The sequence below is a fragment of the Streptomyces sp. NPDC032822 genome (assembly GCF_055578825.1).
The window spans coordinates 203,652-259,965 of record NZ_JBVIOL010000002.1 but is presented as its reverse complement, the minus strand read 5'-3'; the positions used below and the strand labels follow the sequence as shown (position 1 = coordinate 259,965).

Here is a 56,314-nt window from a genome sequence, read left to right as displayed (position 1 = left end):
GGTGGGACCCGCGCGGCTTCGAGGGCGAGAAACTCACCTCCGGAAAGGGCGTCACCGGCGCGAAGATCAGTCTCTGGCCGGACAACGGGCGCGGCGAGACCGAGAACGAGGTCGCCACCGCACTCCGGCCCGCACTCCGGCACATCGCCCAGGCCACCTGGGGCGACCCGCACCCCGACGCCACCTACGACGCGTTCACCGCCCGGGGCACCGCCGTCGGCCACGCACCCGGATGGCGGGACCCGACCCGGCTGCCGGTGCCGGACGGGACGTACACCTTCACGACGGCCGGCCGGGCCTTCGACGCCGAGCTGCGGCGCACGGCCGACGGCTACGCGACCCTGACCACCGCGGACGGGTGCCTGGAGATCCGCGGCGGGAAGCTCACCCTCAACGTGCCGCTCCAGCCGGGCGTCGTGGCCACCGCGCAGACCTGCGACGCCACGAACACCCTGCAACGCTGGGAGCTGGAGCCCGCCGACGGCGGCTACCACCTGGTCAACGCGATCACACGGATGGCCCTGAGCGTGGCCGCCGACGGCTCGCTCGCGCAGTACCCGCCCGACCAACGCCCCGCCGCCCTCTGGCACGTGACCACCCCCTGACGCGAGGAGTCCCACCCCATGGCCGTCTCCAGACGCCTCTTCGTCACCGCCGCCGCCACCGTCCTCGCCGTCACCGGACCACCGGCCCTGCCGGCCTCCGCCGCGACACGGGGCGGCCCCCGCCCGCGTATCCCCGTCTCTCCCGACGACACCGAGGCCGACCTGGTCCGCAAGGCCTCCCACGTCCGGCCCACCGCACGGCAGATCGCCTGGCAGCGCCTGGAACGCACCGCGTTCCTGCACTTCGGCGTGAACACCTTCACCGGCCTCGAATGGGGCACCGGCGACGAGGACCCCGACGTCTTCCAGCCGGCCGGCCTCGACACCGACCAGTGGGCCAGAGCCCTCCGCGACGGCGGCTTCAAGCTCGCCATCCTCACCGTCAAGCACCACGACGGCTTCGTGCTCTACCCCTCCCGCTACACGAACCACACGGTGGCGTCGAGCAGTTGGCGAAACGGACAGGGCGACGTCCTGCGCTCCTTCGCCGACTCCATGCGCCGTCACGGCATCAAGGTCGGCGTCTACGTCTCACCCGCCGACGAGAACCAGTACCTGCACGGCGTGTACGCCAACGGCAGTGCCCGCACCGCACACACCATCCCCACCCCCGTGGACGGCGACGACCGCACCCCGCGGCGGACGTACGCCCTCCCCGCCACCGACTACGGCGCCCACATGCTCAACCAGCTCCACGAGGTCCTCACCGAGTACGGTCCGATCGACGAGGTGTGGTTCGACGGCGCCCAGGGCCGCATACCGCCGGACAAGGTCGAGAAGTACGACTGGGACAGCTGGTACACGCTGGTGCGTTCGCTCGCCCCGGACGCCTCGATCGCCGTGTCCGGACCCGATGTGCGCTGGGTCGGCAACGAGGGCGGACTCGCCCGCGAGGACGAGTGGAGCGTCGTCCCGGTCCAGGAGAAGGACTACGGGCGCACCGACTACGCCCTCGCCTACGACGACCCCGACATGGGCAGCCGTCGGGCGCTCGTGCGGGCCCTGCCGGTCGCCGACCACCTCCAGTGGTGGCCCGCCGAGTGCGATGTGTCCATCCGGGACGGCTGGTTCTACCACGCCGACCAAGAGCCCAAGAGCGTCGAGCAGTTGACCGACATCTACTTCCGGTCCGTGGGCCGCAACTCGGTGCTCCTGCTCAACGTCCCGCCGGACACGGACGGGTTGCTGCCCGCCGCGGACGTGGTGCGGCTGCGGGAGTTCCGTGAGCGCGTCGACCGGGAGCTGCCCGAGGACCTGGCGCGCGGCGCCCGGAGAACCGTCTCGCCCGGGCGGGTCACGCTCGATCTCGGGGCGGAACGCGAGGTCGACCGGATCCGGCTGGCGGAGGACATCCGGCACGGCCAGCAGATCGAGAGCTTCGTCGTCGAGGCGTATCGCGACGGCGCCTGGTCGGAGGTGACCCGGGCCGGCACCGTCGGCGCGAGCCGGATCCTGCTGCTGACGGCCGCGGTGCGGGCACGGCGGTGGCGGGCACGGGTGACGGGGGCCCGGAACACCGTACGGATCGCGGAGTTCGGGCTGTACCGCTCGCGGACCTGAACGGCCTCAGCGCAGGTGCCGTTCGAAGAACGCCATGGTGGTGTCCATCGAGCGCGCCCACTGCGGGTGGAAGGTGTGGCCCTCGCCGGTGTAGGTGCGCAGCCGGACGTCCTTGCCCGCCTTCTCGAACGCGGCCACGGTCTGACGGGTCCAGGCGAGGGGGCAGGTGTCGTCGGCGGTGCCGTGATGGATCAGCAGCGGCTCGGTCACCCGGTCGACGTGGCTGATCGGGGAGACGCCCCGCCAGAAGGCCGGGTCCTCCTCCGGCGTGCCGTGCTCGGCCTCGATCTCGGCGACGAGCGGGTCCCCGGCGGGGCGTTGGAAGTGGTCGATGTTCTCCTGCGGGCGGGAGCTGACCGGCGCGAAGGCTACGGCGGCGTCGAACAGACCCGGCGCCACCACCAGCGTGTTGTAGACGACACCGCCACCCATCGACCGGCCCAGCAGCCCGATCCGGTCCCCGTCGATCTCCGGCCGCCCGGACGACTTGAGGGCCATCGCCGCGCCGATGACGTCCTCGGTGTAACCGAGCCGCAGGCCGAGGTCGTTGTCGGGATCCTTGTCCGACCCCGCGTGGTTGCGGTAGTCGGTGTGCAGGACGACGTAGCCGTTGCGGGCGAGGAGGTCCTGCTCGCGGGCCAGGCCCCGGCCGGTGGTGTAGATGGCGGGGTCGATGTAGCCGTGGGCCAGCACGAGGGCCGGGAAAGGACCCTTGCCCGTCGGGATGTTCATGAGCCCGGAGATCGTCAGCCCGTTCGCCTCGTATGTCACCCGGTAGCCGGTGTACGCGGCGGTCCGGGCGAGGACGGCACCGAGCCGCAGGCCGGACCCGGTGTGCTTGCGCTGGATCAGGGCCTGGATCGACACGGGGTCGACGGGCGTGCGGGTCGGGGCGGGTGTCGCGGTGGGAGCCCGGCCGGTCGCCGCGGGAGCGCTGGTGCGCGCGGCGCCTTCGTCGTCGCCGGTGCAGCCCGTCGCGGCCACCAGCACCAGTGCGCCGGCCGCCCATGCCGTACCCCATGACCGCATACGGCCATTGTCTCCCGGGCAGGGCCGAGGAGCGCCTGGTTCGCCCGACCACCCTGTTCGACCGGCGCCCCGGGCCTCAGCGGTTCGCGGAAGCGACCCAGCCCTCGTTGTCCCGGTGGCGGTCGAGGCCCACGGCCGAGAACTCGTCCCCGGCCGGACCCGCCACCGCCCCCAGCCGTCGAAGCGCCTGCGAGATCGGGCTCCCGGCAGCGGGAAACGGCCGCCCCTCCGGGGCGTGCAGGGGTCCCAGAACCAGGGCCCCGCCGGCCCACACCGCAGCCCGCTGGTCGCCGTCGCCACCGAAGAACTCGGCTTCCACATAGGCGACGGGTCCGGCGGCGGACCACTGGGCGAGCAGCTGGTCGAACCCGCCCGGCAGCCGCCAGAACCCGAGCGGTCCGGCGGAACCGCCGTCCGTCACGGCGTCGAAGAGCTCACCGGTCATCGGCACCAGCGACAGCCCTTGACCGGCCGTCGCCACCCGAGCGGCGGCGAGATCTCCTACGGCGGTACGAAGCAACTCGTCCCGGGCGATCACCGCCTCCAGCGCATACCCCACCTCAGGGCCCCCTCCGTCGAGCGAAGACCTCATCCTGCCCGACCGCCCCAAGCCAGGCCGAGTGCGGCCGAGTCAGGCCCCCGTGCCGCACCCGTGCCGTCCCGTAGCCCTACGAGGAACCGGGCCGTCGACGGTCAGGGCAGGGGGAAGGGAGGCGCTCCGACCCAGCGGTGGTAGGCGTCCACGTCGACGTTGCTGCCGCACACGATGGTGACGACGTGGCGGCCGGCGAAGCGGTCGCGGTCTTCGAGGATCGCCGCGATACCGAGCGCGGCCGACGGTTCGACGACGAGGCCGGCGTGGTCGAGGAGCAACCGCATCGCGGCGACGATCGACGCCTCCCGGACCAGGACGGCGTCGTCGGCGACCAGGAGGAGGTCGTCCAGGACGGCCGGGACGGGGAACCGGCCGGCGACGCCGTCGGCGATGGTGTCGGTCGAGTCGGTGGTGACGACACGTCGCGCGCGCCACGAGAGGGTCAACGCCGGTGCGCCCAGCGGCTGGACGCAGACCACCTCGACTCCGGGTGCCAACGCCTTCAGCACATGCCCCACGCCGGTGGCCAGCGCGCCGCCGCCGAGCGCGATCAGGACGGTGTCGAACGACGGCGTGGCGCCCACCAGTTCCAGTCCGATGGTCGCCGCGCCCTCGCAGGTCTCGATGTCCAGGCTGTCCTCGACCAGCCGGATGCCGTCGTACCGTGCGATGGCCGCCGCCCGCTCCCGAGCGCTCTCGTGGTCGCCGTCCACCAGCTCCAGCGTGGCGCCCAACGCCCGGATGCGATCGAGCTTGGCCCGGGTCGCGAAGCGGGAGGCCACGACGGTGACATCGAGCCCCCGGCCGCGACCGGACCACGCGAGGGCCTGACCGAGGTTGCCCGCGCTCGCGCACACCGCGGCTCGTGCGCCCTGGTCGGCCAGCAGGCTCGCGACCACCTCGGTGCCGCGGCCCTTGAAGCTGCGGACCGGGTTCGCCGTTTCGAGTTTGATGCTCACCGCGCACCCGAGGCCGGGCTCCAGAGCCTCGCAGCGGTAGAGCGGGGTGTCGAGGAAGACCGGGTCGATCAACCGGCGAGCGGCCCGGATCCGGGCGGTCTCAAGACGCGTCTCCTGCACGACACCGCAGCGTAGCGCCACGACGCCGGTTCTCCGGGCGAGTTCCGGGACCGGCCGCGATCTCCGAACTTTCCGTAACCGTTTAAGTTCGCCCCGTTGACACTCAGGCGCCTCCCTCTTACCGTCACGCGAACATGTGGAACGTGTGACGAAGTCTCGAACATTTGAAGGCGATTGCTCTGTGCACCCTGGAATCAGCACGCCCGTGGCCGGAACGCCGTGGCGCAGCCTGGCGTACGTGCAGGAGTACACCGGCAGCGGGATCACAAGGGTCCGCGAGAGCCGGATGCCGGGCCGCGGCAGCCCGCTGACCGGCGCACCGCGAGACGTCCAGGCGTCCGGGCACCGGCTGAAGCAACGTGCCGGACCGACCTGACCTCAACGGTGTGAGCGAGGTCCGCCAGGTTGTTCGCTCGCCTTGAACCCCGTATGCCGGGCCCTCCGACGATCTCGGTGGCCCTGCGCGTGTCCACGGGGCGCCGAACCGATCCTCCTCGGCGCACCACTCTGTCCGAAGACCGGCCCGTCGAGGGGGCCCGCGGTACCCACACGTACGGCGCCGTCCGCCCGGCCCGATCCGCCGTCTCCCCCTCGACGTCCGATCCGCCGTCATCCTCTCAACGACGAGAAGATCAAGGAACGATCACCATGTTCGAACGAAGAGCCGTCCTTGCCTTACTCGCCGGAGTCAGCTCCCTCGCTCTCACCCTGTCCGCATGCGGACAGGGTGAGACCGAGTCCGGCTCGGAGGGCAGCGCCAAGGGCGGCACCGTCGGCATCGCCATGCCGACCCGGGCCTCCGACCGTTGGCTGACCGACGGCAAGAGCGTCGTCGACGACCTGAAGGGCATGGGGTACAAGACGAACCTGGTCTACGGCGACGACGACCCGAAGGTCCAGGTCTCGCAGATCGAGTACCTGATCAAGCAGGGCGTCGACGCGCTGATCATCGCGTCCATCGACGCCAAGTCGCTGAACGGCGTGCTCAAACAGGCCCACGACGCGGGCATTGTGGTGATCTCCTACGACCGGCTCATCCTCGGCACCAAGAACGTCGACTACTACGTGTCCTTCGACAACGAGATGGTCGGCCGGCAGCAGGCCCGCCACATCATCGAGAAGCTCGGCCTGGAGGAGGGCAAGGGTCCCTTCAACATCGAGCTGTTCGCCGGTTCCCCCGATGACAACAACACCAAGTACTTCTTCGACGGTTCGATGGCGCTCCTGGAACCGTTCCTGGAGAACAAGCAGCTCGTCGTCCCGTCCGGCGAGACCGACATGAAGAAGATCACCACGCTGCGCTGGGACGGCCCCACCGCGCAGAAGCGCATGAACGGTCTCCTGACCGAGTGGTACGGCAACAAGAAACTCGACGCGATCCTGTCGCCGTACGACGGCATCTCCCGGGGTGTCCTGTCGGCGGTGGAGTCGAAGGGCTACGGCTCCGACGGCAAGCCCCTCCCGATCATCACGGGTCAGGACGCCGAGCTGGCCTCGGTGAAGTCGATCATCGCGGGCCGGCAGTCGCAGACCGTCTACAAGGACATCCGCGAACTCGCCGAGGCCGCAGCCCAGATGGTCGACGACATCCTCAGGGAGAGGCTGCCGAGGATCGACAACAGAACGGACTACAACAACGGCGTCAAGGACGTGCCCGTCTACCTGCTGCAGCCGGAGAGCGTCGACAAGTCCAACTACGATCTCCTGGTCAGGGACGGCTACTTCACCGCCTCCGAACTCAAGTAGCGACACCGGCCCCGTCGGTGCGGCGGGCCCGGTCACCTCGCCCCGTCGGGTTGTCGCCCGACGGGGCGAAGTCGTGCCGAGGGCGCCAGTGAGGAGGGGGTTCCGAAGCGCACGGTGACGCCCGGGGAGTAGAGGACACTGACCGGGGGTCCGGTCATGGGCGGCAGGCCCGCGGCCGTGACGAGATCATCGTCCAGGTCGAGCAGCTCGGCCCGGTGCAGGGGCCAGGGCGCGTGCTCGTTCGGCAGGTGCGCGGTGCGGCCGTGCCACGAGACGTGCAGACCCCAGCGGGCGGTCAGGAACCGTTCCAGGGGCGTGGGTTCGGCGATCGGCGCGCCGGTGCGGACCACGGCGCGGCTGGCCGGCGCGCCCTTCCCGGAGAGACGGCGGCGGCAGCTGTAGGTGATGACATCCCGCTCTCGGCGCAGCCGCATCGCCGACCAGGTGTAGGGCAGACGGACCCCGAGCCGGCCGATCAGCACGGGGAGGAGCCGGGCCGCGTCGAGGGACCGGAACACGACGCCGCGCCGGCCGTGGTCGTCCACCGTGTACAGCCGTACGTTCGTCTCGCAGAACGTGCCGAGAAAGGGGAGCCCGGGGCCCGGCCCCAGACCCGCACCGCGCATCAGGAACGGGACCAGGCCGACGTACGTGACACCGTCCAGGGTGTCCGGGCGGGTGCCGGCCGGCAGCAGTCCCGCCACCCGGTCCGGGTCCACCGGCCAGTGCAGGAAGGTCAGTTCATGCCAGCCCTGCACCAGCGTGGGCCACCGCACGGGCCGTGGTGTGGACAGGGTGACCGGCTCGATCTCCATACCGCAGCGTCCCACAGGGGCGGTTCAGCGCACGCCGTCCCCCACCTGCGAGCGCAGCCACTGCTCGACCTCGCCCACGTGCGCGGCCGCCGCCGCCCGTGCCGCCTCCGGGTCGCGGGCGACCAACGCCCGGTGGATCGCGGCATGTTCGCGGCGGGTGCGGGCGAAGGCGCCCTCCTCCTGGTAGCCGCGCCAGACGCGGGCGCGGAAGGTGCGGGAGGAGAGGCCGTCCAGGATGGCGGCCATGGTCTCGTTGCCGGCGGCCGTGGCGATCTCACGGTGGAAGGCCAGGTCGTGGGCGAGGATCTCCTCCGGGTCCTCGGTGGCGTTCATCGCCGTGAGGTGCTTCTCCACCTCGGCGAGCCGGTCCGGTGTGATCCGGGCCGCCGCCAGCGCGGTCGCCGTCGACTCCAGGATGCGCCGTACCTCAAGCAGCTCCACCAGGCGCGGTCCGCGGGACAGGTCGGCGACCACGCCGAAGGTCTCCAGCAGGTCACCGGCCTCCAGCTGGGTCACGTAGATGCCCGAGCCGTGCCGGGCCTCCAGTACGCCCAGCACCGTCAGCGCCCGGATCGCCTCGCGCATCGAGCTGCGGGAGATACCGAGCTGGACGGCCAGATCACGCTCGGTGGGCAGCCGCTGGCCCGGCTCCAGGCCGCCACCGCCGATCATCGCCTTGATCTGCTCGATGGCGCGCTGCGTCACGGTGCCCTTCTGCGGGGCTGTCTCGTCCACGCCGTTCCTCCAGTCACCGGGTGCGCCGCAGTCTAACCACCCAGGTGGTCGGACCACTACGGCCAAAACTCCGCGAAAAGTGCCGACGGAGGGTGTTCTTCCCGTCGAGTGGTCTGATAAGTATGCGGTCATCTGCTCGCACACGCTCAACGAGGAGCCGCCAGATGCCCGGCAGGACAGTGGGGAAGCGGAACAGGTTTCGGACGACAGGCCTGGTGGTCGCGGCCACCGGCGTCTCGCTCGTGCTCGCCGCGTGCGGCAGCACCAAGGACACCGCCGGCTCGGCCGGCGACGGGGGAGGGGACGGGACCGGCAAGGTCGGGGTGATCCTGCCCCTGCTGACCTCGCCGTTCTGGCAGTCGTACAACGACTACGTGCCGAAGATGGCGAAGTCCGAAAGCGTCGACGCGATGAAGACGATCAACTCCAACAGTGATCCCTCCCAGCAGATCACCGACATCAACAACGTGCTCAACCAGGGCGTCAAGGGCCTGGTCGTCGCGCCCCTGGACAGTGCCGCCATCGAGGCCGGCCTCGACCAGGCCGAGCGCAAGGGCGTGCCGGTCGTCGCCGTCGACGTCGCCCCGGACAAGGGCAAGGTCGCCATGGTCGTCCGCGCCAACAACGTCGCGTACGGCGAGCAGGCCTGCCAGTACCTCGGCAAGGAGATCTCCTCCGGCAAGGTCGTACAGATCATGGGCGACCTCGCCTCGGTCAACGGCCGCGAGCGCTCCGAGGCGTTCCGCTCCTGTGTGAAGAAGGACTTCCCGAAGCTGAAGGTGCTGGAGATCCCCGCCAAGTGGGAGTCCGACACCGCCGCCTCGAAGCTCGACACACTCCTGAACGCCAACCCCGACATCAAGGGCATCTACATGCAGGCCGGCGGCGTCTACCTCGCGCCGACCCTCCAGACCCTGAAGTCGAAGGGGATGCTGAAGAAGGCCGGACAGTCGGGCCACATCGCCATCGTCTCCAACGACGGCATCCCGCAGGAGTTCGACGCCATCCGCAAGGGCGAGATCGACGCCACCGTCTCCCAGCCGGCGGACCTGTACGCCAAGTACGGCATGTACTACATCAAGGCGGCGATGCAGGGGAAGACGTTCAAGCCCGGCCCGACCGACCACGACTCGACGATCGTCAAGCTGCCCAGCGGCATCCTGGAGGACCAACTGGCCGCGCCCCTGGTCACCAAGGAGAACGTCGACGACCCCAAGCTGTGGGGCAACACGGTCGAATGAGCACCCAGGTAAAGGAAGCCCAGGTCACGCCACTCGTGGAGGCGTGGGGGATCGTCAAGCGCTACGGCCCCACCACCGCTCTCGCCGACGGCAGGCTCACCGTCCTGCCCGGCGAGTCCCACGCCCTGGTCGGCCGCAACGGCGCGGGCAAGTCCACCCTCGTCACCCTCCTCACCGGCCTCAAGGCCCCCGACGAGGGCACGGTCCGCTTCGACGGCGAACCGGCGCCCCCGCTCGCCGACCGGGACGCCTGGCGCCGCAAGGTCGCCTGCGTCTACCAGAAACCCACCGTCGTCCCGGAGTTGACGGTCGCCGAGAACCTCTTCATCAACCGGCAGCCCCTTAGGCGCCGTTTCATCAGCTGGCGCGGGCTCCGGGCCCAGGCCGCCGAACTCCTCGACGCCTGGGACGTGCACGTCGACCCCGAGGCCCGCACCGCCGACCTCAAGGTCGAGGACCGTCAAATGGTGGAGATCGCCCGGGCGTTGAGCTTCGGCGCCCGCTTCATCGTCCTCGACGAGCCGACCGCGCAGCTCGACAACCGGGAGATCGAGCGGCTCTTCAGCCGGATGCGCGCCCTGCAGAAGTCCGGGGTCACCTTCCTGTTCATCTCGCACCACCTCCAGGAGGTGTACGAGGTGTGCCAGACGGTGACCGTACTGCGCGACGCCCGCTGGATCACCACGGCCCCGGTCGCCGACCTGCCGAAGGCCGCGCTGGTGGAGGCCATGGCGGGCGAGTCCATCGAGACGCTCGCCGAACAGGCCGTACAGGAGAGGCAGGTCGCCGACGGCGCCCCCGTCCTCCTGGACGTCCACGGCCTCACCTCGGAGGCGTACCAGGACATCGGCCTGACCGTCCGCCGCGGCGAGGTCGTCGGACTCGCCGGGTCCAGCGCCAGCGGCAAGATCGAACTCGCCGAGTCGCTCACCGGACTGCACAGGCCGAGCGGCGGCACCGCCCGACTGGACGGCCGGCAGCTCCCGTTCGGCGATGTGCAGGCCGCGCTGAAGGCCGGCGTGGGTTGCGTGCCCCGGGACCGGCACGCCCAGGGGCTCGTCCTCGGCATGACCATCGGCGACAACGCCACCATGAGCGTCCTCGACCGGCTGGGCCGCCTCGGCTTCGTCGGCACCGAACGCAAACGTGGCGTCGCCACCGACCTGATCGAACGCCTCGACATCCACACCGAAGGGCCCGACCAGCCCGTCTCCGACCTGTCCGGCGGCAACGCCCAGAAGGTCGTCATGGCCCGCGCCCTCGCCTCCGACCCACGCCTGCTGGTCCTCATCAACCCCACCGCGGGCGTCGACGTGAAGTCCAAGGAGTCCCTCCTGGCCCGCGTCGACACCGCCAGCGACGACGGCACCGCCGTCCTCGTCGTCTCCGACGAACTCGACGACCTCAGGCGCTGCGACCGCGTCCTCGTCCTCTTCCACGGCCGCGTCGTGGCCGAGCACCCGGCGGGCTGGCGCGACCACGAGCTGATCGCCTCCATCGAAGGAGTGGACCATGGCTGACACCAAAGCGGCCCCGCCGCTCGCCCCGCTCCGGACCCCCGCCGCCCGCTCGGCGCGGACCGTACTGCTGCGCCGGGCCCGCGAACTGGCCCTCGTACCCGCCCTGTTGCTGCTGATGGTGCTCGGCACGGTGGTCAATGACTCGTTCCTCACCGAACGCAACCTGATCTCGATCCTCGGCGCCTCGGCCGCCCTCGCCATGGTGGTGCTCGCCGAGTCACTGGTCCTGATCACGGGCAAGTTCGACCTGTCCCTGGAGTCCGTCGTCGGCATCGCGCCCGCCGTGGGCGCCCTCCTCGTCCTGCCGGTCGCCCAGGCCGGCTGGGGGACCGGCTTCCCGACCGCGCTCGCCATGCTCGCGATCCTCGTCGTCGGCGGGGCGATCGGCGCCTTCAACGGCATCCTCGTCGTCAAGTTCAAACTGAACGCGTTCATCGTGACGCTCGCGATGCTGATCGTCCTGCGCGGACTGCTGGTCGGCGCCACCAAGGGCAAGACACTGTTCGGCATGCCCGACAGCTTCTACTCCCTGGCCACCACCACCTTCCTCACCATCCCCCTGTCGGTGTGGGTCGCCGCGATCTCCTTCGCCCTCGCCGGGTTCGTCCTCAAGTACCACCGCGTCGGCCGGGCCCTGTACGCCATCGGCGGCAACCCGGACGCGGCTCGCGCCGCCGGCATCCGCGTCGAGCGCGTCATGCTCGGCGTGTTCGTGGTGGCCGGTGTCCTCGCCTCCGTCGGCGGCATCATGCAGACCGGCTACGTCGGAGCGATCAGCGCCAACCAGGGCCAGAACATGATCTTCACCGTGTTCGCGGCCGCGGTGATCGGCGGCATCAGCCTGGACGGCGGCAAGGGCACCATGTTCGGCGCCCTGACCGGCGTACTCCTGCTCGGTGTCGTGCAGAACCTGCTCACCCTCGCCCAGGTGCCGTCCTTCTGGATCCAGGCCATCTACGGCGGCATCATCCTGGTCGCCCTCATCATCGCCCGCGTGACGACGGGGCGCGCCCAGGACTGATCCCGCCCTGTCCCCGTCACCGACCGAAAGGCCCTCTGTGTCCGAGACGCCCGTCCCCCCTCGCCGCATCTCCGCGGTCGACACCTACGACATCCGTTTCCCCACCTCGCGTGAGCTCGACGGCTCCGACGCGATGAACCCGGACCCCGACTACTCGGCCGCGTACGTCGTGCTGCGTACCGGTGGCGACGGCGGACCGGAGGGACACGGCTTCACCTTCACCATCGGGCGGGGCAACGAGGTCCAGGTCGCCGCGATCCACGCACTGCGCCACCATGTGGTCGGACGTTCCGTCGACGAGGTGTGCGCCGACCCCGGCTCGCTCTTCCGGGACCTGATCGGGGACAGCCAGCTGCGCTGGCTCGGCCCCGAGAAGGGCGTGATGCACATGGCGATCGGCGCGGTCACCAACGCCGTGTGGGACCTGGCGGCCAAGCACGCCGGCAAACCGCTCTGGCGACTGCTCGCCGAGGCGGACCCCGAGTGGCTGGTCGGCCAGATCGACTTCCGCTACCTCACCGACGCGCTCACCCCCGAAGAGGCCCTGGAACTCCTGCGCAAGGGCCGCGAGGGCGCCGCCGAACGCACCACGGAGCTCCTCGCCCGAGGCTTCCCCGCCTACACCACCTCCCCGGGCTGGCTCGGCTACGACGACGAGAAGCTCACCCGGCTCGCCGCCGAGGCGGTCGCCGACGGCTTCCGGCAGATCAAGCTGAAGGTCGGCGCCGACCTCGACGACGACGTACGGCGCTGCCGCGTCGCCCGCCGGGTCGTCGGCCCCGACATCCGCATGGCCATCGACGCCAACCAGCGCTGGGGCGTCGACGAGGCGATCCGCTGGACCAAGGCGCTGGCCGAGTTCGACCCGTACTGGATCGAGGAGCCCACCAGCCCCGACGACATCCTGGGCCACGCGGCGATCCGCAAGGCCGTGGCCCCGGTCAAGGTCGCCACCGGCGAGCACGTCCAGAACCGGGTGGTCTTCAAGCAGCTCCTCCAGGCCGGCGCCGTCGACATCGTCCAGATCGACGCGGCCCGGGTCGCCGGCGTCAACGAGAACCTCGCCATCCTGCTCCTCGCGGCCAAGTTCGGCGTACCCGTCTGCCCGCACGCGGGCGGGGTCGGCCTGTGCGAACTCGTCCAGCACCTGTCGATGTTCGACTACGTCGCGCTCTCCGGCACCACCGAGGACCGCGTCATCGAGTACGTCGACCATCTGCACGACCACTTCCTCGACCCGGTGGTGATGCGCGAGGGCCACTACACCGCGCCCACCGCACCGGGTTTCTCGGCCGCCATGCGACCGGAGTCCCTCGCGCGGTACACCTACCCCGACGGCGCCTTCTGGGCCGCCGACCTCAAGAACCCCGACCAGGCGGCGGACCAGGCGTCAGCCAAGAAGGGACACGCGGCATGAGCGACTTCGAGGGGCTCAAGGCCCTGGTGACCGGCGGTGCCTCGGGCCTGGGCCGGGCCACCTCGGACCTCCTCGCCGCGCGCGGCGCCCAGGTCGCCGTACTCGACCTGGACACCTCGTCGGTCGAGAAGCCACTGCTCGCCCACCGGGCCGACGTCACCGACGACGCGTCCGTACGGGCCGCGGTGGCCGCCGCCGTCGCCGACCTCGGCGGACTGGACGTGCTGGTCAACAACGCGGGCATCGGCGCCCAGGGCACCGTCGAGGACAACGCCGACGACGAGTGGCACCGCGTCCTGGACGTCAACGTCGTCGGCATGGTCCGGGTCGCCCGCGCCGCGCTGCCCCACCTACGGCGGTCCGCGCACGCCGCGATCGTCAACACCTGCTCCATCGCCGCCACCGCGGGCCTGCCGCAGCGGGCGCTCTACAGCGCGACCAAGGGCGCGGTGTACTCCCTCACCCTCGCCATGGCCGCCGACCACGTCCGCGAGGGCATCCGTGTGAACTGCGTCAACCCCGGCACGGCGGACACCCCGTGGATCGGCCGCCTCCTCTCCAAAGCCGCGGACCCGGCCGCCGAACGCGCCGCCCTGGAGGCCCGCCAGCCCACCGGCCGCCTCGTCTCCGCGGAGGAAGTGGCGGGTGCCATCGCCTACTTGGCGAGCCCGCTGTCCGGCGCCACCACCGGCACCTCGCTCGCCGTCGACGGCGGCATGCAGGGCCTGCGACTGCGCCCGGCGGGCCGGTGAGCACGCTCGGGCCGGTGCGCACGCTCGGCCGCAGCGGAGTCGAGGTCGGTTCCCTCGCCTTCGGCGCCGCGGTGATCGGCAACCTCTTCACCGAGGTCGGCGAGGAGCAGGCGCACCAGGCCGTGACCGCCGCCTGGCAGCGAGGCATCCGCTACTTCGACACCGCCCCGCACTACGGCATCGGCCTGTCCGAACGCCGCCTCGGCGCCGCCCTGCGCGCCCACCCGCGCGGCGCGTACACGCTCTCGACGAAGGTCGGCCGCCTCCTGCAACCGTGGGACCGGGGCGGCGACGACCTCGCCCACGGCTTCGCGGTCCCCGCCACCCACCACCGCGTCTGGGACTTCAGCGCCGACGGCGTACGACGCTCCCTGGAGGCCAGCCTGGAGCGGCTCGGCCTCGACCGGGTCGACGTCGCCTACCTCCACGACCCCGACGACCATGCCGAACAGGCCTTCCGGGAGGGCTACCCGGCCCTGGACAAGCTCCGCGCGGAGGGCGTCGTCGGCGCGATCGGCGCGGGCATGAACCAGTCGGAGATGCTCACCCGCTTCGTCCGCGACACGGACGTCGACGTGGTGCTGTGCGCCGGCCGCTACACCCTCCTCGACCAGGACGCGCTCACCGAACTGCTCCCGGCGGCCGTGGCCCGCGGTACGTCCGTCGTCATCGGCGGCGCCTTCAACTCCGGCCTGTTGGCCGATCCGAGGCCGGGCGCGACCTACAACTACGCCGCCGCACCGGCCGGGTTGCTGGACCGCGCGCTGCGGCTGAAGGCTGTCGCCGACCGGCACGGCACCACCCTGCGCGCCGCCGCGCTGGCCTTCTGTGCCGCCCACCCGGCGGTCGCGAGCGTCCTCGTCGGGGTCCGTTCGGCGGCCGAGGTCCACGACTGCGCCGACCAGTTCACGGCCACCGTCCCCGCCGCCTTCTGGCGGGAGCTGCACGACACCGGGCTGCTGTCCACCGACGCCCCCGTGCCCGCCGAGGAGCCGTCATGAGAGTGGCCCTGCACACCAAGGTCCGCGCCGACCGGATCGCCGAGTACGACGCCGCCCACCGCGAGGTCCCGGCCGAACTCACCGACGCCATCCGGGCCGCCGGCGCCACCTCCTGGACGATCTGGCGCAGCGGCACCGACCTCTTCCACCTCCTGGAGTGCGAGGACTACGCCCGCCTCCTCGCCGCACTGGAGGGACTCCCGATCAACATCGCCTGGCAGGCCCGGATGGCCGAACTCCTCGACGTGGTGCACGACTACTCCGGCGAGGGCGCCGACGCCGGCCTGCCCGTCGTGTGGGAGCTGCCATGACGGTCGACGCCCACCACCACGTCTGGGACCTGTCCGTCCGGGACCAGGACTGGATCGACCGGCACAGCCCGCTCCGCCGCGACTTCACGACGGCGGACCTCGCACCCGAGGCGGTCGCGGCCGGTGTCGACCGCACGGTGCTCGTCCAGACGGTCACCGTCGCCGAGGAGACCCCGGAGTTCCTCGCCCTCGCCGCCGCCCACGACCTGATCGCGGGAGTCGTCGGCTGGACCGACCTCACCCGCCCGGGCGTCGCCGACGAGCTGGCCCGGCTCGGGGAACTCCCCGGCGGGCGGTACCTCAAGGGCATCCGGCACCAGGTCCAGGGCGAGCCGGATCCGCGGTGGCTGCTGCGCCCGGACGTCCGCCGCGGCCTGGGAGCCGTCGCCGCGGCGGGCCTGGTCTACGACCTGGTCGTGCAGCCCCACCAGCTCCCCGCCTGCGTCGAGGCGGCGGCCTCGATACCCGAACTCACCTTCGTCCTCGACCACTTGGGCAAGCCGCCCATCGCCTCCGGCGCCCTCGACACCTGGGCGTCCGACCTCCGTGCCCTCGCCGCCGTCCCCAACACGGTCGCCAAACTCTCCGGCCTGGTCACCGAGGCGGCCCCCGGCCTCTGGAGCGTGGAGGACCTCCGCCCGTACGTGGACACGGCCCTGGATGCCTTCGGCCCGGACCGGCTGATGTTCGGCTCGGACTGGCCGGTGTGTACCCTCGCGGCGACGTACGGCGAAGTGCACGACGTGGCACGCCGGTTGACGAGCCCGTCCGAACACGCCCGGATCTTCGGGACCACCGCCACCCGCGTCTACGGACTCCGGCCGTCCGCGAAGTCCGAAGGGCCCGCGAAGCCCGCGGAGTTCTCCTAGGACCCGTCCGGCCCGGAGCGTCAACGGCTGCCCGTCGCCGGTCGCCCCCACCCGGGCCGTCACCGCGGTCACGACTGCCGGCTCATCCCCGCCAACCGGGTGGGCGGCAAGTACTCCCGCACATACGTCCGTTCCCAGTACGCGCCCGTCTCCCGCAACTCCCGCCACGACGTGTACCGGTACCGGAAGAGCCGGGCCCGGATGTGGCGCGGGGGCGCGTCGGGCGGGAACGGGGAGTACCGCAGAAGCCCGAGGGTGTCGCGGTCGTTCTCCAGGAGCCGTTCGACCAGCACGCCGAACCAGGTCCCGGCGTACGCGGGCGACAGCGCGGCGAACCACATCATCCAGTCGAGCCGCAGATGGTAGGGCGCGAACTGGCGTGGCCGACGCCGGACATCGCCCGGCTTGCCCTTGAACTCGTACTCCCGCCAAACGGATTCCTCGCGCGGAACGTCGTCGGCCGTGCCCTCCACGATCACCTCGTAGCGGATCCGGCTCACGCTGCCGAAGGCGCCGTAGCTGTTGACCAGATGGAGCGGGTCGAAGGAGCGGTTCATGACCTGGCGGCGCGAGATCATGTTGCGGACCGGGTGGAAGGAGAGCCCGACCAGCAGGGCCGCGACCGCGAGCACCAGCGCCTCGTACCAGAGCGGGGCGTCGGGTGCCGGCGAGGGATCGGCCGGGAAGCCCACCGCCGACAGGGCCAGCACGACGGTGATCCAGTTCAGCCAGGCGAAGTTGCCCGACAGCACCAGCCACAGCTGGGTGAGGATCATCAGCGAGGCCGCCGCGGTGGCGACCGGCCGCGGGGTGAACAGCAGGAACGGCACCACGAGTTGGGTGACATGGTTGGCGGCGGCCTCCACCCGGTGCAGGGGCCGGGGCAGATGGTGGAAGAACCGGCTCAGCGGGCCCGGCATCGGCTGTGTCTCGTGGTGGAAGTCCAGGCAGGTCAGCTTCCGCCAGCACGCGTCACCGCGCATCTTGATCAGGCCCGCCCCGAACTCGACACGGAACAGGACCCAGCGCAGCAGGAACAGCACGACCACCGGCGGGGCCACCTCGTCGTTGCCGAGGAGGACGGCGAGGAAGCCGACCTCCAGCAGCAGGGACTCCCAGCCGAAGCCGTACCAGGTCTGGCCGACGTTCACGATCGACAGGTACAGCACCCACGGCACCAGCCAGAGCAGCATGGCCGCCCACAGGGGGACGCGGGAGTCGAGCCCCGCGATCAGCGCCGCCGACACCATGCACCCCGTCCACGCGCAGACCGCGAAGAACCGGTCCGAGTAGTGCAGTTGGAAGAGGCTCGGGGCGCGCCGGAAGCGCGTCCGCTCGACGAAGCGGCGCACGGGCAGCAGGCCGCGCTCGCCGATCAGCGCACGGAACTGGAGGACCGCCGTCAGGAACGCCACGAGGTACAGGACGGCCAGCGCCCGCTGGAAGACCAGCCGGCTCATCCCGTACTCGGGTGCGGTGAACCAGTCCACGGCCGTGCGCGCCTCCTCTTCCGGGTCGCCGGATCCACAACTCCACAGGTGACTCTCCGTGCACCTCGCCTCCGCTTGCGTAACCCAAGTGAGTGAAGCAGACAATAGTGGCGAAATGTCCGGGACGGACGGGAGAGTGCGGTGCGCCAACCCACCAGAACCCTCGTCACGGCCTGCGCGCTCTCGACGGCGCTCCTCGTCACCGGCTGCGGCGGCGACGGCGACCAGGACACGAAGCCGACGAGGTCGAGCGGGGACGTCCTTCTCCAGCCGGTCGCCGCGCGGGGCCCGGACCCCTTCACCGACTCCACGGCGACCTCGACGGCCACACCCGCCCCGGTCGCCTCGCCTCCCGTCACCCGAACGCCACAACCGGACCGACCTGGGCCGGTCGAAGGGCGCTCCGTGTCCGGCGGCACACCGGGCCTCTACGGGGGTACCGAGAGGGTCGGCAGCTGCGACGTCGACCGGCAGATCGCCTACCTGACCGCGGACCGGAGCAAGGCCCGCGCCTTCGCCCGGGCCGAGGGCATCTCCCGGACGTCGATCCCGGACTACCTGCGCGCACTGGCGCCCGTCACCCTGCGTGCCGACACACGGGTCACCGACCACGGGTACGGCGGCGGGCGGGCCACCGGCCACCAGTCCGTCCTCCAGACGGGCACCGCCGTCCTCGTCGACAACCGGGGCGTCCCCCGCGTCCGCTGCGCCTGCGGCAACCCGCTCGCGCCGCCGGTGGCGCTGCGGGGGAGTCCGGGCACCAGGGGCCGGCCCTGGGCCGGATACCGGCCCGCCCAGGTGATCGTGGTGGCCCCGACCGTCCAGGTCGTCACCGACATCACGATCATCGACATCGTCGACCACACCTGGATCGAGCGGCGCGTCGGCCACGACGTCCGCCACGACCGCGTCGTACCCGCGCCGGATCCCCTGCCCCCGACGCCGACCCCCTCCCCGGACGAGAGCACCTCGGCGTCGGAGTCGGCGTCCGCGTCCGCGTCCGAGTCGGCATCGGGAGACCCCCTGTCCGAATCCGCGTCGGAGTCCGCCACCGACTGCGTGACCCCCACCCCCGCCCCCACTCCCACAGTCACCGTCACGCCGGGCGCCACCGACGACGTGACGACCGACGAGCCCACGGACCTCCCGACCGGCGACCCCACCGGCACCGACCCCGGCCCCGGCACTGACACCGGCACGGCCTCGGACGAGGTCGCGGACTGCCCGACAGGGACCGTCACGGCCACGCCCCCGGCGAGCGAGCCGGAGGGCCCACTCGTCCCGTCCGACGGCACGGACGTGCCCGGTTTCGGGACGACGGTCCCCGGGGAGCCGACCGCCGTGTACCCCACGGCCGAGGATCCCGCCGCCGTTCCGGACTCCTTCGACACCACGGACGAGATCGGCCCCGAGAGCGTGCCGGACACCCCCGACCTGCCCGACGGCGGCGGTCTGATCCCCGACGACCCGGCCGCCACGGACGGCGTCTTCGGCAGCCCCGCGAGCGCCTTCGGCAGCTGAACGCCCGACCGGGCGCCTGACCTGTCCCTGCCCGCGCCGCCGCCCGGCTCCTGCCCGCGTTCCCACCCGCCCCTCGCCCGCCTCCCGGTCGAGGAATCGGACAAATCCTGGCAAGGTGGCCCCATGGTTGATCGGGGAGCGAGCGCCCTGTCACTCCCGGACGACTGGCCCGCCCACCCGGATCCGATCCTGGCGCTCAACCGCATGGGCAGCTTCGACTGGGACCTGGACACCGGTCTGTTCCACATGGACGCCCAGGCCCACGAGGTCTTCGACCTGCGTCCCGACGAGTACGACGGGCACCCCCTGAGCCTCGCCGTCCGCGTGCCCACCGCCGAGGGCCTCCGCCTGGACGCCCTGGTCGCCCAGGCCATCAAGAGCGGCAGCGAGAACTACGGCGCCTACTTCCGGCTCCGCCGCCGCGACGGCACCCTGCGCTGGACCCACACCCAGGGCTACATCCGGCGCGACGAGACGGGCCGCCCGCGCCGCATCATCGGCATCGTGCGCGACGCCACCCAGGAGATCGGCGAGATCGAGTCCCGCCGGGAGCAGGCCGCCCAGGACGAGGCCCGGCGCCGGCAGACCAACGTGGTGCAGCTCACCACGGCCGCCCTCGCGCACGCCCGCACGGTGGACGACGTCATCGACATCCTCAAGGACACCCACGGCCTCATCCACCTCGGCGCCACCAGCCTGGTCTTCGGGCTGGTCGAGGCCGGCCGTATCCGGCTGGTCGCCGAGGGCCCGGCGGGCAGCTTCGTCCCGGGCACCGACGTCACCCGGATCGACGAGCCCTACCCGATGAGCGACGCCGTCCGCACGCTCAGCCCCTGCTTCATCGAGTCGCCGGAGGAGTTCGCGGACCGGTACCCGATCCTCTGGCCGCACATCACCGGCCTGAACATCACCTCGGCCGCCTACCTCCCGCTCATCGCGGAGGCCCGCCCGATCGGCGTCATGGGCCTGCTCTACAACGACCGGCGCGGCTTCTCGCCCGAGGACCGCAACGTCCTGATCGCGCTCGGCAGCAGCATCGCGCAGAGCCTCATGCGGGCCATGCTGTACGAGCAGGACAAGGACCTCGCCACCGGCCTCCAGCAGGCGATGCTGCCGCGCACCATCCCCAGCGTGCCCGGCGCCGACGTGGCGGTCCGCTACCGTTCCGCCTCCCTGGGCCGGGACATCGGCGGTGACTGGTACGACGTGATCCCGCTGCCCGGCGGCCGGGTCGGGGCGGTCATCGGAGACGTCCAGGGGCACGACACCCATGCCGCCGCGGTCATGGGCCAGCTGAGGATCGTCCTCAGGGCGTACGCCGCCGAGGGCCACACCCCGGCCGCGGTGATGGCCCGCGCCTCGGGTTTCCTCCACGAACTGGACACCGAACGGTTCGCGACCTGCCTGTACGCGGAGGCCGACCTGGCGACCGGCGTGGTCCAGGTGGTCAGGGCCGGTCACATCGACCCGCTCGTGCGCGGACGCGACGGCAGCTGCCGTCGCGTCCGCGTCGAGGGCGGGCTGCCGCTCGGCCTGTCCGCGGAGTTCGGGCGGCTCGAATACCCCGTGGCCACCCTCGAACTGGATCCCGGCGACACCCTGCTGCTGTGCACCGACGGCCTGGTCGAACAGCCGGGCGTCGACCTCGACGAGGGTGTGCGGACCCTGGCGGCCCTCATCGCCACCGGCCCGGACGACGTCGCCGACCTCGCCGCCTGCCTCATCGACGTGGCCGAGGAACGCGGCGGCGACGACGACGTCGCCCTCCTCCTGCTGCGCCGCCATGGTCTGGACGCCCGCCGGTCCCTGGGCCGGCTCCAGCAGCACGTGGCACCCGGCGACCCCGAGGCCCTCACCGGGGCCCGGCACATGATCCGGACCGCGGTCGTCGCCTGGGGCGCGCGCGGCCTCCGCGACGAGATCGAACTCGTCGCCGACGAACTCATCACCAACGCCCTCATGCACACCGAGGGCTCCGCGATCGTCACCCTGCGGGTCCTCACCGGCGGTGGCCGTCGGCTGCGCGTCGAGGTCGAGGACTCCTCCAGCGCCCTGCCGCGCCGACGCGAGGCCGGCGAGTCGGGCGTGTCCGGGCGGGGCCTGCTCCTCGTCGACCTGCTCGCCGACGTGTGGGGCGTGGAGGCGCGGGGCGGCGGCAAGTGCGTGTGGTGCGAGTTCCTGGTGCCGGGGCCGAGCTGAGCGCGACGGCGACCGGTGGCACTCTGGACGTATGCCGGAACTCCCCGAGGTCGAAGCGCTGAAGGACTTCCTGACCGAGCACCTCGTCGGCCACGAGATCGTCCGGGCGCTGCCCGTCGCGATCAGCGTCCTGAAGACGTACGACCCTCCCCTCACCGCCGTCGAGGGCCGCGAGGTCACCGCCGTGCACCGGCACGGCAAGTTCCTCGACCTGGAGACGGACGGCGGCCCGCACTTCGTGACCCACCTGGCCCGCGCGGGCTGGCTGCACTGGAAGGACCGGCTCCCGGACGGCCCGCCCCGCCCCGGCAAGGGCCCCCTGGCCCTGCGGATGGCCCTGGAGACCGGCGCGGGCTTCGACCTGACGGAGGCCGGCACCCAGAAGCGCCTCGCGGTGTACGTCGTCCACGACCCCCGGCAGGTCCCCGGCGTGGCCCGCCTCGGCCCCGACCCGCTCGCCGACGACTTCGACGAGGCCCGTCTCGCCGCCCTCCTCAAGGGCGAACGCCGTCAGATCAAGGGCGCCCTGCGCGACCAGAGCCTCATCGCGGGCGTCGGCAACGCCTACAGCGACGAGATCCTCCACGCCGCGAAGATGTCCCCCTTCAAACCGACGTCGACCCTCACCCCGGAGGAGACGGGACGGCTCTACGCGGCGCTCCGCAGCACCCTCGCCGAGGCGATCGAACGCTCCCGGGGCGTAGCCGCCGGCCGCCTCAAAGCGGAGAAGAAGAGCGGCCTACGCGTCCACGGCCGCGCCGGCGCCCCCTGCCCCGTCTGCGGAGACACCATCCGCGAGGTCTCCTTCAGCGACTCCTCACTCCAGTACTGCCCCACCTGCCAGACGGGCGGCAAGACCCTGGCGGACCGCAGACTGTCCCGACTCCTGAAGTAGTCAGCCCCTCGTGCCCAGCTTCCGGACGAAGTGGTCGGCGATCTCCTGCGGACCGAGCGTGGCGGACAGGTAGGCCGTGGAGGGGAGGATGCCCGGCACTTCGACGTCGTCCAGGCGCACGGGAAGGATGTAGGCCTGGTCCAGTGCCTCCAGCGCCCTGTTCTGAGCGGCCATCTGCTCGTAGCGGGTCCAGCGACTCCTCACATAGGAGTGGGAGACGACGACCACGCAGAAGCGGGACTCCTCCGCGTAGATCTTGTACAGGAGGCGGTAGAGGTTCTCGCCCCACGTGTTGAACTGCTGGTCGGGATAGAAGAAGACTTCCAGGCCGCGGGCTTCGAGGGCGTCGCTGAGCGCCTTCGCGAAGTCATGGTCCTCACTGGCGAACGAGAGGGCGACGTCGTACGTGATGCGGCGTTGCTCCGCGCCGCGCTCCGGCGCCGTGTGCCAGCCGAGACACTGGGCGAGGCTCCCGTCCACCTCGTCCGCCAGCGCGACGTCCGGCTTCGTCCAGTCGAGTGTGTGGTAGTGCCGGATGCGTTCGTGCAGCTCCGGCAGGAACTCGCGGGCCCGTGCGATCAGTTCGGCCGGGGAGAGGAGGAGGACGAAGACGATGCGGGGCTGGTGAACTCGCGTGGTGAGGATCAACTCGGAGGACTTGCGCGGGTCGTATCTGTCCGCGAAGGGGTCGATGAACACGGCGTTGACAGGCGTGTCCTGTCGTTCCAGGTGACGGGTGAAACCGAAGGCGTACTCGGCCGACGAGGCGGTGTGGACCCTGGTGACCGAGGGATGGGCCTCAAGCAGGACGCGGACGCGGTCGGTTCTCTCCCCGTCGCCGATGAGCAGCACAGCCAGTCGTTCCGGTGCGCGTGAACCTGGCCCGGGCGATGCCGGGCTGGGAAACTCCATAAGCGCACATTAGAGAGAAGTCGCCCGGTCGCACAGCAATACGGTCAATCCGCGTCGAGCGTCACCAGGTGGTCCCCGTCGATCGTGCGCACCTCGTAGTGGTCGATCTGGTCGGGGTGCATCGCCGAGCCGCCGTGCATGGTGTTGGGGCGGGCGTCGTGGTCGGGGACGGTCCAGTTGGTGATCGTCTGCTCGGTGCCGTCGTGGCCGATGGCGATGAGGAGACAGGCGCGGGGGCCGGCGCCGTCCTTGACCTCCAACCGGACGTCGCTGCCCCAGGTCTCGTCCGCGGTGGTGAGCTGGGCCCACACTCCCGAGCGTTCGTCGGTCGCGGTGAGCTGTACGGCCGGGGCGCCCTCGGCGCTGTCCGTCATCATCACGACGCCGGTGCCGGCGACGGCCAGCACCACCGAGGCGGCCACGGCGTACAACAGCCGCCTGCGCCCCGCCCGATGCCGGGAGGCCACCTCGCCGAGGAGCCGCTCCAGCATCCGCGGTCCGGGCTGCGCCGTCGGGTGGACCACCCGCGGTGTCGCTCGCCGGTACAGCATCAACTGCCGGGTCGCGGGCCCGAACTCGGTCACGTGTGCCGCGCAGCGGGGGCACTCCATGAGGTGGTCCTCGAAGCGGAACGCGTCCGCCTCGTCCAGCACGCCGAGCGCGTACGCGCCGACGTCGCGATGCCTCTCCAGGGACCTCATGACGAATCCTCGTGCCGTTGGGTGCGGGTGGGGTTACTCCTTGCTCCCACCGGTACGCACCAGCCAGCCGAATCACTCAAGGCCCTTGCAGAATCGTAACCAAGGGGTTCGGAGCGGCCGGACCCCCGGATTGGTCCGAGTCGAGACCTGTCTAGAAAAGGTGGATGGCCAGGTGTCCCAGGGGCAATCCCAGCTGCCAGGCGGGCGTCCACACCTTGGGTCCTTCGTCCTCGCCGATCACCGGACCACCGCCCGGCACGGCGTTCAGATCGGGCGCGAGGAGCTCGGTCTCCTCCAGCCAGCGCCAGGCCGCCCGGGCCAGATCCAGGTCGGGCGCGGGGTCGCCGGAGGCCACCGCGTCGGCGGCGAGCGCGGTCATCCGTTCGCTCACCCAGTCCTGCCAGGGCTGGTCGTACGCCGTCAGCGACAGCCAGTTCTCCAGCTGTGAGACGACCTGGATGCCGGACAGTTCACCGTCGGCGTCGGACAGGAAGATGGTCAGGGCCAGGGCGTCCCGCCCGGCCCGGAACTCGAAGGACGTCGGCGGCATCAGATCCCCGGACCGCAGCAGCTCGTCGGCGATGTACTCGGCGTACAACCAGGCCATGGGGACGGTCAGTTCGCCGCCGTCCGTGCTCTCTTGACCTCTGTGCAGCATTCCTTCCTGCCTTCCTCCGGTGCGTGCGCGTCGCCCGTCGCCGGGCCCCAGTGCGGAACACGGATGAGGACAGCCGATTACTCAACCGGGGTCAGGGGCAAGGCACTTTACGGAGGCTTGACTCGGCCATGGGTTTCACCGCAGGTCGGCCGCGTATCCGGGAAGCACCCGGCGCAGGGCGCGCAGCGCGTAGTACGCGCGGGACTTCACGGTACCGGGCGGAATCCGGAGGATCTCCGCGGCCTCCGCCACACTCGCCCCCTGGAAGTACACCAGCACCAGGACTTCACGGTGCTCGGGAGTGAGTGTCTTCACAGCCTCGCGCACATCGAGGGTGGCGGCAGCCCGCTCGGCGTGGTCGCCGCACACCCGGGCGTTCTCCAGGATCGCGTCGCCGACCTCCGCGGGCCGCGCCTGCCGGGCGCGCCGCGCGTCTATCGCGAGCCGCCGCCCCACGGTCAGCAGCCACGGCCGTACGGACTCGAAGTCGTCGGCGCGCAGTGCCTCGGGATGCTGCCAGGCGCGGACGAGGGTCTCCTGCACCAGGTCCTCGGCGCGCTGCCGGTCACCGTCACAGAGCCGGAGCAGGAGCGCGAAGAGGGGCCGGCCGTGCTCCCGCTGCAGTGCGGCGAGCTCGTGCTCGGCGGTCGTCCCGTTCGTGAGCGTGGTTCCGGCCGTCATGGCCGTATGGCACATCAGGGTGCCGTTCCCGGCCAGGGCGGGCGCACAGGTCTGCGGCGGACGGTCGATCGCGTCGACGAACGGTTCGACGAACGGTCGGATCCGGCCGTTCAGCCGCTCCGGACGGGCTAAGGGGGCGGGGAGGTTGTTTAGGGGCACCTCCCGTACCGGTACCTATTTGTGCGTAAATATGACCACTGTGGGGTGAGCTGATGATTGCACGCAGACAGCAGGTGGCCCTGGCCCTCACGGCCCTCCTCGCCGCGGGCGCGGCCTGCCAGGCCCATGGCGAACAGGGCGACCGGGGCGAGGGGACTCCCGCCCGGCCGGGACGTCACGCGCCCACCGCCGCCGGGGGCTTCACGCTCGTCGCCTCCGGTGACGTCCTCCCGCACAGCTCCGTCATCGACCGCGCCCGCTTCGACGCGGGCGGCACCGGCTACGACTTCCGCCCCATGCTCGCCGGTGCCCGACCGGTCGTCTCGCGCGCCGATCTGGCGCTGTGTCACATGGAGACCGTCTACGGCGAGAACGGCGACTACACCGGCTACCCCACCTTCAAGTCCCCGCCCGAAGTGGCCGCCGCGCTCGCCGCCACCGGCTACGACGGCTGCTCCACGGCCTCCAACCACAGCCTCGACGACGGCGCCGGCGGCATCCGCCGCACCCTCGACGCCCTCGACCGCGCGGGCGTACGCCACGCCGGTTCGGCGCGCACCGAGTCCGAGGCCGGCACCGTGACGATGCTGCGGGCCGGCCCCGCGAAGGTCGCGCACCTCGCCTACACGTACGACACGAACGGCTTCCCGCTGCCGCAGGGGCAGCCCTGGGCCGTCGATCTGATCGACGAGAACAGGATCGTGGCGGACGCGCGGGCGGCCCGGACCGCGGGCGCCGACGTGGTCGTCGTGTCCATGCACTGGGGCACCGAATGGCAGGACGAGCCCGACGACCGGCAGCTCACCCTGGCCCGCGCCCTCACCGCCGCCCGCACGGGGAGCCGCCCCGACATCGACCTGATCCTCGGCACCCACGCACACGTCCCGCAGGCGTACGAGAAGGTCAACGGCACCTGGGTGGTGTACGGCATGGGTGACCAGATCGCCGGCGAGATGTTCAACCACCAGGGCGTCCAGGACCCGCGCGGCAACCAGTCCACCCTCGGCCGTTTCACCTTCGTCCCGCCCGTCCGGGCGGGGGAGCGCTGGCGGGTCGCCAAGGCGGAGTTCGTGCCCCAGCTCTTCGATGTCGACGCCGGCCGGGTCGTCGACCTCAACGAGGCGCTCGCCCGGGGCGCCGACGTGCGGGGCGTGCGCGACCGCGTCCGGGACGTCGTCCTCGGCCGGGGCGCCGCGAAGGACGGGCTGGTGATGGGGGAGTAGCCCGGTTCCGGTCCGGATGATGCCGGGAGGGGGCGGTCCGGGTGCGCCGGGGGACGTCAGTCGACGTCCACGTGGTCGAAGGTGCGCACCATCTCGGTCAGTACCCGCACACACGCCCGCACCTCGGCGTCGGTCAGCTCGCCGCCCACCTGCCGGTTGAGGGTGTGTTCCCGGGCCAGCACCGCGGAGATGGTGTCCCGTCCCGTCTCGGTGAGCCGGATCAACGAGGACCGCTGGTGCGCCGGATTGGGCGTGACCTCCACCCAGCCGTGCTTCGCCGCGTCGTTGACCATGCGCTGCATGAACTGCCGGCTCAGGGCCTGGTCGCGGCCCATCTGAGGAACCGTCATGGGCCCGTTCTGGCGCAGCAGGTTCAGTACGGCGCGCACTCCGGCGGACGCGCCCTCGATCGGTTCGGCCTGCTCCACCTTGCGCGCCGCACGCCGGTAGAGCGGGCCGACCAGGTCGAAGACCTCGGTGAGGCGGCGGCCGAGTGCGTCGGGGTCCAGGGGGGTGCCGGTGTCGCTCATGACGACCATCATGACACCTTGGTTGCCATATTCCCCCCGGTCATGACACCTTGGTTGTCATGACTGCTGCCTCCGAGCTTCACGTCTTCCCGTCCGCCGACGGCGACCTCGCCTACCTCGACACCGGCTCCGGCGACCCCGTGGTCCTGCTCCACGCAGGATTCGTCGACCACCGGTTCTGGGCCGACCAGATCCCCGCCCTCGCCGCCGGACACCGGGTGATCGTCCCGGACATCCGCGGCCACGGCTCCTCCGCCAACGCGAGCAGGCCGTTCCGCTGGGCCGACGACCTCGCCGCCCTGCTGCGCCACCTCGACGCCGGACCCGCGGTCCTCGTCGGCCTGTCGATGGGCGGACTGGTCGCCACCGACACCGCGCTGGAGTACCCGGAACTCGTCCGCGCGGTGGTCACCTGCGGAGCCGCGACCGGCGACTTCCGGTACACCGACCCCTGGCACCAGGAACTCCAGGCCGAGTACGCGCGCACCCTGGGCGCCGGAGACATCGAGGGCTGGCTCGCGGCCTATGCGCGCGGCGTGCACGGCGAGCACCGGACCGCCGACGACATCGACCCGGACATCCTGCGCCGCCTGCGGGAGATGGCCCTCCACTCGATCGCGAAGCACACACCCGGCGAGAAGGACTGGCACGTCCGCGTGACCGACTCCTGGTCCCGGCTGCCGAAGATCGAGGTCCCGGTGCTCGCCCTCAACGGCGGCCTCGAACCCGCCGCCATGCTCGACGCGGCCGAACGCCTCGCCGCCGCCGTCCGCGACGGCCGCGCGGAGACGATCGAGGGCGTCGGCCACTACCCCAACCTGGAGAAGCCGGACGTCTTCAACCAGGCCCTGCTCGACTTCCTCCGCGGCCTCTGAGCCCGAAGCCGCCGACGGGGCCGCCCCGTAGCCGCCTACCGGCGGCTACGGCACCACGGTCACCGGCCAGCGCCCCGCCTTCACCAGCCGTACCGCCACCGAGCCGACGATCCGGTGGCCGGCCTGCTCCGAGGCACCCACGACGACCGCGTCCGCGGTGAGGTCGTCCGCCGCCTTCACCAGGCCGTTGTAGGGGTCGCCGCGGAAGGTGTGGAACTCCCAGCGCACGTCGAATATCCCCTTGGTCCGCTCGGTGGCGTCCCGGATCTGGGCGACGAGGTCCTCGGCGATCTCGTCGGTCGTGTCCGCGACCGACGCGCCGAGCGCCGCCCCCGCCGCGAGCACGGGCTGCACGTACACGACCGCGAGCAGCGCGTGCTGTCTCCGGGCCAGACCACCGGCATACGCCGCCGCGCGGAGCGAGGAGTCGGAGCCGTCCACGCCGACCACGATGACCTTGGGCCCGTCCGTGCCCCGCTCGAACCGGTGCGAGGGCGAATGCGAGTGCTGCTGTTCCGTCACGGCTGTGAGGCTATCGGAAGCCGCAGGTCCCGCCCCCGCGCAGGTCCCGCCCCCGCCCGGGACCTCTCGACGGGCGAGGACGCCGGGCTGTTCCTACAGTCGGAACATGAGTGCCACCGCGGAGGCAGCCCCGCCGAAGGACACCACGGGCCCGGAACGGCCCCCCGGAACCGGATCCCTCAGCAGGGTGCCCGAGGGCTTCGCGGCCTTCTTCGGCGCCCTCGGGCTGCTCTGCGTGCTCCTCGCGCTCATCCCGCCCCTGCGCACCCTGCTCCGCCCGGTCGTCCGCTTCCTCGACCAACTGCTCGTCCCGGTCAGCGCCAACCTCGCCTACGCCGTCTTCCTGTTCCTGCTGGCCGCCGCGACCGCCGCCCGTAAGAAGATCGCCTGGTGGCTGGTGGTCGTCTACCTCGGCCTGCTGATCCTGACCGACGCCCTCGGGATCGCCCTCGGCCTGTACGGCGACTCCATCCCCTCCCTCGTGGTGTGCGCCCTCGCGCTGGCCCTGCTGGTCGTGGCCCGCCGGGAGTTCTACGCCGCCTCGCGCCGGGCCGCCGTACGCCGGGCGCTCCTCGTCCTGCTCGCCGGACTGGTGACCGGGATCCTGGCCGGCTGGGGGCTCGTCGAGCTCTTCCCCGGCACCCTGCCGCACGGCCAGCGCCTCGCCTGGGCCGCCGACCGGGTCTGCGGCGGCCTGGTCTCCGGTGGCTCCTACGACGGCCGCCCGCCCCGCCCCCTGTTCGTCCTGCTCGGCCTCTTCGGCGCCCTCGCCCTGCTGAGCGCCTGCGCGACCCTCTTCCGCTCCCAGCGCATGGAGGCCGCCCTGCACGGCGACGAAGAGGCCCGCATCCGCGCCCTCCTGGCCCGTTACGGCGAGCAGGACTCCCTCGGCTACTTCGCCACCCGCCGCGACAAGGCCGTCGTCTTCTCGCCCAGCGGCAAGGCCGCCGTCACCTACCGCGTCGAGGCCGGCGTGTGCCTGGCCAGCGGCGACCCGGTCGGCGACCGGGAGGCCTGGCCGCGCGCCATCGCCGCCTGGCTGGACATCGCCCGCCGGCACGCCTGGGCGCCCGCGGCGATGGGTGCCTCCGAGGACGGCGCCAAGGCCTTCGCCCGGGCCGGACTCGGCGCCCTCCAACTCGGTGACGAGGCCATCCTGCACGTGCCCGACTTCGACCTCACCGGCCGGGAGATGCGGGTGACCCGGCAGGCCGTGCACCGCGTCCGCCGCACCGGCGCCACCTGCCGGGTGCGCCGCCACCGTCTCCTCACCGACGAGGAGATGGAGGAGATCGTCGACCGGGCCGACGCCTGGCGCGACACCGAGACCGAACGCGGCTTCTCCATGGCCCTGGACCGCCTCGGCGACCCCGCCGACGGCGACTGCCTCCTCGTGGAGGCGCTCGCCGAGGACGGCCGCCTGCTCGCCCTGCTCTCCCTCGTGCCCTGGGGCACGGACGGCATCTCCCTCGACCTGATGCGCCGTGACCGCAGCGCCCCCAACGGCGTCATGGAGTTCATGGTCGCCGAACTGTGCGCGCTGGCCCCCAAGATCGGCGTGCGCCGGATCTCCCTCAACTTCGCCGTCTTCCGCTCGGTCTTCGAGGAGGGCGCCCGCATCGGCGCCGGACCGGTCCTCAGACTCTGGCGGCGCCTGCTGCTGTTCTTCTCCCGGTGGTGGCAACTGGAGGCCCTCTACCGCTCCAACGCCAAGTACCGCCCCTCCTGGTACCCCCGCTTCATCTGCTACGGCGAGACCGGCGCCCTCGCCCGGATCGGGATGGCGTCCGGGATCGCCGAAGGCTTCGTCTCCGTACCGTCGTTGCGCAAACTCTGGGGAAAGGGGCACCCGAAGGGCGGGCACCGGCCGGCCACCACCGAAGGCCTGCCGTCGCTCTCGGTGCTCGGCCTCGACGGAGGGGACGGGACCGGGACCGGCGAGCCGGACGCGGACCTGCCCGAACAGGTCCGCGTCCGGCATCGCACCCTCGACCGGCTGCGCGCCGACGGCACCGACCCCTACCCGGTGGGCGTCCCCGCCCGCACCCACGCCCTCGCCGACGTCCGCGAGGGTGAGCAGGTCACCGTGGCGGGCCGGATCATGCGGGTCCGCGACTTCGGCGGCATCGTCTTCGTGACCCTGCGCGACTGGTCCGCGGACCACCAACTCGCCCTCACCCGGGAGCACTCGGGCCCGGCACTCGACCGCTTCACCGCCGACACCGACCTCGGCGACCAGGTCACCGCCACCGGCGTGGCCGGAGTGAGCGGCAAGGGCGAGGCGACCGTCTTCGTCACCTCCTGGCAGCTCCTCGGCAAGTGCCTGCGTCCCCTCCCCGACAAACGCCGGGGCCTGACCGACCCCGAGGCCAAGGTCCGCATGCGCTACCTCGACCTGGTCGCGAGCCCGGACGCCCGCGACGTGGTCCGCGCCCGCTCCGCCGCCGTCCAGGCGCTGCGCCAGGGCCTGTTGGAGCGCGGCTACCTGGAGGTCGAGACCCCGATGCTCCAGCAGATCCACGGCGGCGCCAACGCCCGCCCCTTCACCACCCACATCAACGCCTACGACCTCGACCTCTATCTGCGCATCGCCCCCGAGCTGTACCTCAAGCGGCTGTGCGTGGGCGGCCTGGAGAAGGTCTTCGAGATGGGCCGCACCTTCCGCAACGAGGGCGTCTCCTACAAGCACAACCCCGAGTTCACGATGCTGGAGGCCTACCAGGCGTACGCCGACTACGACGTGATGCTCGACCTCACCCGCGAGCTGATCCAGGGTGCCGCGCGGGCCGCCTTCGGCTCGCCCGTCGCCCGCAAGGACGGCAAGGAGTACGACATCTCGGGGCCCTGGCCGGTCAAGACGGTCCACGGCGCGATCTCCGAGGCCCTCGGTGCGGAGATCGACGCCGACACGGAACTCCCCGCGCTGCACCGGCTGTGCGACCGCGCGAACGTGCCGTACACCGCCGACGACGGCCGCGGGGACGTCGTCCTGGAGATGTACGAGCGGCTGGTGGAGGAGCGGACCCAGCTGCCGACCTTCTACAAGGACTTCCCCACCGACGTCTCCCCGCTCACCCGCCAGCACCGCACCGACCCGCGGCTCGCCGAACGCTGGGACCTCGTCGCCTTCGGCACCGAACTCGGCACCGCCTACTCCGAGCTCACCGACCCCGTCGAACAGCGCCGCCGCCTCACCGCCCAGTCCCTGCTCGCGGCCGGCGGCGACCCCGAGGCGATGGAACTGGACGAGGACTTCCTCGACGCCCTCGAATACGCCATGCCGCCCACCGGCGGCCTCGGTATCGGCGTCGACCGGCTCGTCATGTTCCTCACCGGCCTGACGATCCGCGAGACCCTCCCCTTCCCTCTGGTACGCCGCCGCTGACGGTGCGCCGCGCGGGTGAGGCCGGGCCCGCCACCCCACCGCGACAGTGGGCCGGGCGGGTGGAATCGTGCCGCCGCCCCGGTGTTGCTGTGGTGCGTCGGGCCCGGCTTGGGCGACTGATGAGTCATGACGAAGGATCAGTTGCTCACACGACTGCTCACCCGGCGCCGGACGCTGCTCGCCGGCGCCGCCGCCTGCGGAGCCGCCGCCACGGCCGGAGTGCTGGCCGCGGTCACCGGCGGCGAGCCGGCCCGGCCCGCCGCCCCGGCCGCCGGCCCGCCGGCGCGACGCGCGCTCAAGCCCTCGGCCTACCGCCTCCAGCCCCTGACCGGATACGGCCCGCCCAAGACCGCGCCCGCCCGGACCCAGGTACGGCACGAGCCGTTCCTGCGGATGTCCGGACGCGGCCGTTCCATGGTGCTGACCTTCGACGACGGGCCCGACCCCCGCTACACCCCGGACATCCTGGACACCCTGGCCGAGTACGACGTCCAGGCGATGTTCTTCGTGTGCGGGGAGATGGCGGCCGAGCACCAGGACCTGCTGTCCCGGATGGCCGACGAGGGCCACGTCGTCGGCAACCACACCTGGTCCCACCCGCTGCTGACCCGCCTGAGCCGCGGCCGGATCCGCTCCGAGATGGAACGCACCTGCGACGCCATCGAGGAGGGCTACGGCGAGCGGCCCCAGTGGTTCCGCGCGCCCTACGGCGCCTGGAACCGCGCCGCCTTCCAACTCGGCGCCGACCTCGGCATGGAACCCCTGGCCTGGACCGTCGACACCCTCGACTGGACCACCCCCGGCACCCGGACCATCGTCGGACGGGTGGAGAACGGCGCCGCCCCCGGCGTCGTGGTGCTCTCGCACGACGCCGGGGGCGACCGCACCCAGAGTGTCAGAGCGCTGCGCGATTATCTGCCACAACTGCTCGATTCCGGCTACCACATCAACGTCCCGCGACGACACCACACCTGACGGGAACACACCGCCCGCCCGGTCGGGGAACGCTCAGCGGACCTCGACCAGGCGGGCGAAGGCGACGACGTTGCCAGCGTAACCGCTCTGCTTGGAGAAACCGCCCCCGCAGGTGATGACCCGCAATTCGGGGCTCCCCTTGGAACCGTAGACACGGTCGCCGGGGAAGTTGTTCTTCTCGAACACCTCGATGCCGTAGATCTCGAAAACGGCGGTCTTTCCGTCCTTGCGGGAGATCTCGACGCGATTCCCCTTCTTCAGGGCCCCGAGTCCGTAGAACACGGCGGGGCCCTGCTTGTTGTCGACGTGACCGACGACGACCGCGGTGCCCTTCTCGCCGGGGGAGACCGCACCGGTGAACCAGCCCGCCAGGTTCGGGTCCTCCGGCGGCGGCGCGCCGACCCAGCCGTCCGCGTCGAGGCCGACCGGGATGACCGGGGCGTCGACCTGGATCGCGGGCAGCCTGACCCGGTCGGGAACGGAGTACGGCAGCGGCTCGGGTGCTCTGGCGAAGGTGGAGCCCGGCAGCCGGCTGTCCGCCGCGGCCGCCGACGCGGGCTGCGGGGGCCCGACGTCGAACTCTCCCGAGCCATTGCGAATGAGCGCGAGGCCGGTCAGCAGAACAAGCGCTATCACGCCCCAAGGAGCGCGCTTCTTCCGCTGCTCCTCCTCTTCGGCCAGTCCGGCCAGTTCGGACGCAGACATTCGACTTCCCCTCTCGACACGGCCGTCGCCACGTCATTTGCGCCTACTCATTCGCGCATACGAGAACGCTAAGTCGCGCGAGGGAAACCGGCGACGGGGCGGACGCGAACGGGTGGCTCGTGCCGCCCGTGGTGAGCCATCCGAGTTGCCACCCACAGGAATTTTCTGACGGTCCGTGACCTGCGGTGATATCCGATTGTGTGCTTTCCCCCCGGCGTGTCCTCTCACCAGGACGGACCATTCCCGAAATGCGGGTCGGCGCACGGCATCTGAGGGTTTTGGCGGGAGGCGCTTTCTCGCCGATCTACCGGGGACCGTTCCCGGGGCGTCTTCCGCGGAGGATCACATGCGTACTACTCGTGCCCTGGTGGCCGCGGGCGCCGCCATCGCCGTCGTCGGGCTCGCCGCCCCCGCGGCCGTCGCCTGGGACACCCCCAGCAACATCGTCGCCCTGCCCAGCGTCATCGCCCGGGGCGGGCAGTTGACCGTCACGGTCGACGGCTGCCCGAGCGGCGGAACCATGACGTCGGGCGCCTTCCCCTCGGCCAACCTGTCGCCCGTCAACGGCACCAACGAGACGTCGAAGGGCACGGCGACGATCAACAGCAACGCCACCCCCGGCGCCTACAGCATCACGGTCAACTGCTCCGGCAAGACCCTGACCAACCCGAACGCGTTCACCGTCATCGGCGGCGTCCGCGGCGGTATCGGCGGCAGCAGCACCACCGGGGCGACCCCGACCGACATCGCCATCGGAGGCGGCCTGGTGGCCGCGGCCGTCGTCGGCGGTGGGGTGTTCTGGATGCGCCGTCGGACCGAGCGCCGGATCTGACACCCCGGAAGTTCCGGAACCGGCCGTCCGGGAGCTCGGCGACCGACCCGGCCTCCTCCCCTTCGGAGACAACGGATCGCACGTGCACAGGCCTTCGCCCCGGTCCCTTCAGGGATCCGGGGCGAAGGCCTGTGCGGTGGCGGCGCGGTCAGGCGCCGTCCTCGCCGGTACGGCGACGGGAGAAGTGGTACGCCGCCCCGACCGACCCGGCGATGAGCGCGGCCCCCAGGCCGAGCTCCTTGAGATCGAACCCGGCGAGGCTGCCGCCCTCACCGGCGTGCACACCCCGGCTGGGAGCCAACGGCCTGAGCGTGGGGGACGTCCGGCCGCCGGCGATGGTGAGGCCGGCGTTCTGCCAGAAGGTGCCGCAGTGGAACGTCACCTCATAGACGGCGCCCGGTTTGGCGTCCCAGTCGACCATGGCCGTGGCGGAGGTCTGACCCTTGCGCAGGGTGACGTCGTCGAAGACGCCGGAGGAGACGAACACGTCCTGGTCGCAACCGGTCGCGCGCAGCGTCACCTGTCCGCCGGCCGCGATGGTCGTGGGCAGGACACCGGCCCGGAATCCGGAGCTGTCGTCGCTCGCGTGGGCGGCGGAGGCGGTGAAGGTCAGGGCGCTCACGCCCAGCAGTGCGGCCGAAGCGACGCGTATCGCGCGCATGATGAATCCTCCGGGTCCCCGAGGAGCAGCTGCGGACCTTTTCCGCTCGCGCCGGAAATGCACCTCGATGACCGAAACGCTAGGAACATGTGTGCGCCTCCGCGATCTCAGTCGCGCGAATGGGGCAACCGTGTGGGCCGCTCAGGGGAACGCGTTCCCGCGGCCGGGGGACACGGGCGGCGCGGCGGGCGTCCCCCGGCCGCCTCTGTGGTGAGGACCTGTCAGCGATCGCGCCGGTGGGACACGGTCAGCCCTTGATGCCCGGGAAGAGACTCAGGAACGGGTCGGCCGACGCCGTCACCCCCCGGCTGTAGGGCGCGTCGAAGTCCCAGATCAGGAAGAGCAGGAAGACGACCAGCGCGGAGAACAGCCCGGAGAGGATCAGTTCGCGGGGTGTACGCCGGATCTGCAGCGCGAAGATCATCCCGATGGTGGCGACCCCGCCGCCGATCAGTCCGAACCACACCACGCCCGGCATGGTCGGCGCGGCCGAGTCCGCCCGGGCGTTGCGTGCCTGGTCCGCGGTGGCCAGCTGGTCGAGGACCGGTTGATAGGCCTGGGCCTCGAAGTCGCTCCCCGGCTGGTAGTCGGTCACGTCGACGCGGATCCGCTGCATGAGCGCGGTGCCGCGCTCCGTGACCTGGCCGGTGTCCGCCATCGCCTTCCACTCGGTGGTGACGACGTGTCCGACATAGGCGTTGACATCCTCCCGAATCCGGTCACGGACGTCCGGCGGATAGACCCGTACCCGCTCCGAGATCTCGTGCAGCGCCTGCGCCTCCGCCTGGACGTGGTCCTGGGCCGCGCTGCGCGCCTCCCAGACCCCGGCGATGGCCAGGCCCAGGACGATGGCGTACACCACGCCGATCCACATCGTCATGTACTCGATGACGTCCGGTGTGTCGTTGGGGTCCTCGTCGACCGGCGCGGTGCGGTGCCGGACGAGGGTGATGAGGACCACCACGACGCAGGCGGCCAGCATCGTGAGGGTGAGAACAAGCCATTCCGGCAAGGGATGCCTCCAGGATCGGCACTAGCGCGGCCGCAGCGCGGCGACGGCGATCACCGCGGGCGCGGTGATGAGCAGGACGTAGGTGACCGGTGACGTGGCGCCGTGGGGCGGTCGTTCGCGCGGGTGGCGCGCCGTGTAGCGGGGATAGGTGACCGCGGTGACGGAGGGGCTCGGGGTGGGCTTCGCCGTCGGTGTCGGTCTCGGTGTGGGCGTGGGGGCCGGCGGTGGGGGAGGAGGTGGAGTCGGCGTGGGTGGGGGAGCCGGCTCCGGGCGGGCCGGCGCCGGCCGGGGTGCCGGAGGAGGCGGCGGCGGAGGCGGCTTCGGGGTCGGGGTGGGCTTCGGCTTCGGCGGAGTGGGAGCGGGAGTCGGGGTCGGCTCCGGTGTCGGTGTCGGTGTCGGGGTCGGCGCAGGTGGGGGAGTCGGCGTGGGTGTGGGCGTCGGGCACGGCGGGGGAGGGGGCGGTGGGCAGAGCGGGGGAGTCGGCCAGGTGAGGCTGCCCGCGACCGCCACCGCCTGTGTTCCGCCCGGGCCCGTCGAGGCGTACGCGCAGGCGTCGGCCACGGCCGCGTCGGCCGGCCCGCCCACGAACATCCACGTCAGTGTCAGCACGGCGAACACTCGTATGGCAGGGGTGGATTGGGTCGGTTCGGGTCGATGCACGACGGAGATCCTGAGGCCTCCCGGGCCGCGGCACGCCCGGTGACGAGGGGATTGGCCCGAAAGGGGGAACCTCCGTGACGCAGGTTTCGGAAAGAAATATGTGAGCTGGTTGAACACGACCGTGACCCCCATGCGTATTCATGGTCGTGCGGCGGCGCAGCAGGGCGTTGCAACACCTTTGAACGTATGGGGAGTTGACGATGAAGACCTCCTGGCGGAGCGCCTCACTCGTGGCGAGCGCTGCGGCTGTGCTGGCGCTGACGACGGCCTGCGGCCAGGAAGGCGGCGCGCAGTCCTCGGGCAGCCAGAACGTCGGTGCGACGGCCGCGGCGGGTGACTACACGGTGGGCGGCATCAGCGCCGGAGCCGGTGCGGGTGCCGAGGCCAGCCAGAGCACCGGAGCCGGGGCCGGAACCGGTACCCAGACGTCCACCGCGGGCGAGCTGAACGTCTCGACCAACGCGGAACTCGGCAATGTGCTCACCGACGGCGCCGGACTCACCCTCTACCGCTTCGACCAGGACACGGCCGAACCGCCGAAGTCCAACTGCGCCGACGACTGCGCCACCGCCTGGCCGCCGGTTCCCGCGGACGACGCCGAGGCCGGCGCCGGTGTGGACGAGTCGCTGCTCGGCGAGGTGACCCGCGCCGACGGCACCAAGCAGCTGACCATCGGCGGCTGGCCGGCGTACCGCTACGCCAAGGACACCAAGGCCGGGGACGTCGCAGGTCAGGGCGTGGGCGGCAAGTGGTACGCGCTGGCCCCCGACGGCAAGAAGGCGAAGATCGCCGACCTGCCGGGCCTCTCCACCCGCAAGGACCCGGAGCTCGGCGAGATCGTCGTCGACAAGAACGGCATGACGGTCTACCGCTTCATGAAGGACGAGGCCTGGCCCAAGCCGGTCTCCAACTGCAACGGAGCCTGCCTGGAGAAGTGGCCGGCCGTCGCCCCCGTGGCGACGAACGACACCAAGGACGTCCAGAAGAAGGGCCTGATGAGCTTCACCCGGTCCGACGGCGTCAAGCAGATGACGGTCAACTGCTCGCCCATCTACACGTTCGCGCAGGACAAGGAGCCGGGCGACACCAACGGTCAGGGCGTCGGCGGCACGTGGTACGCCGTGGCACCCGACGGCAAGCCGGTCGGAGCGCCCAAGTAGACCCGGCGCACCGATCCACCGGTCCGCCCCCTCCGCGCCGCACGGAGGGGGCGGACCGGTTTGCCGTCATTCACGGCAAAACCCCGCGAGTCGCGGCCCGGTGCGGAATTCGGCCGGAACGCCGCGGAGTGTCGCGCGCACTTTTCGTGGAGGATGCGGCGGGGCATCAATGCGGCACGTGCCGCAGGCAGTGACCGGGAACGGATGGTCAATTTCCGTTTCTGCTCGCTCCATTGGCGGGCGATCAGTAGCCTCTGCTCGAACACCGGATCGCCTACGCCTTGGAGAGATAGATGGAGCGTCCCGCCTGGGCCCCACGAAGCATCGACATCTCGGTGCCGAGCGTTTCGCGCATCTACGACTACTACCTGGGCGGTTCGCACAACTTCGAGGTCGACCGGGAAGCGGCCCGCCGGGCCATGGAGTTCATGCCGGGTCTGCCCAAGGTCATGCAGGCCAACCGGGCGTTCATGCGCCGCGCGGTGCGCTTCGCGGTGGACGAGGGCATCACCCAGTTCCTGGACATCGGCTCGGGCATCCCGACCTTCGGAAACGTCCACGAGGTGGCCCAGGCGACCCGGCCCGACGCCCGTGTGGTGTACGTCGACCACGACCCGGTGGCGGTCGCGCACAGCGAGGCGGTCCTGGTGGGCAACGACCGCACGGGCGTGGTCGCGGCCGACCTCCGCAAGCCCCAGGAGATCCTCGCGAGCCCCGAAGTGCGGGGTCTGATCGACCTGAACCGGCCAGTGGCGCTGCTCCTCGTTGCCATACTGCACTTCGTGGAAGACGCGGACGACCCGTACGGAGCGGTGGCCGAACTGCGCGAGGCGCTCGCGCCCGGCAGCCTGCTGCTCCTGACGCATGCCTCGTACGACGGAATCCCGGTGCCGGCCGAGCGGGCGGAGGGCGCGGTGGACGTGTACAAGGACATTCGCAACCCGCTGATCATGCGCTCGCGCGAGGAGATCGCGCGGTTCTTCGAGGGGTACGACATGGTGGAGCCCGGACTGGTGCCGCCGCCGAGCTGGCGGCCGGAGAACGCACCGGAGGACGAGGATCCCTATGCGTTCTCCGGGTTCGCGGGCGTGGGGCGGACGGCGTGAGCGCGGAACCGGACGGCCCCAAGGACAGACTGCGGCGGTTCGCGACGATCTGGAGCCGGGCGGTGTTCCCGGTGACCTCGACGTCCGCGACCCGGCAGGAGTTCGAGGAACAACTGCTGCCGCTGGCGGGACGGTTGAGCGAGGCGCTCAAGGCGCGGGTGTTCGACGCGGACGAGGCCAAGGCGGTGGGCGCGGCCCTGGTCGACGTGCACTGCACCGACCCGGACGCGCTGGCCCGCACCCTCGACTGCGTCGACGCCTACCTGGTCCTGTACTGCGGCGAGAGCGCCGAGGCCGGTGTCCAGGAGGACCTGCGGGCACGCGCCGCGCGGATCCAGCACGCCATGGCCGCCGGGTACGCCCACGCACTGCGCGAGCGGACCCTCGCCGAGCAGGAGGCCATCGCGCAGGCCGCGCTGCGGGCGCAGGGCGTCGTCGCGCAGGCTCTGCACGCGACGGAGGCCCGCTTCCGCGCGGTCTTCGAGGGCGCCGCCATAGGCATCGGAATGGCCGACCTTGAGGGCAACGTCCTGCAGGTCAACGGCGCGCTGCTGCGCATGTTCGGCCTGACCGACCCGGCCATGGGCGGCCGCCGGGTCCAGGAGTGGACCCACGCCGACGACGCGCCCCAGACGTGGAAGCTCTACGAGGAACTCGTCCGCGGCGAGCGCGAGCACTACCACACGGAGAAGGCCTTCTACCGCCCCGACGGAACGGTCCTGTGGACCAACCTGACGGTCTCCCTGCTGCGCGACGCCGACGGCAACCCGCAGTACCAGCTGGCCCTCATGGAGGACACCACCGAGCGGCGCCTGCTGAACCTGCGGCTGCGCTACGAGGCCACCCACGACGCGCTCACCGGCCTGCCCAACCGCACCTTCTTCTTCGAACGTCTGGAGAAGGCGCTGAACGCCGGGACGGGACAGCGGTTCGGGCTGTGCTACCTCGACCTGGACGGCTTCAAGACCATCAACGACAGCCTCGGGCACGCGGCCGGCGACCGGCTGCTCGTCGAGGTCGCCGACCGGCTGCAGTCCTGCGCGACCGCGCCCGGCGAGATGGTGGCCCGGCTCGGCGGCGACGAGTTCGTGGCCCTGACCACCGGACCCGACACCGAGCGTGAGGTCGACGAGCTGGCCGCGCGCATCATGAACGCGATGATCGCCCCCATCAGCGTCGACGGCCGCGAGCTGACCGTGCGCGGCAGCATCGGCATCGTCGAGGGCCCGGCGGGGGAGCGCAGCCCGGCGGAGGTGCTGCGCAGCGCCGACATCACCATGTACCGGGCCAAGTCGGCGGGCGGTAACCGCTTCGAGCTCGCCGACCCGGAGGCGGACGCCCGCGCGATCACCCGGCACGGCCTGACCACCGCGTTGCCGGCGGCCCTGGACCGCGGCGAGTTCTTCATCGAGTACCAGCCGCTGGTCCACCTCGGCGACGGCAGCGTGCGCGGCGCGGAGGCGCTGGTGCGCTGGCTGCACCCGCAGCACGGTGTCCTCGGCCCCGACCGGTTCATCCCGCTCGCCGAGCACACCGGACTGATCGTCCCGCTGGGCCGCTGGGTCCTGGAGCAGTCGGTGCGCCAGGCCCGCGAGTGGCGGGACCGGCACGACGCCGCGGGCCCGCTCCGCATCAACGTCAACCTCTCGCCGTGCCAGCTCACCCACCCCGGCCTGGTGCAGGACACGGTGGACATCCTGGAGCGGATGGGCGTCGCCCCGGACGTGCTCTGCCTGGAGGTCACCGAGTCGGCGCTGATCGGCGCCGACGACGACCTGCTGAAGCCGCTGCGGCGGCTGGCCGAGATGGGCGTCGACATCGCCCTGGACGACTTCGGCACCGGCTACTCGAACCTGGCCAACCTGCGCCGCCTCCCGGTGAGCATCCTCAAGCTGGACCGCTCCTTCACGCAGAGCATGCAGCAGTTCCCGGCGGACCCGGTCGACCTCAAGATCGTCGAGGGGATCGTCTCGCTCGCCCACAGCCTGAACCTCGCGGTGACGGTGGAGGGCGTGGAGACCGGCGCCCAGGCCGAGCAGTTGCGGATACTCGGCTGCGACACCGCCCAGGGCTGGTACTACGCCCGTCCGGGCCCGCCGGAGCGGCTGCACGAGCTGGCGTTGGTGGACGCCACGGGCTGAGGCCCGACCCTGGCGCCGAGGTACCTCGGCGTGGGGGTTCGGCGCGTGTCACGCCGGTGGCCCACGGAGGTCGTCGCGCTCGTCCCCCACGCCGCGCCCGAACCGGTCCTCGCGCCCGGCCCGGTCGTTGTGCCCGGACCGGTCGTCGTGCAGGGGAGAGCCGTCGTGCGCGGGAGGGCCGTCGTGCGGCGGAAAGCCGCCGCTCTCGTCACGCGCGTCGCCCACCGCGGTCGCCGCGCGGACCAGCGCCGCCGTGGCCGTCGAGCGGGACCGCGAGGGCCAGGCGACGGTCAGGACCGCGGGCGGGGCGTCCGCGACCGGCAGGTAGACGACGCCCGGGCGCGGATAGCGGGCGGCGACCGAGGCGGGGAGCAGGGGGATCACGTCCCCCATCGTGACGAGCATCAGCAGTTGGGCTAGGTCGCGGCCCGCGTCGCGGATCTCCGCGAGGTACCCGGGCAGGTCGGCGACGCTCAGGCCGAGGTCGGCGAGGGTCAGCGGGTCCCGGTGGGCGAGCGGGTGACCGGCGGCGAGGGCCGCGACGCGCCCTTCGGTGCTCAGCGTCTCGGTGTCCAGACCGGTGTGGTCGAAGGGCTCGTGCACCAGGGCCGCGTCGGCCTCGCCGCGGCGCAGCAACCGCGGTGCCTCACGCCAGCCGCACAGCCGGACGGCGACCGGCAGGGCCGCCGGCCCGGCCGCGTACCGTGCCAGAATCGGCTCCAGCAGCCCGCCGTCCCCGTCGGCCTTGACGGCCAGGACCAGCTTCGGATCCGGGGCCGCCGCGCGCCGGGCCAGCCGGCCGGCGGCCTCCAGCGCCTCCAGCGCGAACCGGGCCTCGTCTAGGAGCACCGTGCCGGCCGGGGTGAGCGTCACGCTGTGGGTGGTCCGCTCGAAAAGGGTGACGCCGAGGTCCCGCTCCAGCCGGCGGATCGCGCGGGACAGGGGCGGCGGGGAGATGCCCAGCCGCCCGGCGGCACGGGCGAAGTTGAGTTCCTCGGCGACGGCGACGAAGTAGCGCAGCAGACGGGAGTCCACGCGGGCCCCTCGGATCGGACGCGCTCCGACCGGTGTCGCCCGGAGCGGTATTGCTCTGAGGGTAACAAGCGGGAGCGGATCGGTCCTTCAGTTCGGGCGGTCCGGGCCGCAGGCTCGACGACGTCAAGTGAAGCGTTTCCCACGGGAGTTGTTGTTCATGATCGTTGTCACCACCCCGACCGGGCAGATCGGCCGGCAGGTCCTCGACGGGCTGCTCGACGCGGAGGGGGAGACCGGCGGGATCCGGGTGATCGTCCGCGACCCCGGCCGTCTCCCGGAGCGGGTGCGGGACCGCACCGAGGTCGTCCAGGGATCGCACGCCGATCCCGCCACCATGAAGGAGGCGTGCGCGGATGCCGACCGGGTGTTCTGGCTGGTGCCGCCGACGCCCGGTGCCGACACCGTCGAGGGCCACTTCCGCGCCTTCACCGAGCCGCTGTGCGAGGTGATCGGGCAGCGGGATGTCCAGCGGGTCGTCGGCGTCTCGTCCCTGGGCCGGGGCGTGGCGAAGAACGCCGGGCAGGTCTCGGCCTCACTCGCCGCGGACGAGGCGGTCGCGGCCACCGGGGTGCACTACCGGGCCCTGTGCGCGCCGTTCCTGATGGAGAACCTGTTCCACCAGGCCGAGTCGATCCGCGACGCCGGTGTGCTGCGCGTCGCGCTCACCCAGGACCGCGTCCTGCGCACCTGCGCCACCCGTGACCTCGCCGCCGAGGCCGTCCGCCTGCTGCTCGACGCCTCCTGGACCGGATCGGACGACGTGCCGGTGGTCGGACCGGACGACCTGACCCCCGAGGGCATGGCCGGGGTCCTCTCCGAGGTGCTGGAGCGTCCGGTGCGCGTCGAGCAGAGCAGCAGCGCCGACTACCGGGTGATGCTGCGGAGCCTCGGGGTCGGGGAGGCCTGGGCGCAGGGCTTCGCCGACATGGTGGACGCCCAGAACGAGCAGGGGCTGTACGGCGCCGGCGCGCCGACCACGCCCGAGGTGGCGCCCACCGGCTTCCGGCAGTGGTGCGAGGAGGTGTTCGCACCGGCCGTTCGGGGCTGAGATCCGCTGGGGTCAGCGCTCCAGCAGCATCCGCTGGAGTTCCCTGGCCGCCCGCGGCGGAGCCACGTCACTGCGGTGCGCGAGGGCGATGGTGCGGTGCAGACCGGGCCGCGTCAGCGGGGTGACCCGCAGCCCGCGCCCGGACCGGGCCGCCACCATGCGCGGGACGACTGCCATGCCGAGGCCCGCCCGGACGAAGCCCAGCACCGCGTCCATCTCCCCGCCCTCTACCGCGAAGTCCGGTTCGAAGCCCTCGGCGCGGCAGGCGGCCACGGTCAGCTCGCGCAGGTCGTAGCCGTGCCGGAACATCACCAGGCGCTCGCCCTCCAGGTCGGCGACGCCCACCGTGCGCCGGCCGCCGCCCGGCTTGGGGGAGTCCGGCGAGGACACCACCACGAGGTCCTCGCGCAGCAGTTCCACCGTGGTCAGCGCGGGGGAGGGCGTGGGCAGCGGGAGGACGACGAGCGCCAGGTCGAGGGCGCCGCGGGCGAGTTGCCGTACGAGATCGTGGGAGCCGCCCTCCTCGATGAGCAGGCGGATACCGGGATAGCGGTCGTGGAAGGCGCGCAGCACGTCCGGCAGCAGACCCGTGCACAGACTCGGGGTCGCGCCCAGGCGGATCCGGCCGCCGCGCAGCTGCACCAGTTCCAGCACCTCGTGCCGCGCGGTGTCCGCGTCGGCGAGGATCCGCCGGGCCAGCGGCAGCAGCGCCTCGCCCGCGTCGGTGAGCGTGATGTTGCCGCGGGCCCGCAGGAACAGGTCCGCGCCCAACTCCCGTTCCAGCGCCTTGATCTGCTGCGACAGGGACGGCTGGGCGACATGGACCAGCTCGGCGGCCCGGGTGAAGTGCCGGGTCTCTGCGACCGCCACGAAGTACTGGAGCTGCTGGAACTGCATCCCCCCACGATAGCCGCAGGCTATGGAATCAAGCCGGACCATGTCTTGGACCGATCGGACCGCCCGCCCGTAGCGTCGGTGGCATGGCTCTGGCAACGCGGACGGACCGACGGCCGTCGATGGCGCGCACCGTGTGGGACTCCTCCGTCGGCAAGAAGACGGTGATGGCCGTCAGCGGCCTGATCATGCTGCTCTACCTGGTCGTCCACATGATCGGCAACCTGAAGATCTTCTTCGGGGCGGGCGAGTTCAACCACTACGCGCACTGGCTGCGCGTCGTCGGCGAGCCGTTCATGCACTACGAGTGGACGCTGTGGCTGGTCCGGATCGTGCTGGTGGTCGCCGTGGTCGCGCACGCCGTCTCCGCCTACCAGCTCAGCCGCCGTGACCTCCGGGCCCGCCCGACCCGGTACGTCCACAAGAAGCGACGGGCGAGTTACGCGACCCGCACGATGCGCTGGGGCGGGATCATCCTCGGCCTGTTCATCGTGTGGCACGTCCTCGACCTGACGACGGGCACCGTGCACGCGGGCGGATTCCAGGAGGGCCACCCGTACCAGAACGTCGTGGACACCTTCTCCACCTGGTACGGCAACGTCATCTACATCGTCGCCATGCTCGCCCTCGGCCTGCACGTCCGGCACGGCTTCTGGAGCGCCGCCCAGACCCTCGGCGTCGGCGGCAGGGCCCGCGGCCGCGCCCTGAAGACCGCCGCGGACGTCCTCGCGCTGCTGCTCACGGCCGGCTTCATCGCCGTACCCGTGGGCGTCATGACCGGAGTGGTGAGCTGAACATGACTGCTGCATACGCGGACTACGCGACCGGTGAACCGGTCGTCGACTCCAAAGCCCCGTCCGGACCCGTCGACGAGCGCTGGGACAAGCGCCGTTTCGAGGCCAGGCTGGTCAATCCCGCCAACCGGCGCAAGCACACCGTCATCGTCGTCGGCACCGGCCTCGCGGGCGGCTCCGCAGGGGCCACCCTCGCCGAACAGGGTTACCACGTCGTCCAGTTCTGCTACCAGGACTCCCCGCGCCGCGCCCACTCCATCGCGGCCCAGGGCGGCATCAACGCGGCGAAGAACTACCGCAACGACGGCGACTCGATCCACCGGCTCTTCTACGACACCGTCAAGGGCGGCGACTTCCGCGCCCGGGAGTCCAACGTCCACCGGCTCGCCCAGATCTCCGTGGAGATCATCGACCAGTGCGTGGCGCAGGGCGTGCCCTTCGCCCGCGAGTACGGCGGGCTGCTCGACACCCGCTCCTTCGGCGGCGTACAGGTCTCGCGGACCTTCTACGCCCGGGGCCAGACGGGCCAGCAACTGCTCCTCGGCGCCTACCAGGCGCTGTCCCGGCAGATCGCGGCCGGGAACATCGAGATGCACCCGCGCACCGAGATGCTCGACCTGATCGTCATCGACGGGAAGGCACGCGGCATCGTGGCGCGCGACCTGATCACCGGTCGTGTCGACACCTACTTCGCGGACGCCGTCGTCCTGGCGAGCGGCGGCTACGGCAACGTCTTCTACCTGTCGACGAACGCCATGAACTCCAACGCCACCGCGATCTGGCGGGCGCACCGGCGCGGCGCCTACTTCGCCAACCCGTGCTTCACACAGATCCATCCGACCTGCATCCCGCGCACCGGCGACCACCAGTCCAAGCTGACCCTGATGAGCGAGTCGCTGCGCAACGACGGCCGGATCTGGGTGCCCAGGGCGAAGGGCGACGACCGGCCGGCCGACACGATCCCCGAGGACGAGCGCGACTACTACCTGGAGCGCGTCTACCCCTCCTTCGGCAACCTGGTCCCGCGCGACATCGCCTCCCGAGCCGCGAAGAACGTCTGCGACGAGGGCAGGGGCGTGGGGCCCGGCGGACAGGGCGTCTACCTCGACTTCGCCGACGCCATCCAACGGATGGGACGCGAGGCCGTCGAGGCCAGGTACGGCAACCTCTTCGACATGTACCAGCGGATCACCGACGAGGATCCGTACGAGGTGCCGATGCGGATCTACCCGGCCGTGCACTACACGATGGGCGGCCTGTGGGTCGACTACGACCTCCAGACCACCGTCCCCGGCCTGTTCGCGATCGGCGAGGCCAACTTCTCCGACCACGGGGCGAACCGGCTCGGCGCGTCCGCCCTCATGCAGGGCCTCGCCGACGGCTACTTCGTGCTGCCGGCGACCATCAACGACTACCTCGCCCGCAACCCGCACCACGAGACCGTCACCGCCGAACACCCCGTCGTCCAGGAGGTGTTGGCGGAGACCGAGGACCGGCTGCACCTGCTGCTGGCCGTCGACGGCGACCGTACCCCCGACTCCTTCCACCGCGAGGTCGGCGAACTCATGTGGGAGTTCTGCGGCATGGCCCGCACCGACGGCGGGCTGCGCAAGGCGCTGGAGCGGATCCCGCAGATCCGCGAGGAGTTCTGGCGGCGCATCAAGGTCCCGGGCGTCGGCGAGGAGTTCAACCAGTCCCTGGAGAAGGCCAACCGGGTCGTCGACTACCTGGAACTCGCCGAGCTGATGTGCCTGGACGCCCTGCACCGCGCCGAGTCCTGCGGCGGCCACTTCCGGGAGGAGTCCCAGACCCCCGACGGGGAGGCCGCCCGCCGCGACGACGAGTTCGGGTACGGGGCCGCCTGGGAGTTCACCGCCACCGGCGAGGCCCCCGTCCTGCACAAGGAAGACCTCGTCTTCGAGTACGTCCACCCCACCCAGCGGAGCTACGCATGAAGCTCACCCTGCGCGTCTGGCGGCAGAAGAACGCCGACGCCGAAGGCGCCATGTCCACCTACGAGGTGGACGGGATCTCCTCCGACATGTCCTTCCTGGAGATGCTGGACACCCTCAACGAGGAGCTCATCCTGCGGGGTGAGGATCCGGTGGCCTTCGACCACGACTGCCGGGAGGGCATCTGCGGGGCGTGCTCGCTCGTCATCAACGGCGACGCGCACGGACCCGAGCGCACCACGACCTGCCAGCTGCACATGCGGTCCTTCCGGGACGGCGACACGATCGACGTCGAGCCGTGGCGGGCGTCCGCGTTCCCGGTGGTCAAGGACCTGGTCGTCGACCGGTCCGCCTTCGACCGGATCATCCAGGCCGGCGGATACATCACCGTGCCCACCGGTGCCGCGCCGGAGGCGCACGCGACGCCGGTGCCCAAGCCGGACGCGGACTTCGCGTTCGAGCACGCGGAGTGCATCGGGTGCGGGGCGTGTGTGGCGGCCTGTCCCAACGGGGCGGCGATGCTGTTCACGTCGGCCAAGGTCAATCATCTGAACGTGCTGCCGCAGGGGGCGCCGGAGCGCGAGACGCGGGTGCTGGACATGGTGGCGCAGATGGACGACGAGGGGTTCGGGGGGTGCACGCTCGCGGGTGAGTGCGCGACCGCCTGTCCCAAGGGGATTCCGTTGGTCTCCATCACGGGGATGAACAAGGAGTGGCTGCGGGCCACTCGGAGGGCCGGGAAGCGGTAGCGCCGCAGGGGAGATGGTGTCGCGGCGGCTGCGGGGCCGTACGTCGATACGGCCCCGCGCCCCTCGGGGCGCCGCCCCGGGGCCGGTCGACAGATGAAGCGTTCGCCGAGAGGTGCGGACGGGCGGGGCCGGGAGTGGTGCTCATTTCCGGCCCCGTCTCGCTGTTCCGGGGTGGGCCCCTGGCATTCAGCAACCCCACATCCACTCTCCCGGCGCTGGTCATGTGCCGGTCAGCCGGGGTCGGGAGAACAGGAACGGCGGCACCGCTCGCCGTCCCGGCCCGTGACCAGGAGAGTGCCATGACCGGCGTTTCCACGCTCGACCGTCCCCCGCAGTCGACCGCACCCACCCGCTACACCGTCACCCTGGCCCGCGACGAGGCCGACGTCCGGGCCGCGCAGCGGCTGCGGCACGACGTCTTCGCCGGGGAGATGGGCGCCCTCCTGTCCAGCCCGCGGCCCGGACTCGACGTCGACGCCTTCGACGCGTACTGCGACCACCTGCTCGTGCGCGACACCACCACCGGGCAGGTCGTCGGGACGTACCGGCTGCTGCCGCCGGAGCGGGCCGCGATCGCCGGACGGCTGTACTCGGAGAGCGAGTTCGACCTCTCCCCGCTCGACCCGATCCGCCCCGGGCTGGTCGAGGTCGGCCGCTCCTGCGTCCACCCCGACCACCGGGACGGCGCGGTCATCGGGCTCATCTGGGCCGGCATGGCCCGTTACATGGTGGACCGCGGCCACGAGTGGCTGGCCGGCTGCTGCTCGATCCCGCTGGCCGACGGCGGCCGGGTCGCGGCGGGCACCTGGGACCGGGTGCGGGAGAAGAACCTCGCACCCCGGGAGTACCGGGTACGGCCGCTGCTGCCCTGGGTGCCGGACGGCGTGAGCGTCCCGGCGCGCACCGAACTCCCCGCGCTGCTGCGCGGCTACCTCCGCCTCGGCGCCTGGGTCTGCGCGGAGCCCGCCCACGACCCGGACTTCGGCGTCGCCGACCTGTACGTGCTGCTGTCGATGCGCCGGGTCGCCCCGCGCTATCTGCGGCACTTCCTCTCCCTCGTCCCCGCCCGATGAGCGTCTGGCTGCCCGGCGCACCCTGCACCCCGCGGGCGTGCGTGGAACCGGTGGGGTCCGCCGTCGCGCCGCCGCTGGCCGTGCTGCGGCTGGCCGCGGTCACGGTCCTGGTGGCCGGCGGGGTGCTGCTGTCGCCGCTCGGCGGGATGGTCCCGGGCGCGGTGGTACGCCGGTGGTGCCGGGCGGTCGTTCGGGTCGCGGGGGTACGGGTCCGGGTGACCGGCGCCGCCGCGCCCACCGGCGGACTGCTCCTGGTCGCCAACCACATCTCGTGGCTGGACATCCCGCTCCTCGGCGCCGTCCGGCCCGCCAGGATGCTCGCCAAGGCGGAGATCAGGCGGTGGCCCGTGGTCGGGCCGATGGCCGCACGCGGTGCCCTGTTCATCGAGCGGGACCGCCTGCGGGCCCTGCCGGCCACGGTCGCCCGCGTCGCCGAGGCGTTGCGGGGCGGCTCCGCGATCGTCGCCTTCCCCGAGGGGAGCACCTGGTGCGGCCGGGCCCAGGGGTACTTCCGGCGGGCCGTCTTCCAGGCCGCGCTGGACGCCGGTGTCCCCGTCCAGCCCGTCCGCGTCCACTACCGCGCTGCCGGGGGAGCGGCCAGCACGGCGCCCGCCTTCGTCGGTGAGGACACCCTGCTCGCCTCGCTGTGGCGGGTGGTGTCGGCGCGCGGGCTGGTGGCCGAGGTCGAGGTACGGGCCGTCATCCCGCCGGGCAGCCACCCCGACCGGCGCACCCTGGCACGGGCCGCCCAGCGGGACGCGCTGCCGGAGCCGGAGGGCGCCCACGTGGCCTCGGCTCGTTGAGCGCATCGGGCTCTTCGGGGTCACCGGACCTCCGGTTCCCGGTCCGGCCGGCGGGTGTTCCGCCACGAACGTCCTCGGGCCGACGACACCGGTGCGGGACCCGGCCACGAGCCGGGTCCCGGTTCCGGGTCGCGATCCGGGCGGCGACCACGAGTGGGCACGCCCCGCGCGATGCCGCTCCGGCACGGTGAACGAGTCGTTGACGGCGCGGAGTCGAAGGCCACCACCAGCGGCCGGACCCGCGGGACCGCGTGCCGGCCTCGGTCCGGTCCCTCGACGCAGGTGACACCCGGACGGAGCGGCAGCGACCGGCCGGGCCGGACGGAGGACGAGACCGGCGGCGGTGTCGCCCCGAGGCTGTCAGTGCCGGTGGGAGACGGACGGGCGACACCGTCGGTACGAGTGAACTGTCCTCCTACGACGCCCCGTTCAGCACGGCGATGGTCTGCGCCGCCCGGTCGCGCGCGTGGCCGATCGGGTCGGGGAAGACACGCAGGCCGTGGGCGACCAGCGCGCCCTCGTGGAGCAGCATCAGCGTGCGGGCCAGGGCGTCGGCCCCGGCCGGGGCGAACGCGCGGGCCAGGTCGGTGAAGAGGGCGAGCATCCACGCCTTCTGGCCGGTGATGATCGCGTAGGCCGGGTGGGCGGGGTCGCTGATCTCGGCGTGGGCGTTGACCATGCTGCATCCCTTGGGGCCGCTCTCGGTCATCCAGGCCTTGGAGGCGTCGAAGACGGCCAGTACGCGGTCGGCGGATCCCGGTTCGGTCCGCGCCAGCCGCTCCGCGAGGAACGCCCGCCAGCGCTCGTCACGGTCGGCGAGGTACTCCACGACGATCTGCTCCTTGGAGCCGAACCGGTCGTAGAGCGTCTTCTTCGTGACCCCGGCCTCGGCGGCGATCAGGTCCACCCCGACCGCGTGGATGCCCTGCTCGTAGAAGAGCCGGGAGGCGGCGGCGAGGGCGCGGCGCGCGCCCGGGGTCATGGTGATCCTTCGGGTGCCCATGACCAGAAGTATACCGATCTGTATAGTGGGGCGCGACGACAGGTATACCGATCTGTTTAGTTCTGATGTCGATGCCGATACCGTTCCGGGTCGGCCGGTGGGTGAAGAACCGTGAATCTCCTTCTCTCCGTCGCCTTCGTGCTCTGCTGGAGCTCGGGGTTCGTGGGCGCCAAGCTGGGCACGGGCGACGCCGGTACGGTGACCGTCCTGATGTGGCGGTTCCTGCCCCTGGCGGCGGTCCTCGCCGTGGTGGCCCTCGCACGGGGCGGGGCCGCGTGGCGGGGGCTGACCGCGGGCGGCCTCGGACGGCAGGCGGCGATCGGGCTCCTCTCTCAGAGCGGCTATCTGCTCACCGTGTACTGGGCGATCGGGCTCGGCGTCTCCAGCGGCACGACCGCCCTGATCGACGGCACCCAGCCCCTCGTCGCCGGCGCGCTGGCCGGTCCGCTCCTGCGGCAGTACGTCTCCGGCCGGCAGTGGCTCGGCCTGTGCCTCGGGCTCGCCGGCGTCGCCCTGGTCACCACGGCCGACGCGGGGGCGAGCAGCGGTGTGGCGTGGTGGACCTATCTCGTCCCGTTCACGGGGATGCTCTCGCTGGTGGCGGCCACGTTCGTCGAGCAGCGGTCGCGGACCCGCGTCACGCCCGCGGTGTCGATGACCGTCCACTGCGTCACCAGTGCGCTCGTGTTCACCGGCGCCGCGCTCGCCACCGGGTCGGCCGCGCCCCCCGCCTCGTCGTCGTTCTGGATCGCGGTCGGGTGGCTGGTGACCTTGTCGACGTTCGGCGGATACGGCCTCTACTGGCTCGTGCTGAGGCGCTCCGGGATCACCAGGGTCAACACGCTCATGTTCCTGATGGCGCCCGTCACTGCCGTCTGGGGCGCCGCCATGTTCGACGAACCGTTCACCCCGCAGACCGCCGTGGGCCTGGCGGTCGCCCTCTCCGCGGTCGCCGTCGTGCACCTCGCGAGCCCTCGCACGCCGGCGTCACCCGACGACGGTGACCGTGACGACGCCGGTCATGGTGAAGGTGCCCGCGGGGCGCGCCCCGCTACCGGAGCACGCGCCTCAAGTACGGCGCCGTAGCGCTCCCTTGTGTCCCCGCGACCTCCGCCGGCGCACCCGCCGCCACGATCCGCCCGCCCTCCTCGCCGCCGCCCGGACCGAGGTCGATCACCCAGTCCGCGCCCGCGACGACCGTCATGTCGTGCTCGACGACGATGACGGTGTGACCGGCGTCCACCAGCCCGTGCAGCTGACGCATCAGGACCTCCACGTCGGCCGGGTGGAGGCCGGTGGTCGGCTCGTCGAGGAGGTAGAGGGTGTGGCCGCGCCGCCCGCGCTGCAACTCGTTCGCCAGCTTGATGCGTTGGGCCTCGCCGCCGGACAGCTCGGTGGCGGGCTGGCCGAGGCGCAGATAGCCGAGGCCGACGTCGAGCAGTGTCGACAGGGCGCGCGCGACCGCGGGAGTGTCCGCGAAGAACTCCGCCGCCGACTCCACCGTGAGGTCCAGCACCTCCGCGATGTTCCGTCCCCGGTAGGTCACTTCGAGCGTCTCGGGGCGGTAGCGGGCCCCGCCGCAGTCCGGGCACGGTGCGTAGGTGCTCGGCAGGAACAGCAGCTCGACGGTCACATACCCCTCGCCCTGGCAGGTCTCGCAGCGCCCTCCCCCGGAGGAAGGCCCCCCGGCCACGTTGAAGGAGAAGCGGCCGACGCCGTAACCCCGGGAGCGGGCCTCGTCGGTGGCCGCGAACACCTTGCGCACGACGTCGAAGAGGCCCGTGTACGTGGCCAGGTTGGAGCGCGGGGTGCGCCCGATGGGCTTCTGGTCCACCGAGACCAGTCGCCCCACGCCCGGCAGGTCCTCGGTGATCTCCCCGATGAGCGTGGACTTGCCGGACCCCGAGACGCCGGTGAGCGCGGTGAACACCCCGAGCGGGAACTCGGCGGTCACCGCGCGCAGGTTGTGCCGGGTGACCGGCCCGACCTTCACCTGTCCGCGTGCCGGGCGGAGTTCGCGTCCCGGCGCGGGGGACCGGTCGAAGAGGAAGCGGGCCGTGGCGGAGTCCGGGACATCGGCCAGCCCGGCCACCGGTCCGCTGTACAGCACCCGCCCGCCGTGCTCCCCGGCCAGCGGACCCACGTCCACCAGCCAGTCGGCGCCGCGCACCACGTCGAGGTGGTGCTCCACCACGAACACCGAGTTCCCGGCCGCCTTCAGCCGGGCCAGCACCCCGAGCAGCGCCTCCGTGTCCGCCGGGTGCAGTCCGGCGGACGGTTCGTCCAGGACGTAGACCACCCCGAACAGCCCGGACCGCAGCTGGGTCGCGAGCCGCAGCCGCTGGAGCTCGCCCGCCGACAGGGTGGGCGTCGCCCGGTCCGGGGCGAGGTGGCCGAGGCCCAGCTCGACAACCGGCGCGATACGGGACGTGAGGTCATCGACGAGGACCCGGACGGTCTCCGAACCGCCGACGTCGAAGGCCGCGACCAGGTCGGCCAGTTCCACCAGCGGCAGCCCGGCCAGCTCGGCGATCGTCCGGCCCGCGAAGGTCACCGCCAGCGCCTCGGCGCGCAGTCTGCCGCCGCCGCAGACCGGGCAGGGCGCGCTGGTGAGGAAGCGTTCCGCCCTGGCGCGGAGCGTGCTGCTCCTGGAGTCCGCGAACGTCTTCATGACGTACCGCCGGGCGCTCATGTACGTGCCCTGGTAGGGCCGTTGGATGCGCTCCGGGTCCCGCACCGGATGCACGGTGACGACCGGCTGTTCGTCCGTGAACAGGATCCACTCCCGCTGCTCGGCGGGCAGTTCGCGCCACGGCCGGTCCACGTCGTACCCGAGCGCGTCGAGGATGTCCCGCAGGTTCTTGCCCTGCCAGGCCCCCGGCCAGGCGGCGATCGCGCCCTCGCGGATCGACAGCGAGGGGTCGGGGACCAGCGACTCCTGCGTCGTCCGGTGCACCCGGCCCAGGCCGTGACACTCCGGGCAGGCCCCGGCCGCCGTGTTGGGGGAGAAGGCGTCGGAGTCGAGCCGCTCGGCGCCCGGCGGATAGGTGCCGGCCCGGGAGAACAGCATGCGCAGGGAGTTGGAGAGGTGGGTGACCGTGCCGACGGAGGAGCGGGACGTCGGCACCGAGCGGCGCTGCTGGAGCGAGACCGCGGGCGGCAGCCCGGTGATCTCCCCCACCTTCGGCGCCCCGACCTGCTGGATCAGCCGGCGCGCGTACGGCGCGACCGACTCGAAGTAGCGGCGCTGCGCCTCCGCGTACACGGTCCCGAAGGCCAGTGACGACTTACCCGAACCCGACAGCCCTGTGAACGCGGTCAACACGTCCCGTGGGATGTCGACGTCGACACCCTTGAGGTTGTGTTCACGGGCACCGCGCACGCGGATGTACGGGGCCTGCGGATCGTGGGCGTCGCGCGAGTGGGGTGCGTCGTGTGCGTCGGGCATGAGGGAGAACTCCGTACGGGTCTGCCGGCCGGGCCGGGGACAAACCCCGCGATCCTATGCGAGTCGGCCGCCGGTCAGCTGTTCCGCGATCCGCGCGAGCCGTCGGTAGGAGTCGAGGAGTGCCTCCCGGTCGTAGGTGCTCGTCGTGACCAGGACCTCCTGGGCACCCGTCTCCTTCAGCACCGTCTCCAGTTCGTGGGCGACCTGGTCCTCGGTGCCGGCGAGCTGCCCGGTGAGCCCGGACTCGTAGAAGCCGCGCTCCCTGTCGGTCATCGCGTCGGCCGCCGTCAGCGCCTCGACGCGCTCGGCGGGCGGCAGCGGCGGGAAGGTGCCGTGCGTGCGCGAGTACGCCATCGACCAGGCCTCGGGGACCAGGAGCCGCCGGGCCTCCTCGGGGGTGGCGGCCACCGCGATCGTGCCCGAGACGACGACGTAGGGCTCCTCGGCCCAGGGGGAGGGGCGGAAGGTCGCGCGGTAGTGGTCGATGCCGCGCCGCATCTTCTCCCGGTCGCGGAGGTCACCGATGACCATCGGCAGCCCGGCCCGCGCCGCGATCGTCGCGCCCTCACCCATGGCCAGCACGAACGGCGGCACGGACAGGCCCTCCGCGGGGCGCGCGTGCACACCCGTCGGGGACGTGCCGCGGAACCAGCCGAGCAGTTCGTCGAGCTGCCCCGAGAAGTCGTCGGCGTCGTCCTTGTCGCGCCCGAGCGCCTTGCGCACCCCGTCCGTGAAGCCCACCGAACGACCGAGACCCATGTCTATGCGCCCCGGAAAGAGGGACTCCAGCACCCCGAACTGCTCGGCGACGACCAGAGGTTGGTGGTTCGGCAGCATCACACCGCCGGTGCCGATCCGGATGCTCCGGGTCGCGGACGCCACGGCGGCGGCCAGCACGGTCGGCGCGGAACCCGCCACACCGGGCACACCATGGTGTTCCGACACCCAGAACCGGTGATAGCCCAGGTCCTCCAGCTCCCGCGCCAGCCGCACGGTGTCGCGCAGCGCCTCGGCGTCCGTACCGCCCTCGCGGGTCCGGGAGCGGTCGAGGACGGAGAATCGGATTCCTTGAAGCACACTCCTATGACGTCCTGCGGGGCCGCCGGTATTCCGCGGTGGCGATGTCCGGCCCCGAACACGACTCCCTCGCCTGGCCCTGCCGCCGGTGCGACGCGCTCACGCCGGGCCGGCCAGCCGCTGGCGCAGGGCGTCGTTGTCGTCGTGGTGAACGACCTCGTCGAAGCGCAGCCGGAGACCGTGCTCGGCCAGCAGACCGGTCACGATCGCGTCGAGCCGTTCGCGGTGTTCCCTGGTGCGGGCCTGGACGTACGCCTCGCGTACCTCGTCGGGTTCGCCGGCGAGGACCTGGTCCATGCGCTCGCGGATGTACCGCTTGAGGTTGATGTGCTCCATGAACACCTCGGTGACGCCCGCCTCGACGAGCTGCCCGAAGAGCTGGTCCAGGAGTTCGGGCCGGGTGGCGAAGTGGGGCAGGAGCGGGCCGACGAAGGCGAAGGCGGGGATGCCTGCCTCACGTAGTTCCGTGAGGGTGCGCAGGCGGCGGGAGGCGAGCGGGGCGCGGACCTCCAGCCGGCGGCTGACCTGGTCGTCCGCGGTGGTCACGGTCATGCCGACCTCGGCCCGGGGCAGACTGCGGAGCAGGTCGATGTCGCGGATGACGACCGGCGACTTGGTCAGGATGCGGACCAGGCCCGGGTACTCGACGGCTTTCAGCTCGCGCAGGATGCCGCGGGTGAGCCGGTACTTCGTCTCGTGGCCCTGGTAGGGGTCGGTGACCGAGCTGAGCAGCATCGTGCCGCGGCGCTTGTCCTCGGGCATCCTGGCCAGCTCTTCGCGCGCCAGGTCGACGGCGTTCTTCTTCGCGTACAGGTAGTCGCCCCACTCCTTGGGGGACCGGCCGAACCGCCGACCCGCGAAGGAGGCGAAACAGTACGCGCAGCCCAGAACGCAGCCGGTGTAGGGGTTGATCACGTAGTCGTTCGACGGGGTCCTCGACTTCTGGATCAGGGTCTTCGCCTCGATCTCGACCGGTTCCACGGCGGGGTTCCTCTCTGACGCCAAAGCTGTATCGCAGGGAACAATAATCTCTGGAAGTTGATTCCATGGAAGCTAAATGCTTTGCTGGGGTGAGCGGCCGATCCGGAGCCCTGCCGGCCTGCTCCCGCAGGCAGACGGCACGGCCGACGGTCCGTCTC

50 protein-coding genes and 1 pseudogene (1 of these 51 running past the window's edge) are annotated in these 56,314 nt (G+C 71.8%); 30 read left to right on the top strand and 21 right to left on the bottom strand.

Annotated elements, in window-relative coordinates; translation table 11 throughout:
- Positions 1–605: the 3' end of a family 20 glycosylhydrolase gene (locus ACZ5VD_RS06905; protein ID WP_468681214.1), read on the top strand. 1,240 nt of this gene lie to the left of the window's left edge; 605 of the gene's 1,845 nt are visible here — the last part of the coding sequence; the start codon falls outside the window, past its left edge; the stop codon is at positions 603–605.
- Between the two features lie 18 nt (positions 606–623).
- Entirely contained in the window at positions 624–2,165 is a 1,542-nt protein-coding gene (locus tag ACZ5VD_RS06900) for an alpha-L-fucosidase (protein ID WP_468548449.1), read from the top strand.
- Between the two features lie 6 nt (positions 2,166–2,171).
- Here ACZ5VD_RS06900 and ACZ5VD_RS06895 read toward each other — a convergent pair whose 3' ends face one another.
- The 3 genes from ACZ5VD_RS06895 to ACZ5VD_RS06885 form a co-directional block, all read right to left on the bottom strand.
- Positions 2,172–3,194, bottom strand: coding sequence for an alpha/beta hydrolase family protein (locus ACZ5VD_RS06895; RefSeq protein ID WP_468548450.1), 1,023 nt, complete (start codon positions 3,192–3,194; stop codon positions 2,172–2,174).
- Positions 3,195–3,270: 76 nt separating this feature from the next.
- Positions 3,271–3,753, bottom strand: a complete 483-nt coding sequence (locus ACZ5VD_RS06890; protein ID WP_468681212.1) for a hypothetical protein — start codon at positions 3,751–3,753, stop codon at positions 3,271–3,273.
- A 134-nt stretch (positions 3,754–3,887) separates the two neighbouring features.
- A complete protein-coding gene (locus tag ACZ5VD_RS06885) occupies positions 3,888–4,868 on the bottom strand; it encodes a threonine ammonia-lyase (protein WP_468681210.1) in 981 nt (326 codons plus the stop codon).
- Between the two features lie 205 nt (positions 4,869–5,073).
- On the opposite strand from ACZ5VD_RS06885, the gene ACZ5VD_RS06880 reads away from it, so the two are divergent.
- Together ACZ5VD_RS06880 and chvE are read left to right on the top strand one after the other, a co-directional pair.
- A complete protein-coding gene (locus tag ACZ5VD_RS06880) occupies positions 5,074–5,244 on the top strand; it encodes a hypothetical protein (protein ID WP_468548453.1) in 171 nt (56 codons plus the stop codon).
- A gap of 272 nt (positions 5,245–5,516) precedes the next feature.
- The gene (gene chvE / locus ACZ5VD_RS06875; protein WP_468548454.1) at positions 5,517–6,614 is read left to right on the top strand and encodes a multiple monosaccharide ABC transporter substrate-binding protein; all 1,098 of its coding nucleotides are present in this window, start codon (positions 5,517–5,519) and stop codon (positions 6,612–6,614) included.
- Positions 6,615–6,646: 32 nt separating this feature from the next.
- Here chvE and ACZ5VD_RS06870 read toward each other — a convergent pair whose 3' ends face one another.
- Together ACZ5VD_RS06870 and ACZ5VD_RS06865 are read right to left on the bottom strand one after the other, a co-directional pair.
- Positions 6,647–7,429, bottom strand: a complete 783-nt coding sequence (locus ACZ5VD_RS06870) for a YqjF family protein (protein ID WP_468548455.1) — start codon at positions 7,427–7,429, stop codon at positions 6,647–6,649.
- A gap of 24 nt (positions 7,430–7,453) precedes the next feature.
- Positions 7,454–8,164, bottom strand: coding sequence for a FadR/GntR family transcriptional regulator (locus ACZ5VD_RS06865; protein WP_468548456.1), 711 nt, complete (start codon positions 8,162–8,164; stop codon positions 7,454–7,456).
- Positions 8,165–8,328: 164 nt separating this feature from the next.
- Here ACZ5VD_RS06865 and ACZ5VD_RS06860 point away from each other — a divergent pair, with 164 nt between their 5' ends.
- From ACZ5VD_RS06860 to ACZ5VD_RS06825, 8 genes are read left to right on the top strand one after another with little or no spacing between them, the layout of a single operon-like run.
- Positions 8,329–9,405 (top strand): sugar ABC transporter substrate-binding protein, encoded by a 1,077-nt coding sequence (locus ACZ5VD_RS06860; protein ID WP_468681208.1) that lies wholly within the window; start codon positions 8,329–8,331, stop codon positions 9,403–9,405.
- Complete coding sequence (locus tag ACZ5VD_RS06855; RefSeq protein WP_468681206.1) at positions 9,402–10,925, top strand: sugar ABC transporter ATP-binding protein; 1,524 nt, start codon at positions 9,402–9,404, stop codon at positions 10,923–10,925. The genes ACZ5VD_RS06860 and ACZ5VD_RS06855 overlap by 4 nt, the downstream gene beginning before the upstream one ends.
- Positions 10,918–11,946 (top strand): ABC transporter permease, encoded by a 1,029-nt coding sequence (locus tag ACZ5VD_RS06850; RefSeq protein WP_468548459.1) that lies wholly within the window; start codon positions 10,918–10,920, stop codon positions 11,944–11,946. Before ACZ5VD_RS06855 ends, ACZ5VD_RS06850 begins: the two co-directional genes overlap by 8 nt.
- 37 nt (positions 11,947–11,983) lie before the next feature.
- Complete coding sequence (locus ACZ5VD_RS06845) at positions 11,984–13,363, top strand: enolase C-terminal domain-like protein (protein WP_468548460.1); 1,380 nt, start codon at positions 11,984–11,986, stop codon at positions 13,361–13,363.
- Positions 13,360–14,115 (top strand): SDR family NAD(P)-dependent oxidoreductase, encoded by a 756-nt coding sequence (locus tag ACZ5VD_RS06840; protein WP_468681204.1) that lies wholly within the window; start codon positions 13,360–13,362, stop codon positions 14,113–14,115. Before ACZ5VD_RS06845 ends, ACZ5VD_RS06840 begins: the two co-directional genes overlap by 4 nt.
- 14 nt (positions 14,116–14,129) lie before the next feature.
- A complete protein-coding gene (locus ACZ5VD_RS06835) occupies positions 14,130–15,116 on the top strand; it encodes an aldo/keto reductase (protein ID WP_468681202.1) in 987 nt (328 codons plus the stop codon).
- On the top strand, positions 15,113–15,427 hold the full coding sequence (locus ACZ5VD_RS06830; RefSeq protein ID WP_468548463.1) for an L-rhamnose mutarotase: 315 nt from the start codon (positions 15,113–15,115) through the stop codon (positions 15,425–15,427). Before ACZ5VD_RS06835 ends, ACZ5VD_RS06830 begins: the two co-directional genes overlap by 4 nt.
- A complete protein-coding gene (locus tag ACZ5VD_RS06825; RefSeq protein ID WP_468548464.1) occupies positions 15,424–16,296 on the top strand; it encodes an amidohydrolase family protein in 873 nt (290 codons plus the stop codon). Before ACZ5VD_RS06830 ends, ACZ5VD_RS06825 begins: the two co-directional genes overlap by 4 nt.
- Positions 16,297–16,364: 68 nt before the next feature.
- Here the strand turns inward: ACZ5VD_RS06825 and ACZ5VD_RS06820 are convergent, their stop codons facing one another.
- Complete coding sequence (locus tag ACZ5VD_RS06820) at positions 16,365–17,786, bottom strand: lipase maturation factor family protein (protein ID WP_468681200.1); 1,422 nt, start codon at positions 17,784–17,786, stop codon at positions 16,365–16,367.
- Positions 17,787–17,927: 141 nt separating this feature from the next.
- Here ACZ5VD_RS06820 and ACZ5VD_RS06815 point away from each other — a divergent pair, with 141 nt between their 5' ends.
- The 3 genes from ACZ5VD_RS06815 to ACZ5VD_RS06805 all read left to right on the top strand — a co-directional run bounded on the left by ACZ5VD_RS06815 (position 17,928) and on the right by ACZ5VD_RS06805 (position 22,401).
- On the top strand, positions 17,928–19,307 hold the full coding sequence (locus ACZ5VD_RS06815) for a DUF6777 domain-containing protein (protein ID WP_468681198.1): 1,380 nt from the start codon (positions 17,928–17,930) through the stop codon (positions 19,305–19,307).
- 123 nt (positions 19,308–19,430) lie between these two features.
- The gene (locus tag ACZ5VD_RS06810; protein WP_468681196.1) at positions 19,431–21,506 is read left to right on the top strand and encodes a SpoIIE family protein phosphatase; all 2,076 of its coding nucleotides are present in this window, start codon (positions 19,431–19,433) and stop codon (positions 21,504–21,506) included.
- 31 nt (positions 21,507–21,537) lie between these two features.
- Positions 21,538–22,401 carry an Fpg/Nei family DNA glycosylase gene (locus ACZ5VD_RS06805; protein ID WP_468548468.1) on the top strand — a complete coding sequence of 288 codons (864 nt, stop codon included), beginning with the start codon at positions 21,538–21,540 and terminating at the stop codon, positions 22,399–22,401.
- Here the strand turns inward: ACZ5VD_RS06805 and ACZ5VD_RS06800 are convergent, their stop codons facing one another.
- From ACZ5VD_RS06800 to ACZ5VD_RS06785, 4 genes are all read right to left on the bottom strand, one after another.
- Positions 22,402–23,253, bottom strand: a complete 852-nt coding sequence (locus tag ACZ5VD_RS06800) for a TIR domain-containing protein (RefSeq protein WP_468681194.1) — start codon at positions 23,251–23,253, stop codon at positions 22,402–22,404.
- 104 nt (positions 23,254–23,357) lie between these two features.
- Positions 23,358–24,014 (bottom strand): zf-HC2 domain-containing protein, encoded by a 657-nt coding sequence (locus tag ACZ5VD_RS06795; RefSeq protein ID WP_468548470.1) that lies wholly within the window; start codon positions 24,012–24,014, stop codon positions 23,358–23,360.
- Positions 24,015–24,165: 151 nt separating this feature from the next.
- Positions 24,166–24,672, bottom strand: a complete 507-nt coding sequence (locus ACZ5VD_RS06790) for a hypothetical protein (RefSeq protein ID WP_468548471.1) — start codon at positions 24,670–24,672, stop codon at positions 24,166–24,168.
- Positions 24,673–24,807: 135 nt separating this feature from the next.
- On the bottom strand, positions 24,808–25,353 hold the full coding sequence (locus ACZ5VD_RS06785) for a sigma-70 family RNA polymerase sigma factor (protein ID WP_468548769.1): 546 nt from the start codon (positions 25,351–25,353) through the stop codon (positions 24,808–24,810).
- 212 nt (positions 25,354–25,565) lie between these two features.
- Between ACZ5VD_RS06785 and ACZ5VD_RS06780 the strand changes: the two genes are divergently transcribed.
- Complete coding sequence (locus ACZ5VD_RS06780; RefSeq protein ID WP_468681192.1) at positions 25,566–26,735, top strand: CapA family protein; 1,170 nt, start codon at positions 25,566–25,568, stop codon at positions 26,733–26,735.
- Positions 26,736–26,791: 56 nt separating this feature from the next.
- On the opposite strand, the gene ACZ5VD_RS06775 is transcribed toward ACZ5VD_RS06780, so the two are convergent.
- The gene (locus ACZ5VD_RS06775; RefSeq protein ID WP_468548473.1) at positions 26,792–27,265 is read right to left on the bottom strand and encodes a MarR family winged helix-turn-helix transcriptional regulator; all 474 of its coding nucleotides are present in this window, start codon (positions 27,263–27,265) and stop codon (positions 26,792–26,794) included.
- 59 nt (positions 27,266–27,324) lie between these two features.
- Between ACZ5VD_RS06775 and ACZ5VD_RS06770 the strand changes: the two genes are divergently transcribed.
- Positions 27,325–28,140 (top strand): alpha/beta fold hydrolase, encoded by an 816-nt coding sequence (locus tag ACZ5VD_RS06770; RefSeq protein WP_468681190.1) that lies wholly within the window; start codon positions 27,325–27,327, stop codon positions 28,138–28,140.
- Positions 28,141–28,185: 45 nt separating this feature from the next.
- On the opposite strand, the gene ACZ5VD_RS06765 is transcribed toward ACZ5VD_RS06770, so the two are convergent.
- Positions 28,186–28,662, bottom strand: coding sequence for a universal stress protein (locus ACZ5VD_RS06765; protein WP_468548475.1), 477 nt, complete (start codon positions 28,660–28,662; stop codon positions 28,186–28,188).
- A gap of 106 nt (positions 28,663–28,768) precedes the next feature.
- Between ACZ5VD_RS06765 and lysX the strand changes: the two genes are divergently transcribed.
- Together lysX and ACZ5VD_RS06755 are read left to right on the top strand one after the other, a co-directional pair.
- Entirely contained in the window at positions 28,769–32,047 is a 3,279-nt protein-coding gene (gene lysX, locus ACZ5VD_RS06760; protein ID WP_468548476.1) for a bifunctional lysylphosphatidylglycerol synthetase/lysine--tRNA ligase LysX, read from the top strand.
- Positions 32,048–32,173: 126 nt separating this feature from the next.
- A complete protein-coding gene (locus ACZ5VD_RS06755; protein WP_468548477.1) occupies positions 32,174–33,022 on the top strand; it encodes a polysaccharide deacetylase family protein in 849 nt (282 codons plus the stop codon).
- Between the two features lie 33 nt (positions 33,023–33,055).
- Here the strand turns inward: ACZ5VD_RS06755 and ACZ5VD_RS06750 are convergent, their stop codons facing one another.
- Entirely contained in the window at positions 33,056–33,727 is a 672-nt protein-coding gene (locus ACZ5VD_RS06750; protein ID WP_468548478.1) for a class F sortase, read from the bottom strand.
- 346 nt (positions 33,728–34,073) lie between these two features.
- Here ACZ5VD_RS06750 and ACZ5VD_RS06745 point away from each other — a divergent pair, with 346 nt between their 5' ends.
- A complete protein-coding gene (locus ACZ5VD_RS06745) occupies positions 34,074–34,559 on the top strand; it encodes a hypothetical protein (RefSeq protein ID WP_468548479.1) in 486 nt (161 codons plus the stop codon).
- A gap of 148 nt (positions 34,560–34,707) precedes the next feature.
- Here ACZ5VD_RS06745 and ACZ5VD_RS06740 read toward each other — a convergent pair whose 3' ends face one another.
- Both ACZ5VD_RS06740 and ACZ5VD_RS06735 read right to left on the bottom strand, forming a co-directional pair.
- Positions 34,708–35,220: a hypothetical protein gene (locus ACZ5VD_RS06740; RefSeq protein WP_468681187.1), complete on the bottom strand. Its 513-nt coding sequence runs from the start codon at positions 35,218–35,220 to the stop codon at positions 34,708–34,710.
- Positions 35,221–35,467: 247 nt separating this feature from the next.
- Positions 35,468–36,232: a bestrophin-like domain gene (locus ACZ5VD_RS06735; protein WP_468548481.1), complete on the bottom strand. Its 765-nt coding sequence runs from the start codon at positions 36,230–36,232 to the stop codon at positions 35,468–35,470.
- Positions 36,233–37,092: 860 nt separating this feature from the next.
- Here ACZ5VD_RS06735 and ACZ5VD_RS06730 point away from each other — a divergent pair.
- From ACZ5VD_RS06730 to ACZ5VD_RS06720, 3 genes are all read left to right on the top strand, one after another.
- Positions 37,093–38,052 carry an SCO0930 family lipoprotein gene (locus ACZ5VD_RS06730; RefSeq protein WP_468548482.1) on the top strand — a complete coding sequence of 320 codons (960 nt, stop codon included), beginning with the start codon at positions 37,093–37,095 and terminating at the stop codon, positions 38,050–38,052.
- 293 nt (positions 38,053–38,345) lie between these two features.
- A complete protein-coding gene (locus tag ACZ5VD_RS06725) occupies positions 38,346–39,158 on the top strand; it encodes an SAM-dependent methyltransferase (RefSeq protein ID WP_468548483.1) in 813 nt (270 codons plus the stop codon).
- A complete protein-coding gene (locus ACZ5VD_RS06720; RefSeq protein WP_468548484.1) occupies positions 39,155–41,299 on the top strand; it encodes a putative bifunctional diguanylate cyclase/phosphodiesterase in 2,145 nt (714 codons plus the stop codon). Before ACZ5VD_RS06725 ends, ACZ5VD_RS06720 begins: the two co-directional genes overlap by 4 nt.
- 213 nt (positions 41,300–41,512) lie before the next feature.
- Here ACZ5VD_RS06720 and ACZ5VD_RS06715 read toward each other — a convergent pair.
- A pseudogene (locus ACZ5VD_RS06715) lies at positions 41,513–42,334 on the bottom strand (LysR family transcriptional regulator); the annotation flags it as partial.
- A gap of 157 nt (positions 42,335–42,491) precedes the next feature.
- Here ACZ5VD_RS06715 and ACZ5VD_RS06710 point away from each other — a divergent pair.
- Positions 42,492–43,382: an NAD(P)H-binding protein gene (locus ACZ5VD_RS06710; RefSeq protein WP_468681185.1), complete on the top strand. Its 891-nt coding sequence runs from the start codon at positions 42,492–42,494 to the stop codon at positions 43,380–43,382.
- 12 nt (positions 43,383–43,394) lie between these two features.
- Here ACZ5VD_RS06710 and ACZ5VD_RS06705 read toward each other — a convergent pair whose 3' ends face one another.
- Complete coding sequence (locus tag ACZ5VD_RS06705) at positions 43,395–44,279, bottom strand: LysR family transcriptional regulator (protein WP_468548486.1); 885 nt, start codon at positions 44,277–44,279, stop codon at positions 43,395–43,397.
- Positions 44,280–44,398: 119 nt separating this feature from the next.
- On the opposite strand from ACZ5VD_RS06705, the gene ACZ5VD_RS06700 reads away from it, so the two are divergent.
- The 5 genes from ACZ5VD_RS06700 (at position 44,399) to ACZ5VD_RS06680 (ending at position 49,647) form a co-directional block, all read left to right on the top strand.
- Complete coding sequence (locus ACZ5VD_RS06700) at positions 44,399–45,070, top strand: succinate dehydrogenase (protein ID WP_468548770.1); 672 nt, start codon at positions 44,399–44,401, stop codon at positions 45,068–45,070.
- A 2-nt stretch (positions 45,071–45,072) separates the two neighbouring features.
- Complete coding sequence (locus tag ACZ5VD_RS06695) at positions 45,073–47,025, top strand: fumarate reductase/succinate dehydrogenase flavoprotein subunit (RefSeq protein ID WP_468681183.1); 1,953 nt, start codon at positions 45,073–45,075, stop codon at positions 47,023–47,025.
- Positions 47,022–47,771: a succinate dehydrogenase/fumarate reductase iron-sulfur subunit gene (locus ACZ5VD_RS06690; protein ID WP_468548488.1), complete on the top strand. Its 750-nt coding sequence runs from the start codon at positions 47,022–47,024 to the stop codon at positions 47,769–47,771. Before ACZ5VD_RS06695 ends, ACZ5VD_RS06690 begins: the two co-directional genes overlap by 4 nt.
- Before the next feature lie 299 nt (positions 47,772–48,070).
- Positions 48,071–48,844, top strand: coding sequence for a GNAT family N-acetyltransferase (locus ACZ5VD_RS06685; protein WP_468681181.1), 774 nt, complete (start codon positions 48,071–48,073; stop codon positions 48,842–48,844).
- On the top strand, positions 48,841–49,647 hold the full coding sequence (locus ACZ5VD_RS06680; protein WP_468548490.1) for a lysophospholipid acyltransferase family protein: 807 nt from the start codon (positions 48,841–48,843) through the stop codon (positions 49,645–49,647). Before ACZ5VD_RS06685 ends, ACZ5VD_RS06680 begins: the two co-directional genes overlap by 4 nt.
- A gap of 415 nt (positions 49,648–50,062) precedes the next feature.
- On the opposite strand, the gene ACZ5VD_RS06675 is transcribed toward ACZ5VD_RS06680, so the two are convergent.
- On the bottom strand, positions 50,063–50,650 hold the full coding sequence (locus ACZ5VD_RS06675) for a TetR/AcrR family transcriptional regulator (RefSeq protein WP_468548491.1): 588 nt from the start codon (positions 50,648–50,650) through the stop codon (positions 50,063–50,065).
- Positions 50,651–50,761: 111 nt separating this feature from the next.
- Between ACZ5VD_RS06675 and ACZ5VD_RS06670 the strand changes: the two genes are divergently transcribed.
- The gene (locus ACZ5VD_RS06670; RefSeq protein WP_468548492.1) at positions 50,762–51,736 is read left to right on the top strand and encodes a DMT family transporter; all 975 of its coding nucleotides are present in this window, start codon (positions 50,762–50,764) and stop codon (positions 51,734–51,736) included.
- On the opposite strand, the gene ACZ5VD_RS06665 is transcribed toward ACZ5VD_RS06670, so the two are convergent.
- The 3 genes from ACZ5VD_RS06665 to ACZ5VD_RS06655 all read right to left on the bottom strand — a co-directional run bounded on the left by ACZ5VD_RS06665 (position 51,702) and on the right by ACZ5VD_RS06655 (position 56,156).
- Positions 51,702–54,098 (bottom strand): ATP-binding cassette domain-containing protein, encoded by a 2,397-nt coding sequence (locus ACZ5VD_RS06665; protein WP_468681179.1) that lies wholly within the window; start codon positions 54,096–54,098, stop codon positions 51,702–51,704. The two genes, ACZ5VD_RS06670 and ACZ5VD_RS06665, sit on opposite strands and share 35 nt — an antisense overlap.
- A 54-nt stretch (positions 54,099–54,152) precedes the next feature.
- Entirely contained in the window at positions 54,153–55,175 is a 1,023-nt protein-coding gene (locus ACZ5VD_RS06660) for an LLM class flavin-dependent oxidoreductase (protein ID WP_468548494.1), read from the bottom strand.
- Positions 55,176–55,274: 99 nt separating this feature from the next.
- A complete protein-coding gene (locus ACZ5VD_RS06655) occupies positions 55,275–56,156 on the bottom strand; it encodes a radical SAM protein (RefSeq protein ID WP_468681176.1) in 882 nt (293 codons plus the stop codon).
- Positions 56,157–56,314: the final 158 nt, after the last annotated feature.

What these genes read in the sequence shown, in the direction of transcription:
- ACZ5VD_RS06755 (WP_468548477.1), top strand. Translation starts at nt 32,174, where the DNA reads ATGACGAAGGATCAGTTGCTCACACGACTGCTCACCCGGCGCCGGACG.
- ACZ5VD_RS06830 (WP_468548463.1), top strand. Translation starts at nt 15,113, where the DNA reads ATGAGAGTGGCCCTGCACACCAAGGTCCGCGCCGACCGGATCGCCGAG.
- ACZ5VD_RS06825 (WP_468548464.1), top strand. Translation starts at nt 15,424, where the DNA reads ATGACGGTCGACGCCCACCACCACGTCTGGGACCTGTCCGTCCGGGAC.
- ACZ5VD_RS06855 (WP_468681206.1), top strand. Translation starts at nt 9,402, where the DNA reads ATGAGCACCCAGGTAAAGGAAGCCCAGGTCACGCCACTCGTGGAGGCG.
- ACZ5VD_RS06680 (WP_468548490.1), top strand. Translation starts at nt 48,841, where the DNA reads ATGAGCGTCTGGCTGCCCGGCGCACCCTGCACCCCGCGGGCGTGCGTG.
- ACZ5VD_RS06675 (WP_468548491.1), bottom strand. Translation starts at nt 50,650, where the DNA reads ATGGGCACCCGAAGGATCACCATGACCCCGGGCGCGCGCCGCGCCCTC.
- ACZ5VD_RS06900 (WP_468548449.1), top strand. Translation starts at nt 624, where the DNA reads ATGGCCGTCTCCAGACGCCTCTTCGTCACCGCCGCCGCCACCGTCCTC.
- ACZ5VD_RS06705 (WP_468548486.1), bottom strand. Translation starts at nt 44,279, where the DNA reads ATGCAGTTCCAGCAGCTCCAGTACTTCGTGGCGGTCGCAGAGACCCGG.
- ACZ5VD_RS06840 (WP_468681204.1), top strand. Translation starts at nt 13,360, where the DNA reads ATGAGCGACTTCGAGGGGCTCAAGGCCCTGGTGACCGGCGGTGCCTCG.
- ACZ5VD_RS06740 (WP_468681187.1), bottom strand. Translation starts at nt 35,220, where the DNA reads ATGCGCGCGATACGCGTCGCTTCGGCCGCACTGCTGGGCGTGAGCGCC.
- ACZ5VD_RS06850 (WP_468548459.1), top strand. Translation starts at nt 10,918, where the DNA reads ATGGCTGACACCAAAGCGGCCCCGCCGCTCGCCCCGCTCCGGACCCCC.
- ACZ5VD_RS06810 (WP_468681196.1), top strand. Translation starts at nt 19,431, where the DNA reads ATGGTTGATCGGGGAGCGAGCGCCCTGTCACTCCCGGACGACTGGCCC.
- chvE (WP_468548454.1), top strand. Translation starts at nt 5,517, where the DNA reads ATGTTCGAACGAAGAGCCGTCCTTGCCTTACTCGCCGGAGTCAGCTCC.
- ACZ5VD_RS06685 (WP_468681181.1), top strand. Translation starts at nt 48,071, where the DNA reads ATGACCGGCGTTTCCACGCTCGACCGTCCCCCGCAGTCGACCGCACCC.
- ACZ5VD_RS06730 (WP_468548482.1), top strand. Translation starts at nt 37,093, where the DNA reads ATGAAGACCTCCTGGCGGAGCGCCTCACTCGTGGCGAGCGCTGCGGCT.
- ACZ5VD_RS06690 (WP_468548488.1), top strand. Translation starts at nt 47,022, where the DNA reads ATGAAGCTCACCCTGCGCGTCTGGCGGCAGAAGAACGCCGACGCCGAA.
- ACZ5VD_RS06750 (WP_468548478.1), bottom strand. Translation starts at nt 33,727, where the DNA reads ATGTCTGCGTCCGAACTGGCCGGACTGGCCGAAGAGGAGGAGCAGCGG.
- ACZ5VD_RS06775 (WP_468548473.1), bottom strand. Translation starts at nt 27,265, where the DNA reads ATGAGCGACACCGGCACCCCCCTGGACCCCGACGCACTCGGCCGCCGC.
- ACZ5VD_RS06860 (WP_468681208.1), top strand. Translation starts at nt 8,329, where the DNA reads ATGCCCGGCAGGACAGTGGGGAAGCGGAACAGGTTTCGGACGACAGGC.
- lysX (WP_468548476.1), top strand. Translation starts at nt 28,769, where the DNA reads ATGAGTGCCACCGCGGAGGCAGCCCCGCCGAAGGACACCACGGGCCCG.
- ACZ5VD_RS06745 (WP_468548479.1), top strand. Translation starts at nt 34,074, where the DNA reads ATGCGTACTACTCGTGCCCTGGTGGCCGCGGGCGCCGCCATCGCCGTC.
- ACZ5VD_RS06895 (WP_468548450.1), bottom strand. Translation starts at nt 3,194, where the DNA reads ATGCGGTCATGGGGTACGGCATGGGCGGCCGGCGCACTGGTGCTGGTG.
- ACZ5VD_RS06785 (WP_468548769.1), bottom strand. Translation starts at nt 25,353, where the DNA reads ATGACGGCCGGAACCACGCTCACGAACGGGACGACCGCCGAGCACGAG.
- ACZ5VD_RS06665 (WP_468681179.1), bottom strand. Translation starts at nt 54,098, where the DNA reads ATGCCCGACGCACACGACGCACCCCACTCGCGCGACGCCCACGATCCG.
- ACZ5VD_RS06790 (WP_468548471.1), bottom strand. Translation starts at nt 24,672, where the DNA reads ATGCTGCACAGAGGTCAAGAGAGCACGGACGGCGGCGAACTGACCGTC.
- ACZ5VD_RS06725 (WP_468548483.1), top strand. Translation starts at nt 38,346, where the DNA reads ATGGAGCGTCCCGCCTGGGCCCCACGAAGCATCGACATCTCGGTGCCG.
- ACZ5VD_RS06805 (WP_468548468.1), top strand. Translation starts at nt 21,538, where the DNA reads ATGCCGGAACTCCCCGAGGTCGAAGCGCTGAAGGACTTCCTGACCGAG.
- ACZ5VD_RS06695 (WP_468681183.1), top strand. Translation starts at nt 45,073, where the DNA reads ATGACTGCTGCATACGCGGACTACGCGACCGGTGAACCGGTCGTCGAC.
- ACZ5VD_RS06780 (WP_468681192.1), top strand. Translation starts at nt 25,566, where the DNA reads ATGATTGCACGCAGACAGCAGGTGGCCCTGGCCCTCACGGCCCTCCTC.
- ACZ5VD_RS06770 (WP_468681190.1), top strand. Translation starts at nt 27,325, where the DNA reads ATGACTGCTGCCTCCGAGCTTCACGTCTTCCCGTCCGCCGACGGCGAC.
- ACZ5VD_RS06795 (WP_468548470.1), bottom strand. Translation starts at nt 24,014, where the DNA reads ATGAGGTCCCTGGAGAGGCATCGCGACGTCGGCGCGTACGCGCTCGGC.
- ACZ5VD_RS06700 (WP_468548770.1), top strand. Translation starts at nt 44,399, where the DNA reads ATGGCGCGCACCGTGTGGGACTCCTCCGTCGGCAAGAAGACGGTGATG.
- ACZ5VD_RS06710 (WP_468681185.1), top strand. Translation starts at nt 42,492, where the DNA reads ATGATCGTTGTCACCACCCCGACCGGGCAGATCGGCCGGCAGGTCCTC.
- ACZ5VD_RS06870 (WP_468548455.1), bottom strand. Translation starts at nt 7,429, where the DNA reads ATGGAGATCGAGCCGGTCACCCTGTCCACACCACGGCCCGTGCGGTGG.